Genomic DNA, 57,671 nt, shown 5'->3' on the forward strand with positions numbered 1-57,671 from the left:
GACAGACCATGACAAGGTACATGAGCAGGCCACCGAATAAATAAGCGGAGATGGCCCCTGCCGGACCCGCTTCACCGATTGCATATCCTGATCCCAGGAAAAGCCCTGTTCCGATAACTCCCCCGATCGAGAGCATAAATAAATGTCTGCTTTTCATTGAACGTCTTAATTCTTTAGGCTGACTCTCTTGCATTCAATTTCCCCCGTTCTGAATAATAGCGCTTTCTTTTATAAAATACTTTCTAAAGAACAACCAGGCGGCGGACGTCCTAGTAAATCCTCCGCCTGACGCCTGACGTTCACTGAATGACACCGTTCTTACTCGGCGGGAACCGTTGGAATCGGCGCTGTGTATTCTATTAAATCGCTTTTTGCTGGTTTAAAAATTTCATAAGCGACATCTCTTTGATATCTGTTTTGTTCTTTCGCTTCCGAGAACAAGCGGAACACATTTTTCCGGCATAGTCTTTCAATATCATCGATGACAGCTTGCGGCTCAGCCTCTACAAGTCCGAAAATAACCGCATCGTAAGCCCTGATCGCTCCAAGGTTTGAAACAAAATCGTTGACGATATCAATGCCTTTTTCCTTAACGATTTTATCCCCCTCTGCGGAAATTGGAATGTTCGCCGCTTCTACAACCAAGCTCGCATTCACCTTATCTGCATTGGACCCGTTAATGACGTCTTCCAAAGCACAAGGGATTAATATATCACAGTCGACATCGAGCCAATCCGAATTCGGTCTTACTTCATAGTTGGTTTCGAAAAACTCTTGGTCCATCTCACCGTATACATTCTTATGGTCGATGAGCTTTTGGACATCCAGACCGTCTTCGCACGTTACGAGCAAGTTGGCATCTGAAATACCGACAATTTTATAGCCCAGCTGGGACAACTTCAAAGCGCAGCTAGCACCGACACATCCAAAACCTTGTATGACAACTTTGGCACCGGCTTGTCCGTTCTTGAACTTCCAAGCTTCATCCGCTGAAAAGGCAACGCCATACCCAGTCACGACATCGTTTACAAGCAAGCCGTCGATCCTTTTCGTTAACAGATCATCGTAATCCTTGATCCCTTTCAGAACAGCCGGATCCTTTTTCATGGACTGTGTCAAAGGAATATCGACACCGTATTCATGGAAGATTTCTAAGACATGCTCGTACTTTGTGCCCAAATCAGCACCAAGGGAAACCCCATTATCAATATAAGGCATCATTGCGGCCAAGAATCTTTTTAGTACGTCATACGCATCAGGAGCTTTGTAGTCATAAGAAATTCCGGCCTTACAGCCTCCAGTAGTTTCAGACTCACTTGCCACATATTTATAAGCCATCGCTTCAGCAAGTCTTTCGACTTCTTCTTTTGTGACCGATGGATGCATTCTTGTACCGCCGCCTGTATAGCCTTTTACAAAATTATGGACAACCATCCAGCCTTTTGCATCTGTTTCTGTATCATTCCATTCAACAACCAAATGTGGTTTTGTCATTTTGACTCCTCCTAAGCTGTATTACTTTCTATGATGTTCTTCATCTATCCTTTTTGCTTAAATATATATAAATATAGCATGAATTAATGATATATAAGACTCCTTCCATGTAGAAGGAGTCTCGTCAAAGGCTTAATCCACTTTCATTTCCTCTATATAACGCTGATGGAAATATTTGATGGCATATTCTGTCGGAGAATAGATTCCGTGTTCAAATGCCTGTGTATCAAAGCCTTTTTGCAAAAACTCAACGAGATCGAAATCTTCCAGGCGAACCTGGTCAACGAATCTGATCAGCTCTTCCTGCTCCTCAGAAATTTCATCAGATTTAAAATAGTAGCTGTAAATGGCCAGCGATTTATCCGGGGCAAGCGGAATGATCTGGCTTGTCGTCATGTTGCCGTCTTCACCAGGGTAGATGCTTACCATCAAGTTTGGCCATACCCAATAGAAATTCGCATGCTCTTCGCGCTCTTCATCCGATTTGCTGGTCATTTTTGAATATTGACATGAAAAATTGTCGTGAAGATCGATAAAGTAATTTTTCATATCGAAAGTCTTTGCAAATTCAGGGTGCGCAATCTTACAGTGGTCGCACTCCAAGTAGTTGTCAACAACCGCTTTCCAATTCGCGTCAATAACCCTTGTTGTTACACGCACTTTTTTCAAAGAATCGAGGAAATCATACTTCCCCATGTTCTCCATGAGTTCGCCGTACGTTTCCTTCATTGGCTTAGCTTCTGGATCTAGGTTGATGAAGATCATTCCTTTAAAAATCTCCAAGCTTACCTTTGTCATGCAGCTGTGCTTGCCTAGTTCATTCGTTGGAAAGTTAGGTGCCTTATTCAACTTGCCGTCCAGTTGGAACGTCCAGCCGTGGTATTGGCACATGAAAACCCTTTTATTTCCGGACTCACTTTTTTCAACTTTTGATCCCCTATGCGGGCAGATGTTGTAAAAAGCATTAATTTCATTATTCCTGTCCCTGCTGATGATCAAAGGCTGGTCAGCAATATCGAAAGTGAAGAAATCCCCGATATTTTCAACTTGGCTTGTATGGCCGGCCAAAATCCAGCTCTTTTGAAAAATCTCTTTCTTTTCGTTTTCAAAAACTCGTGGGTCGACATAATTTTTATATGGAAGAGTGTATTCCAATGTATGTGTTGTTGTAGCCATTTTAATTAAACTCCCTTCTCATCCAAAACTTCTTGAAATATATTATTGCAATAATCGTACCAACTTTTTAAATAGGCAAAAGCTTGTAGGTATAAGGTTTCACAAAAATGAAAGCGAGTGCATTTGTGTTCACAGAGTGCATTTGCACTCGCTCAGCTTGAATCATCTGTTGTGGACTAGATTCCGAGGCACGTCAATCATGTCCTGGCTGAACTAGACCATAAGCACCCATTTTAGTATTAGTATCTACATCCCGGGTGAACTGCGTATTGGCGCACATCGCGCGATTTCGGTTCATTTATCCAACTTATGCATCATCTCTGCCCAAGTTTGATCATGCTTCGCAATTCTCGGATCAATATTCTGCCCGAGTTGGATCGTATACGGTCAGATTGATCCTACCTATGAAAAATTTAATTCTGTATTTCTCAGATCACATCCCGAACGAACAGGACTTTTGCCCGCTTTGAACTCAGTATTTCATGGTCGTACCCAAGGATCTGATCTCATTCTCTGCCTCTTGGCATATATCCCGGGACAATAGGACCCATTCCCAGTTAACGGTCTCTTTTTAAATTAATTTCACTCAGACAGCTTCATCTTCGACTTCGAACGGTTCTTCTTCCACCTTGATTGAGCTTGTCGGACATTCGTCACGAGCATCCTCCAAATCATCAACCAAATTCTCCGGTACCGGTACAGCGCCGGCATTCATATCCAACAGACTGAATGAGATGCCTTCCTCGTCGTAGTCAAAAATCTCAGGAGCCACTTCCCCGCAAGCTCCGCAGCCGATGCAAGTTTCCTGGTCAACCTTTACAAATAAAGCCATGTTGAAAACTCTCCTTTACACTAATGTTTTATCTTTTTCTTCCATCAAGGTTGTGCTGTGGACTGTCTGCAATTTCGCCGTTGGATCCATATACACCTTAGCGTTGCTCACAGCGATCGGTGCTTCGCCAAATCCAGTGGCAATCAGCTTCACTTTTCCGTCATACGTACAAATATCTCCAACTGCATAAATACCTTCGATGTTCGTCTCCATTTTGGAGTTGACAACGATAGAGTTTTTCTCAATATCCAATTCCCAATCCTTGATTGGTCCAAGAGATGAAATGAATCCGTAAGTTACGATTACGTCGTCCACATCAAGCTCCGTTTGTTCTTCGCCTTTTGCCTGCTGCACAACAACTTTTTCCACTCTGTCGTCTCCAATGAGTTTTACAGGTACGTACGGTGTTAAAATTTCCACCTTTGATTGCTGTAACAATTCGACGCTGTGCTCATGCGCGCGGAATTTATCGCGGCGGTGAACGACCGTCACTTTTTCAGCAATCGGTTCTAGCATCAACGCCCAGTCGACTGCAGAATCCCCGCCACCGAAAATAGCGACCCGCTTGCCTTCAAACTGTGCCAGGTTTTGAACGGAGTAGTGAAGATTCGTCTCCTCGAATTCTTCTTCCCCTTCAATTTTCAGCTTACGCGGCTGGAAAGCACCGTTGCCTGCGGTGATAATGATTGTTTTTGAAAAATGAACTGCCTTATTCGTTACAATTTTGAAATTGCCGTCCGCTTCTTTCACAACGTTTTCAACGGTTTCGCCCAAGCACGTTTCAACTTCGAATTGGTTCATCTGTTCAGTGAGGCTGTCAACGAGTTCCTGCGCCCTCACTTTTGGAAATCCGGCAATGTCATAAATATACTTTTCCGGATAAAGGGCCGACAGCTGCCCGCCCAATTGCGGTAAACTTTCAATGATTTTTACAGAAGCCTGGCGCATACCTGCATAAAAGGCGGTGAACATTCCAGCCGGGCCTCCACCGATAATTGTGATGTCTGTTACTTTATTTTGTTCTGCCATAATAGTAAGAGCCTCCCTTGTTTACTTTTCAAAAAAATTCATCTATATTTATTTAATGCGGGTTTCTTTCCCCCACACATGCCACTCCTTAAGGTCGCGGCAATCTTGATTTGCTCACTATAATCTTATTAATGCAAAAACCATGCCACTTTTATAAAACACACATGGCAACGGCTCGCGATCTTGCAACTAGGCTTGTATCCTTGGTCAGGAGAAGCTCAAAGTAAGATTCAATTGTTACTCAGGACGCATGGTTAAAGCGCAGAAAAGATGGCTTTCGAACATATTTATGCTCGAAGCGAGTTTTTTCAAACTCGGATATTTTTTTTTAAGGAGGTCATCGTATGAGCATGTCCAACCTTGATTTTGACCTGAACACACTAGTCAAAATATTGGACCATTCTTCGGATGAAATTTTTGTCCTCGACAAGAATATGAAAATTATTTATGTGAATGATGCCTGTAAAAAGCATTATGGACTGGATAAAGAGGATGTCTTGGGAAAGACAAGCTTGGATCTTGTTGAAAGTGGATATTGGACCCCGTCCATTTTCCCGGAAATTTTCGAGAAAAAAGCTCCCATCGCTGTCAAACAGAAAACAATTCTTGGCGCAGAGCTGCTCACCTCGGCGGTCCCTATCTTAAATGAAAAAAATGAAGTGGAAGTTGTTGTCACAACTGCCAGGGAAATGCAGAGCTATAAAATGATCAAAGCGAAAGAAGAAAGCAACGGTGCGGCTGATCAAGTTGAAGATCCGTTCGCTATCATTACGAATAATGAGAAGATGAAAAATGTCCTGAAGTTTGCCCAAAAAGTTGCGGCTACAAACTCCACGATTCTGATATTGGGTGAATCCGGTACCGGAAAAAGCGTACTCGCCCAATACATCCACGAAAACAGTAATAGAAGGAACGGACCGTTTTTAACCATCAACTGTGCGGCCATCCCCGGTGAATTGATGGAATCAGAACTCTTCGGATATACAGCAGGCGCATTTACCAACGCAAGCAAATCCGGAAAAAAAGGACTGATTGAAAGCGTAGAGGGCGGCACCCTTTTCTTGGACGAAATCGGGGACATGCCATTGCCGCTGCAGGCAAAGATGCTGCAGGTCATCCAAGATAAGAAATTCATCCCCGTCGGAGGAACTAAAGAGAAAACCGTGGACATCCGCATCATCGCGGCAACCAACAAAAACCTGGCCGAAATGGTCGAAAATAAAACGTTCCGAGAAGACCTGTATTACAGACTTAACGTTGTAGACGTCAAGATGCTGCCACTGCGGGAACGAACGGAAGACATCATCCCTCTGACGTATAATTTCCTATACAAATTCAACCGAATCTACGAAACGAACAAGCTGATCACAGAAGACTGCCTCGATTGGCTGGCCTACTACTCATGGCCCGGAAACGTACGGCAGCTGGAAAACCTCATTGAAAAGCTCGTCATTACGAGCGGAGACGTCATCGGAATCGAAGACCTCCCCGAGGGAATTTTCTCCCACGGAAAACAGCAAATCGAAAAAACCTCACCATCATCTCTAAACGAAGCCGTCGAACAGGCGAAAAGAGAAATGGTCCGTACATCCTACAAGATTAATCGGAGCTCCCGCAGAGTCGCGGCCGACCTGCAAATCAGCCAAACCCAGGCCGCCAAGCTGATCAGAGAGTACTGTCAGGACTTGCAGGAATAGAGTGGAATATGGTAGTAATTGGTGAAAGTTTGAAAACGGAAAGCCTGCTGGTTTGTAGGCTTTCCGTTTTTATAATCGTGTCTGTGAAATACTGGCTAACTTCTTGAAATACTGTCCAACTGCTCGAAATACTGACCAACTTCTTAAAATACTGTTCAACTTCTTAAATCACTGACAAACTTCTTAAATCACTGTCAAACTGCTCGAAATACTGTTCAGATTCTCGAATTACTGTCCGATTTCTTAAAATACTGCCAACTACACTCACCATAAGCGGAAAACCCCATTCACTTATGAATGACCACCCTCGTTCCAACCGGCACCATAGCAGCAAGCTCTAGCACATCGTGGTTATACATTCGAATGCATCCATGCGATACGTTTTTTCCAATAGATGAAGGTTTATTCGTACCATGGATTCCATAGTGAGGTTTTGACAACCCCATCCACATCGCACCGAACGGACCTCCGGGATGGGGCTGCTTATTAATAATCTTGTACGTTCCGGTCGGAGTCGGGGTCAACATTTTTCCGATGGCAACAGGGTATGTTTTAATCAACCTTTTCCCTAGGAAAAGCCGTAGTTTATGGGTTTTCGTTGATACATCAATCCAATATGGCATTCCGCCCTCCACCCTTTTACATCTATAGTATAAAATTCCAAAAAAATGGTGCTGAAAGGTTTAAAAATTGTATTTATAGGTTAATGATATGGGACAGACAGGAGGAACTAGCACATGGATAAGCTATCGGACGATGTACTTCTGCTTTCATTTGAAAAAGCAAAAAAGGTGGAGGACATTGACGAAAAATTTATTGAGCTTTTAAAAAGTGAAATCATAAAAAGGGACTTGCCGTTGGAAATCGATAAATAAATTTAGGACGCCTCCATTTAAAATGTATAAAAAAGTGAAAACTCATCACTATAATACAGAAGGAGGCGATAACAAATTGGACGTTAATGTAAACCATGGCCGGGCTCTACTACGGAAAGCAATATTAACCTTGCCGTTTGTATGGGTGATTTTATCTGTGTTTAACGATGTTTCGTTTGTTCATTCAACAATTCTGGGAATCGTACTTGGATTAATCTCTTATTTTCTAGGGGATTTAATGATATTGCCCAGAATGGGTAACACGTCCGCAACCGTTGGGGACTTTTTCCTCACTTTAATAGTCATATGGGGAGGGCTTAACCTATTTGGATATGACGAAGCATTTGGAGAATCCCTGCTAACAGCGATCGTAATCACCATCGCGGAGTATTTCTTCCACTTATGGATGGAGCGGACGCAACTTAGCGGGCCAAGGCATGTTAGACAATCATAATAGGTTCAAGGCAGTGGATTTCAACAATCCGCTGCCTTTATTTTTAATTTTTTTAACATCCGGCTCATATAATGAAGGAGTACAAGCCATAGGAGGAAGTCGGATGATCACTTTTTTGGAAAAAGCTGTAGTAGGAATGGCTTTATTAAGACTCCTTTCAGGCGGGATAGAAATGATTGCCGCCTTTCTTATGCTCCGGTTCAACACCGTTGAAAAAGCAATCGTCATCAACAGTTCTCTTGCCTTGATCGGTCCACTGATCCTGATCCTTACAACGGCAATAGGCGTTTACGGGATAGCTGATAGGGTCTCTTTTGTAAAATTCATCTGGATTTTCGTCGGCGTCGGCTGTATTTTATATGGCGTGAAGGGAAATTGAGTTGATGGAACGGGTGAAACGAAAGTGGGAAAAACTTAACTGGTTTTCCGGATTTTTCCGCGTTTTTTACAGTAACCGGGAGGTAAAATAAGGATGGATAAACGATTCTACTGGCGGGACAGAAAAAATACCCACAGATAACATGCAAATTCCATAATAAACGATTTATCCATGGATAGCGGAAATATACGAGCTGCTGAAAAAAAGATTTTACTCACAAATGACCCGGAAAGACCACCCGTGGATAGCCATTTTTATCCACGGATAACTGACGGTTACCCGCGGATAAGCTTGTTTTACCCACGCATAACTGACTGCCGCGGATACATTCTACCTACTGATAACACTTGCGTAAACTTCAGCCTACAACGAGCATCTGTCAACGCCTGCCGTCCGGAAAGGCTACCGTAGCCCAATCATCGCCGCAACAATCAATGCAATTATCGCAACTACCATCCATACAAGTATGAGCTTCCAGACAAAACGCACCCATCTCTCATATGGAATCCCCGCTACAGCCAGGTAGCCCATCAACGCTGACGAAGTAGGGATGATTGAATTGGTAATGGCATCTCCGTATTGGAACGCAAGCACTGCCACCTGACGGCTCATCCCTGTCAAATCCGACACCGGAACCATGATGGGCATCGTAGTTGCGGCCTGCGCCGGTCCGGCCGGAATGAAAAAATTCAACAAAGACTGCACAAAAAACATGCCGATCGCTGTATACGTCTTTGGCATGCCTTGAATCAAATTGGCCATTGAATAAATGATTGTATCAACTACATGCCCTTCCTCCAAAACGATGAGTATCGCTCGGGCAAACCCAACCATCAAAGCGCCGAATGTCATGGCCTTAGCACCTTCAACGAAAGCGTCAAAAATTTTATTAAAAGAGAGCTTGCCGACGACGCCTGCAATCACACCAATAACAATGAAAGAAGCAGTCAGCTCAGTCAGAAACCACTCCCACTTCATGACGCCGTACATATTGATGACCAGACCTATTCCCACAACCGAAAAAACAAGATAATGCCTGTCTCTGATGGGAGGTATATCCGCTGCTCCATCATCCTTTTTTTCTAAATCAAAAATCACACTGTTCGATGGGTCTTTTTTTACCTTAAAAGCATAACGCGACACATACCACATGCCAATGGCTAGAATGACAATATACACACAAAGGCGGAAAAAGAACCCCGTAAACAGCGGTACCTCCGCAATTTCCTGGGCCACCCCCACAGTGAACGGGTTCATCATACCGCCGATAAAACCGCTCGCCGCACCGAGTGTGATCATCGCCGTTCCTGTCACCGCGTCAAACCCGGCGGCTCTCGCGATGGCAATTCCGATCGGAACGAAAATGATCGTCTCCTCCGCCATTCCAAAACTGAAGCCCCCGACGGAAAACAAAACCATAAAACCTGGGACCAGCAGCCGCTCCCTTCCTGCCATCCTGGCCATCAGTCGGTCAATACCCGCCTCAATCACACCAGTTGCACGGATAATCCCAAAAACACCGCCAACAATAAATATGTAAAAAATAATCTTCGCAGCATCCTCCATCCCCAATGGAATCGCTTTGAACACATCAAAAATGTGAGTGGGATTCGAATCGATGATCCGGTACGTGCCTTCAACAACTGCTGTTTGCCCAGTTTCTTTGTTTATGACTCTTTGAAATTCCCCCGGCGTTATAAAATATGTAGCAACCCAAGCAATCAATAAAATCGAAAATAAAAAAGCATATGTATGTGGGAAAATTTGTTTTTTATCCCTGGACACCTCATCACCCCTAAACATTGGAGAATCTTCCCATATAAAATGAGTATTACTAATGGGGTGGGTGCTGTCAAGAAAGTGTGTGAATTGCAACCGGCTGCCAAAAAAGGACGAGTTTCTCAAAAACGGAGAGGATTAATAAAACAGTAGATTATTCCCGAAATTTAGTAATTGGTCTAATTGAAGAGTATACCGCAACTGTCTCCCGAATAATCGAAGAGTATATCGCAACTTGAAGAGTATCTTGAAAATGCGAAGAGTATTTTGCGTTTTTGGTGAGTATCTTATAAAAACGAAGAGTATTCTCCAACTTTGGTTAGTATCCCAAAAAAGAAGAGCATTCCGCACTTTGGAGGGTATCCCGAAACTCCGAAAAGTATCCGGCAATTACTGTGAGTTTTCTAAAAGTCGTCGAATTTCCAATAAAATACACAAAGACGCTTTAAAAAAGAGCCATCCCAAATCGGAACAACCCTCCATATCGTCCATTTCACACATAATCAACGACCTTCTCCAACTGATCCCGCAGTTCTCCCATCGGAACAAATCTTGCTTTCCTGATCATCTCTTTCCCGTCAGAAAATACCAGTACTACTGGCACAGTGAAAATGGAATATTCGCCTGCTATTTCGGGGATTTCATCCGCGTCCGCATGGATTGAAATAATGGATGGAAAATCCACTAACAGCTCCTCAACTTGCGGAAGCAATGCATGGCATACCGAGCAGTTCGGCCTGGAAATGTAAAGAAGTGTTAATTGATGCTCATCTATGGTTGCTTTAATTTCTTTCAAGGAATGAACGGCTTGCATGTCCTTTATTTCCTCCTTCAACTATTTCACTGATAACCTTCATTAATATTATCCTGTTCTAATAGCAAAGATTATATCTTACTTCCTGTCTGAAATAAAAATGGGTTCAAAAGAAGTCCAGAAAGTCTGTTAAACCAACTTTCCGGACTTCCAATGACTTTTAAAATTATAAATCCTGACGGTCCGAAAAACAGTTCTTCCAATGACGTTAATATTTTGAAAATAGATCCTGCACGATGGAGTACGATTGTTTTAATCGCTCCCTATATTTTGGAGCATTCCAGTTTTCCCAAGTATATCCTTTTAACTCTGTCAACTGGCGTTTTTCAATGGAAGGGAATGAATCTTGGATAGCTCCCTTATCATCAAAATACAAAGCCCCTATATTTATTTGATCGATGAATGCACTTGCTGCCTCTCCATCCTTAAAGAAGTCCCCCATGAATTCCTTTTGACTCGGGTCTTTAGATTGGATTAATAGCCACGGAATCCGTAACTCTATGATTCCTTCTTCGTTAACATAATCTGCTAGTGAATCATATTCGTCGGAAGCCGGATTACCATTTCCTTCTTTCAACTTTCCGGTTTCATATGAACTAAACGGTATTGTAATATCACGATCAGGTAGATAATACTCTTTATTCAACGCGTATTTGATCATCGAAAATTCACCGCTGTTTTTAGCAGGAGACCCCTTAGTTTCTATCAACTTCAACTTATGGCCATATAGATACGTATAAAAATCATAATACGGATCTATTTTGATTCGCGACTCCTTTTTATTCAGATCAATGATAAAGTCTACCCCATTTGAAAAGCGGATGTTATCCTTTCCTTTGATAAACATATTACCCTGCCCTGGAACCACATCCAGCAAAAATAAAGGATAACCCTTACTACTTTGATCATAATCCAGCCGGATATACAAATAACGTTCATCATGATTCACGTATAATGCGTTCATGTTGCCTTTATCCTTCTTATAAAGCGGCTCTTTTTTCCATTCATCCACTTTTCCATCAATCTGGATTTTATGGCGGTCGAAACTTAACAAACCAAATTGCTCCTCATTGGTCTGAGCGTTCGACCAAAACGGGCGCCTGTCCGGGTTGTCATAATCCATCGTATTCCAAGTCCGCTTGAACCATTCATCCTGCCATGTGAAAATAAGCCCGCCCAACAGCTTTTCTTCCATGATGTCCTCAAATAAATGCCGAATGATTTCCCCTTGTTGCTTCTCGGATAAAAATCCTTGATTCCACCCAAACGGATTTTCATGTGTTAATCCCCGTGAGCTTGGGACTCCAAATTCCGCCACTAAAATGGGCAATCGATGTGCCTCATGAAGTTCATTCAAGTATCCGGCATAGTTATTTTTCTTTCCCCGATGATCTACATATGTCTGATACTTTTGATCATAGTTTAGAAAGTCTGGATAATACGGATAAATATGGTAGGAAGCAAATTGATTCGTTAGTTCCGCCTCATTTTTCGCATAAATGACATTCGGATCCACGCTGACAAGATCTTCCTGGCCGGTCGAGTCGGAAGGATGCTCCAAAATATCCGTTGTCACCCAGTTCGTAAAGCTCATCGGCCGCATCCATTTATAATGATCCATTTCATATTGAGTAATAAAATCCATTTGCCCTGCAAGCCAATATTCGAAGGCTTCCGCATTCTTCGTTTCAAAATATTTTCCATTATAATCACCAAGGTCCGAGTGCTTCTCGTTTGTACCCTCTACCATAAATGGATACCATTCAATTCCCAATATCCAGCCTATGACATATTCCGAAACATCTGAGCGATACACTCCTGATGCATGACCAGGCTTTTGTTCTACTATTTTATTGCCGTGAACAACATCGACAATGGTTTTCATCTCATCTTGAAAATCTTTCAAGTTTTTTTCTTCAAAAGCATCTAATGACTCTTCCAGTTTCTCTTCATTGATCCAAACACCGTGAAAGACATATATTTTTTCTTCGTGATGATCATTATACCGTTTCAACGCATTATAAAACCCAGGAGGATGAAGAGTGTACACACGAATTGTATTGGCATTCATCTTTCCGATATGTTCGAACCACCGATAATATTCCTCTTCTGTTATTGCTGCTTCACCAGGAAATGTACCCGGCTTACCCATTCCGATGTTGACACCTTTTATCGTTATCGGTACCCACTCATTATTTTTCTTGATCTCAAAAACATCATCTTTGACCCTTGCGTTATATTCAAGTTTATTTGATCCCTTAGTTTGTTTCGTCTTTGGTGATTCCTCAAATTTTTCTAAAATTGATTTCATCATTGGAAGATAAGTTGACCAGTAAAAGGCTTCGTCGGAATATTTTTGGGCGACCTTATATATTTGCTGCAAGCCTTTCATTTGATAAAAGCGTGGCACACTCGCCACATCATTAAAATCACCCGCAAAATAGTAACTGGACGATAATCCATGTTCATTTTTTGAAACGGCTGCAAATTGAGCAGGAATCCCGTGCTGTTCAAGCAATTTCTTTCCGTTCTCTGTCAGGCCCCATTCATAATTCGCCAATACCGTTGTCCCTTGTTTCGGCGTTACTATATCAAACCAATATTTATAATCTGGACTGTCTTTGAATCCAAATTGTTTTGTCCCCTCTTTTGTAAAAGAAAGGCTTATGCCTTCTTTGTGCAAATGCTTTTCTTTCTCTAAAACAACAACCTCATAATCAATATCATTGACCAAAATAACCCCAGGACCGCTATAATTCCATGAATCTCCGAATTCCTCCAATATCCATTGCGGAATCTCTGTGTTTTTTTGCGGATCCAGTTCATCAAAATACCTGCCGGTCCATCCTGACCAATCGATCCCCAAGTAATCTAGTACACTTTCTCTAACAGATTCACTTGTAGGAGAAGCGAAAGTATTGAACTCAGCAATTAGCAAACTTTTCTTTTTCTGATTTAATCGGTCCGTAATGGCTTTCCATTCCTTTTCCTCAAGTCCACCGTATATTCTTTCCGACCGGGAACCTTCACGGCTTTTTTCAACCCATGGAAGATCTCCTTCGTACACCCCATAAGTATCTGCTATATAAATGGCATCATACTTATCATAATCAGCAGGGAGTGGACGAATTTCATAGCTTTCCTTCCCTTGGTCTGGCTGAAATCCAAAATAATTGCTCGAGGCGTCCAATTCATTTGTTTTCTCATCGGTGAATTTCAAATGATTTAACAGCCACGTAATTCCCAGATGCTCCCGGAATGTTTCATCTGGAACTGTTTTATCAATAATTGCAACTTGGAGATTCTTATCGGGTTGTAGAAACCACAGGATGATGGGAAAGGAAACAGCAATGATGATCAACATGCCAACTAAATAAAAGCGTTTCATTATGATAATCCTTTCTTGGAGAGACCCACCCTTTTCATTTGTCCCCAATCTTTTTTTCCAAGTATGAACCTTATAACCCCTTCACATCTCCAGATCAATGTCATGGGCTTATACCAGAGCACTTCCGTCAGTGACATGACCATCAATCGAGTTACATCTTTTAAGTTAGGATAGGTATTCATACTCCAAGCTTCCAAGAGAATGGAAGCGACAGAAAATACTGCCCCATATAAAATAAAAAGCAAGATCAATAATATAGCAAACTCGTAATAAATATCTCCCAGGAAAAAGGCAATCAGGACGTAGATATATCCCCCTAATTCAACGATTGGCCCCAAGCCTTCGATTATCCAAAAATACGGAAATGAAATCATCCCGATTCCTCTATATTTCGGATTAAATGTCATACTTTTATGTATCCAAAGGCTTTGCATTAAACCTTGCTGCCATCTTCTTCTTTGGTTTCTTAAAGTCGACAGACTTTGAGGAGCTTCTGTCCAACATACAGGCTCCGGCACAAACTCAATTCTTTTCTTCACTTTTCTTTCTTTGATCAGCCGATGCAGCCTTACAACCAATTCCATATCTTCGCCGACGGTATTGGTGTTGTATCCCCCTGCTTCCACTACCCACTTTTTTGAAAACACACTAAATGCTCCTGAAATGATCAGAACAAGATTAAATTTGCTCAGTGCAATTCTTCCCATCAGAAATGCTCTCAGGTACTCCACTACTTGCATGACAACCAGGGCACTTTTAGACAAACTCGTCTGGAAAACGGCGCCCAATTGAATATCAAGCCCGTTGGCAATTCGGATATTCCCACCGGCCGCAATCACATCTTCATTGGATTTCATGATTGGTTTCATGACATGTAAAAGTGAACTTTCATCAAGAATGGAATCTCCGTCGATGGAGCAAAAATATGGGAAACGAGCAGCATTAATACCAACATTCAGCGCATCTGCTTTCCCGCCGTTCTCCTTCTCGATCAGCAATAAATTTGGATGAATATCAGATCGATAGATTTGCCCGACAGGTTTGGTCTGAATCTGCTCCTGTATATTCAATTGAACCCGTTTCATCCGAAATCTTTCAATCACCAATTGTTGTGTTTGATCGGTGGATCCGTCATTTACAATAATTAGTTCGGTCTGTGGATAACGTAGGTTCAATAAAGAATGGATACTGTCTATAATTCCAGCTTCCTCATTGTAAACAGGGATGATGATTGAAACCGGCTTCCAATGCATGGCGTGGACATAGTCTTCGGCAAATTCACTTTTATCTATTAAATATTGTTTTCTCAAATGGATTAATGCCAATACCAGCATACTTCCATACGTAAGAATGACGACAGCCATATATATAAAGATCAGCCAGCCGAAAAACAGGGTCCAACCTTCAAAAAAAACTCTCATTAGCACTTCAATCCTCTCTCAAAATGGCCTTTGGATTGAACTTCATATATCAACAGGTGTTTTCCCCAATGCCCGGGCTACTTGCGAACGGACTTGCCAGGATTCATCTTCCAACAGCTTTTTCAAATATGGGAGTGAGTCTTTCAAAGACACATTTTGCAATAGTTTTGCAGCCATCAAGCGTTCTTGCCATATGTTTGAAGAAACAAAAGGAACATATTTATCGAGATGTAAAATGATGCCAATTTCATGAATTGCCTTTAAAGAACGGATTCGAATTTCAGGGTCATTGTTCTCCAATTTAGCTTCGAGAAAAGGAATCGAATCCATGTCCCTTTTTAACCCGATTGTATCAATCATCGAGTATCGACAAATGACAGGCATTTCATGGAAGCGCCTCTGCAATTCTTCATAAGTTTCCGAATCTAGGCCTGTCAAAAGCTTTTTATACTCAAACTCGGAAAGCGGTATAGCTATTATTTTTTCTATAAAATTTTCCGGATTAAACATGGAGTATAGTTTCAACAATTGAAAACTTTCCTCATGGGTTAGCCTTCGTTTTTCCAACGCATAACATTCATCTGCTAAACTGCTCAACCGAAAATCTGCAATTCGATACAAGGCGTTCATTTTTAAGCTCCACTTCCTGCTTCCCAGAAGCTTTTGGTAATACTGCTTAAGATACCTATTGGAAAACTGCTTGATTTTTTCCTTCATCCCCGTGTTGGATAGATTTTGCAGGTAGACAAGGAATAGCTCCTCAATCCCTTGGATTTCATATTTATTTTTGGGAATCAGTTCATCTGTGAACGGCTCTTCACCTCTAAAATAACGATACCACTTTTGCTGTTTCCCCTTTATATACAAGTCTATTTTCCTTTGCCGAGCTACTTCTATTAATCGTTCAAACATTAAATACATCCAAAAGCCGATAAGCAAAACGGAAAGAATAATAATTGCCCATATAAGGAAATCGATGACTTGACCTATATCTATCATGACCAGAACCTTTCAAATATCCTTCTAAACTGCGCTTCAAACAATTGCAAGTTAAAAGGTTTGATCAAATATTGATCCACGCCGCTTTCGTACGCATAGATCATATCTTCCTCCGAGTTTCTCTTTGTCATCATGAAAACAATAAACTTTTTGTTATTCGGCAATTTCCGGATGGTATCCAATACTTCCAGCCCATTTTTCCTTGGAAGGATATCGTTCATGACGATGATATGTGAATGACTGGATACATACCAATCAGATTGAAGAAAACTATAGCCATCTTGAAACGTTTTTATGTCCAATTGAAAACTATCTATCTGTAAATTTTCAAGAGAAGTCTGAAGTACATTACGAAATATATCATTTTCCTCTAATATACTTACTTTGATTTTCATTATCTTTCTTTTTTTATAAGCATTGATCGACTCGATTTGCCATGGACCTGTCTGCAGGGCAGACTCCAATGATTTCCTGCCGCTTTTAATCAGCGATTCGAGCCCGACATCACTGTTTCCAATTTCCGCGACACTGGCCGAAAAAGAAAGTTTACCCTGAGCAAATAAGGTAACTCGAACATCTGCAAATAACCGCTGAAGAAACGCCTGTGCCTCTTCTTCTCCGCTTTGAGTCAAAATGATACACCATTCAAATGGAGCTTCTAATTTAAATACTAAATCGCTTTGCCTAATTTTTGTTTGTAAAAATGCGGTGATCTCTTCTTCAGCCTGATCCCAAACCTGATTTTGATCCGAAATAGTAAGAAAAATAGCGGAAATCGGTACTCTTGCTCGGTCAATGCCTGCTTTTAACACATGAAAGAGGCGGCTCATATATTTTTCTTCAATGGTATTATCGCTAGACATAGTGAGATGATCCATCGCATTCACCCTTTCCTGGTATTGCGCTTGACTTTCATAAAGGTTTTGGTTGAAAAATTCATTTAAAAATAGTTCATTTGCTTTTACAAGACTTCCAATTGAAAGTGTTTCTACTAGGATATTCTCCTATAATAATACTGCATATCTAGCATATAGAATGCTTGTGACTTTTCCTTTTTGTGAAAAAAAACCTACAACTTTAGACATACTATAAAATCAATCTGAACAATTTCTGTACAAGCTGCATAACAAGCCTAGCAAAAAGCCCTTAGAACAAAAGCGGAAGCGGCCTTTGACCACAAGGGGTTAGGCGCATAGCTGAACGTAACATCATACGACAACAATGTTTCCACACTATGGGCATTATATAGTTTTTTTAACAAAAATTAATCAGGCGAAGGAACGGTTATCTTCCTTCACCTGATTTGTATACTTTGGAACACACTCTATGCGCCCAAAAGATCTCCGGCCTTCACAGTTCCATCTATCAGGACACTCCAACTGTCATTCATCCACCCTCAACACACTCCCGCCTCAATATTCACCTTAATTTTCGCCATCGCACCCGCCCGCCATTTTTTCACGGCAGACAAAGAAACCTTTTCCTCCTCGGCTATTTCCTTCACGGACATGCCGAAATAAAATGTATAGACGACCCACTGCTTCTGCTTTTTCGTCAAGCCATCACAATACGATAGCAAGGTTGCCAGCTGTAGCGGCGGCTCCTCCTGCTCGTCCTTTTTCGTCTCCCAAAAGGTATCGTCCGGGTAGGCGTTCCCTTCCTCCACCTTCGACTCCTTCGTCAACTCGGTCATCATGCGACCCTTCATATAAGAGTAGGCATACGTGCTGAACTTCCCTTTTTCGGGATTAAACCTTGCCTGTGCCTCCCATAGTGCAATAAGAGCAATTTGAAAAAATTCCTCTTCATTTTTATAAATGTTCAGCGAGTGAATAATATGATAGATCATCGGTCTGTACTGCTCGGCCAATTCATTGAAACCTTCCATTCAGGGATCCTTCCTGGAAGCGCGCATCCGATTTTATTCCCGGGTACCTTCAACTTAATCGGAAGCAGCATTTCAAGCGAATCGGGGTTTTGATAAAAATTCAATTTTCACCAAGCAAATTTTATAAAAAAGGCTGATTTTTTCACTTTTCCCTTAGTTAAAAAATGAAGTTTCCCATCTATTTATTTAAGTTCATCCAAACTGCACCCATCTCCAAAAGAATTCTATTTTTAATATGAGTCGAATTAACTAGATAAATGCAATAATATTCAATAAATTTGTATTATTCTGTTGACTTTTGGTAATTATATAGGATAATGGAATCAGTTAAATATGATTAATCAGGTGATGCAGATGGATAGTTAAAAAGATAATCCCGTTGGCATGTAGATTTCATTTGTGACCATCCAAGAAACTCTTCATAAGAAACTATCATTTTATGAAAAGAGGAAGATCTGAATGGATATCAAAGATTTTTACATCATCAAGAGGAATACAGCTGCGTTGCAACCTGTTTTTACAAAATATGGATTCTTATACACAAAAGTTTATGAAGGGCCGTTTGTTTTCCTGGTAAAGTTATCCCCGCTCCAAATCATCAAAGACAGCATGCATCATTACGGACATGATTGGAATGGTGCTGTCAAAGCTGCCAAAACCGTACTGGGAAGCATCGACATGTCGCCTGTAAAAATCAGCGGCAGCCTGGGACTCTACTGGTTCCCAAGCAAGTCACCGTACGCGGAAGATTGCATATGGTTCGCGCTTGACCATATTGAGGAGCGCCTCTGTACCGCCCCCAAAGAAACGAAAATCTTTTTTCCATCAGGCCATCATGTTACGGCCTCTATGAGCCTAAAGCAATTCAATAAAAAAATGCACCGGGCACAAGAATTGAAAACGACCCTCGAAAAAAGAACAGAAACAGAGGAAGATCCATTCTGGCAATACATATTTCAAAAAGGGATTCCCCCAATCGTGAACGACCCCACAACCCCTTATCAAATCAACGAGCAAAGTGAAGATGATAACATAGATGACCCCCGGTATTAAGGATGGAAAAAAAGCAGCTGACTGCTGCTTTTTAAGTTGAAATGAGTAGTTTTGGGATTTGAAGAGTATCCCTGGATTCCGAACGTATTTTTGATATTCGAAGAGTATCCCTAGATTCTGAAGAGTATTTTTGAAAATTGAGGGGTATCCTTGAATTCCGAAGAGTATTCCTAAGAACCGGAGAGTATTTTTGAAATTCAAAGAGCCATTAATCAACGCCAACTGGCAGTGATTAATGGCTTTTTCAAATAACATTCAAATTGTATTAGTCTCTTTTACGAGTGCACTAAATAATTTCCCAAAAAATTGAATCGAACAATTACCAGCCTTTCGGAAGCACATTAAAGATCCCAAGCAACGTGTAAACCCCCGCACTTGTATATAAAACGATGATTAATGTTTGTATGGCTGGGTGTGCCAGCTTACCGCACGTCCATTCCGGTTCCCGCTCGCCCACTTTCCGCGCCTTGTTAATCATCATGACCGGGACGATTGCCATCATGATTCCCGCAAACGCACCCGCTATCGACAATGCATCAACGAATCCGACAAAGCCGCTGTACGCAATCAAAAACGGCGGAACTGCAACGATTGCCAATGCAATGGCACGATATTTTTTATTAGTCTCAGATGGAAATTTAAAGCGGTCAATAATGTTTGTAAAATAACTCTGTCCCAGCGCCCAGAAGGATGTCATCATTGCCATCAGTGCAAAACCGTTGGCAGTAAAAAATGCCCATTTCCCCAGAGCGTCTGCCCATGCAATTGTAACGACCTCCGTTACGTTTTCGGGACCTGACAGCCCCAAAGCCGCCATCGGCACCAGAGCCAATAAAATTCCTGTTATCAACATTCCGATAATAATCGCCCTTGGCAAGTTTTTAATTGTTTCCTTAGAATATCCCCGAGCTAATTCAGGTACTATATATTGCGCCAAAAAGGCGAAAACCGTCAAGCTGAATACAGGAATCGCAAACTTCGTATTATAAATAGTCAGATATTCCGTCTTTAATCCGGGTCCAATAATCGATGCCAATATTAAGATGAGCACCAATACAAGCATACCGAAAGTGATGAACTTTTCAGCAACACCTGCTGCTTTTAAGCCAAGCCAGATCACTCCGACCGCTGGTATGAAAAAGAGGAAGCTTCCCAGAGCGTTTGGGATATGAAAAAGTTCCGATAAAATTTGCCCGCTCCCGGTTGTATAGGCGATCAAAGCACCCAACGAGTTGACAGCCACCGATAAAAACAGCAGCCAAGACCCCAGGTTCCCAACATATTTTTCAGCCAAACCACTTAACTGCATAGCCTTTTTCGTCCTTAGCGTCGTTTCCGCCACATAAAGCATGGAAATTGTGGTAAGTACACCTGCAACAACAACCCAGAACACTAAAACGGGCCACCCTGCATTTTTGGCACCATACGCCAAGCTCAAAATTCCCGCACCGATATTGGCCCCGACAATCAGGGCTACCCCCTCAAGCAGGGTCAATTTCGTTCGGGCCAGCGCCGAACCTCCATTGGACTCTGACATAAAAAAACCTCTCCTTTGTTTTATAACAAATCCTATGTCTTCAAAAAAATACATAGGAAAAATTATAACAAAGCAAAATAGCGGAGACCGTTTTCATTGTCTGAAACAGGTTTTTTACTGGCTGAGCCACTGTAATTAGGACCTGACTGATGAATGCCCAACATCTGTCTCTCCCCCCATTAATGGAGCAGCGACCAAAAAAAGCCATTTAATCAATGGACATTGATTAAAATGGCTTTCCCCAGCGGATCATAAGAATCCTGCTCATAACAAAAAAGTTAATTCTCAACCTTCTCCCCCGCATGCCTTAACGGATCATACGGTGATAAATCAAGCCCAACTTCTTCACCCAAGGCAAGCCTCGCAGCCACTGCCCCTGCATACGGCCCCATGGTCAATCCCAATGAGCCCAATCCATTTGCAACAAAAAGTCCTTCAACAGACTGAATCGCTCCAATGGACGGCAAGTTGTCGGGACAAACCGGCCTGAATCCGACCCGAACCTCTTTCAAAGTACTGTCTTTAAGACCAGGAGCAACAGCGAGTGCTTCATCCAACACTTCTTTTACCCCGCCCGCTGTCATGCGGTAATCAAACCCTGTCCCTGCTTCTCTTGTGGCGCCCGCAACTACACGTGAGCCTTCAAAAGGAACTAGATAATGGCCTTCCATAGGATGGATGATCGGCCAATTGGCAGTATCCTCGCCTGACAAAACCAAATGGGCGATTTGTCCGCGTTCCGGTTCAATGGCTATATCAATCCCGAGAGGTTCGAAAAGCCTCGACGCCCACGCACCGCCTGCAACCACAACAGAATCGGCAGCAATAACTTTGTCGCTTGTACGAATCCCCAGCACTCTCCCCTCTGCGACTTGGAGACTTGCCTCTTCAGAATAAAACTGGGCACCATGTTTTTCAGCTCCCCTTTTCAGAGAATCCCTTAAGGACGCCCCGTCCACACGCGCTGCCCCTGAGACGTAAACAGCTGCGATCCCTTCTTTTAATGGGGGAAAATAAGCTTGCGCTTCTTCAGCAGTTACACGGCGGACTTCTCCCACTTCAGGAGTTTCCGCCTTCCTGCTTTTAACCTTTTCTTCAATCTCAGACAATACTTCATCGTTATCGCTGATAGCGAGCGCTCCCACTAAACTATAGCCCGTGTCCGTTACCCCGTCTTGCTCCAACATGGCAATAAGTTTGGGATAATAGCAGGCCCCTGCTTTAGCAACAGCATAACGGTCCGGATGATCTTCCTTTTCACGAGAAATCCACGGGCAAACAATCCCTGCCCCTGCGGGCGTTGCTTGACCTTCATGTCCCTGGTCCATCACAACAACCTCAGCGCCCTTTTTCGCCAAATGATACGCCGCGCTTGCTCCCACGATTCCTGATCCCACGACAATCACTTTCATATGAACACCCTCCTCCTGCATGCAAAACCACTTAGGGTAAATATTACTGTAAAAGTAACATTTTTTAATAAAAATTTACTGTCAATTTAAAAGAGCAGCTAATTTTTTGCTAACGGAAAACCCACTTTCGTGGTGTGAAATAAAATGCGATGGCGTGTAACTCTAGGAATGCTAGTGCAATTATCTATGCAACCAACAGCTGAGTTCGTGCAATTGTCCATTAATTTCGTGCAATTCTCAGCTGAATTCGTGCAATTATCCATGATATTCGTGCAATTCTCGTGTAGACTCGTGCAATTACGGAATGACTAGGGCGAGTTCGTGCAAGTATTATCCTTAGAATTCCCCTGTAAAAACCCCCCCCAAGATCTACTATGTTTTTCCGATTATATGAATAAATTTCCACCATATCAAAACAATAGTAATTGGAGGTGTAGTCATGAAACGGGATGATAATGTCAGGAGTAATAAAAGAGTCGTGAGCAGCGTGAACCCGCAAGGCTTAACCGAGGATGTCGCAAATCAGGCTCCCAAGACACAGCTTGAAGAGCGGGCGAAAAAGTCGAATACGAAGATTTAAAATTTTGGGGTCAGACCCCCCCACAGCGTTAATTCGTTACTACTTTAACGCGCGGGGGGTCTGACCCCGCCCAGTCACAATGCAATCTCTTCCTCACTCACGTCCCGCAAAAATTTCTTGGTCCTCTCTTCCTTCGGGTTCTTGAATATGTCCGCAGCAGTGCCTTCCTCTATAATCACTCCATCGTCCATAAACACCACCCGGTCCGCCACATCTCTGGCAAATGACATTTCATGGGTCACAACGACCATCGTCATACCTTCCTTCGCCAATTCCTTCATGACCAGGAGCACTTCCCTTACAAGCTCAGGATCCAAAGCGGAGGTCGGCTCATCATAAAGCATGACCATCGGTTCCATTGAGAGCGCCCTTGCAATCGCAACCCTTTGCTGCTGACCTCCCGACAATTGAGCTGGATAATGATCCATTCTATCTGCCAAACCCACTTTTGTGAGCAGGGCGACAGCCTTTTCCCGTGCCTCCTCGCGGCCCATTTTTTTAATGATCATTGGACCTTCCATCACGTTCTCAAGAGCTGTTCTGTGAGGGAATAGGTTAAATTGTTGAAAAACAAACCCTGTGTTTTGCCGCAGCTCCCTTATCACTTTTTTCCTGTGTTTATTAAGTGGAAGTCCGGCTTCGACTTCCTTATCCCCCAACCTGATAATTCCTCTATCCGGTTCTTCCAAAAATGTGATACAGCGAAGAAGAGTCGATTTCCCGGAACCGCTCGGCCCCATGATGACAACCACTTCGCTTTTCTCCACAGTGAAACTAATATCTTCTAAAACGACGTTGTCATTGAAACTTTTCTTTATGTTTTGAAGTTTGATGACCTCCAACCACCTTCACCCCTTTCACCTAGCCAGATGCCTCGATGTTCTTTTTTCCATGCGGTCTAAAAGTATTGTAAAGAAGGTGATCACAATCCAGTATAGAACCGCAGCCAATAAATAAATGGTCAAAGGCTCAAACGTTTTGGCTATGATCAGCGTGGACATTTGCAGCAATTCGGTAACTGTAATTACGGAAACGAGGGATGTATCTTTTATTAAAATAATATAGGTGTTGGATAGCGTAGGTATGGCAATTCGGATACTCTGCGGGAGAATAACACGCCTCATCGCCTGTCCGTACGTCATCCCCATGGAAACGGCCGCTTCCATCTGTCCTTTATCCACCGCTAAAATCGAGGCCCTGAATGATTCCGACAAGTATGACCCCGCATTTAAACTGAGGGCCAAAATGCCGGAAGGAATCGGCTCCAATTCTATTCCGATTTGAGGGAGCCCATAGTATATAACGAAAATTTGCACCAGCAACGGCGTGCCTCGAAACATCGATACGTAAACGGTAGCTATCATTCTCAAAATCTTGATTTTTGATATTCTCGCTAATGCGGTAAAAAAGCCAAGTACCAAAGCGATGATAATCGAAACAACAGCCAGCCCTATTGTCATTAATGTGGCATTTAAAAGGACGGGAAGAGCCTCTGGTATTAATGAAAGATTCATGTTCTCACTTCCCCTCTTAAGTGACTATGATAAAACCCGCTCAAATTGATTGATCTCAATTCCCTTTCCCCTTAGCTCACTTACGAAGTCATCAAACCGGCTGCCGATAATCACATTTTCCACAGGAACGACCCCTGTTTCCGTCACCCGACCTTCCAAAATCCAGTTGGTCATCAGCATGGCAGGGATGGCCGTAGTTTTTGCCATGGAAGTGATTCCTCGATCATGGTCATAGAAATCGAGCATTTCCCAAGCATATACTGTGTCTTTTCCATTTTTTTTGCCGCTCACAGTCACCCTGACAACAGTGATATCCTCAATCGACTTTCCGCGTAATTGCGGCTCCAATATTTTTTCCGTATACTTTTTTGCCCGAACCTTTACACCATCCACTTCAACTTCTTTGTCATCTAAAAAACCCAGTTCAGCAAGAACAGCCATCTTGTCCCAATGCCCCGTATAGCGCACCGTTTTTTCATAGATTTTCTTCACTTTGTCTTTTAATGTATAAGCTGTACTGTGGGCATCCGTCACAACAGCTTCACATTCTCCCACCGGTTCAGGAAAAGTCATTTTTTCCATGCCGGACAACGGCGGCAAATGGACCAGTTCTCCGTTTTCGGCTGCCAGCGCCGGTCTCGTATATAGTCCCAACACGCTTTCCAGCCGGAATACAATCTGATATCCCAGCGGCGGCTGCGGGTCCTTCGGAATACCGCCGCAAATCATGATGGCTTCATCCGCTTCATCCAGCAGTTCAATGCCTTGGGCGGCTAAAAAGTTTATGATCCCCGGTGCAACACCGCATCCGGGAACAATTGTGATTCCTGCTTTTTTTGCCTGTTGATCCAGCTTCATTTTCTCCTCAAATTCGGTCCCCACTAAATCTACCAAATGGCATTTGGCAGCTATTGCAGCCTTGATTGCCGGCATACTCAAGAAATGCGGCAAACAGGCAATGGCTGCGTCCATCCCTTTTATTGCTTCCAAAATATCTTCCGCATTGGCAAGGTTCATCTGCCGCCCGGTCACTTTTTCATTGTCAGCCAGCTTCAGGCACTTATCGATATTCTCCTGTAATCCATCAACTGCGACCACTTGATTAATATGCTTATATGCGGCAATCTCCCTCACAACGGTTATTCCGATCATTCCTGTACCGAGCACTGCAACCTTCATAATTGGAGTCCCCCCTCGGAGTTGACTATTTTATGACTGGATCTGAGTCAAACCACCTTCTGTAAATTTCCTCATATGTCCCATCTTCTATCATGGCCGCCAGCTCCTCATTCAACTTTTCAACAAGGTCCGTACTTCCCTTCTTCACGGCCATGCCAATTTCATCTTCGCTTAAAATATCACTTGTAACTTTTACAGGAAGTTCCTCTTCCTTGATGTTGTGGCTCATTAATAATTGGTCATTGATAATGACATCCAATCTTCCATTGATTAAATCCTGAAGATACTCATTTATGCTTTTATATAATTTAACATTTGCCCCATCTACGCTTTCAGCCAGGTCCGCAAACGTTGTCCCTGCACCCGCGCCGACTTTCTTACCTTTAATATCTTCCAGCTTAGCAATGCCATCGGTGTCCTCGCGTGTAATCAAGACAGCCCCCGTGACGACATATGGATCTGTAAAATCAACACTCTGCTTTCTCTCTTCAGTTATGCTCATTTGTGCAATAATGACATCGAACTTATCTGACTTGAGCCCGCCGATCAGACTTTCCCAAGACGTGGCGACAAACTTTGTTTTAACACCCATCCGTTTTGCCAATTCATTGGATATGTCAACATCAAATCCGTCGTAGTCACTTTTGTCGCCCATAAAGTTAAACGGCCTGTACGTCCCTTCGAATCCAACCCGCAGAACTCCGGAATCTTCAATCTTAGCAAGCGATCCATCCCCTGAATCCGTCTCCGCCGGCTCTTTCGCGGTGTCCCCACTGTTTCCGCCTGTCTCTTTGCTCCCGCAGGCTGCCAGTAATAACAGGAAAAGAAAGGTCAATGCCAGAAAAGAAAAACGTTTCATCTTTTTTACCCCCTCATTTTTTTGAATTTCCCTTACATTTGGCGCAGGTGATGTATTGCCTGCTTCGGTCTTTTAGTGATACTTGCATGACCTGGATCTAACATGGTCAACATTTTTGTTAACGCTTACAAATGGGTCAACACTACATAATTTATTTTTTATCATCCTCCTAATTTCCTCTTAATTGTTGAACGAAATTGTAGTACAATTATACGTAGTTTAACCCTGAATATTGTAAATTGTCAATAAACTATACAAATTTATCTTTTTAAAATGCACGATGCTGCAAAATAAAGAAAAAATACAGCTATGACATACGCTAATAGAACGCTGTTCAGTTTCAGCCACTCAGAAATAGCTTTTAGCAAAAGGGGGCGAATGCAAATGAAAGAAAAAAAGTCTCTTAAACAATCCGTGTACACGACCTTAAAAGACGCCATTCTTGCCAGAAAGCTTCCCCCTGGCAAACAAATAATAGAAAGCGCAATATCCAAGAGTTTGAATATAAGCCGCACGCCAATCAGGAGTGCCATCGACATGCTGGCCGCTGACGGTTTAGTCGAGATCATCCCCAATAAAGGGGCATTTGTCATCAATCCATCAATCAACGAAGTGGTCCAAGCTTTCCATTTGAGAGGAAAGTTGGAAATCTTAGCGACCGAAATGGCGCTGGAATCCATAGAGGAAAGAGACTTTGTTAATATGAGAGAAATTGTAGCGGTAGAAACAGAAGCCTTATACAGTAAAAATTTAACGACATATGTAAAGGCAAATGAGGAGTTCCACGTGGCTATTACCCAAAAATGCGGCAACAAGTTTTTAAATGAATTTATTGAAAAAATGATCAAACAAACTTCGATATACCTTATCCTTTTCGACATCTTTTTTGAAGAAAACTCTCCACAGCCATATGGATACAAGGAACATCTTGAAATCATTGAGATACTTAGAAAAAAAGACCGCAAGGCGCTAAGGGAAAGCTTGACGAAGCACTTTGACCATGCGATTACCAGCTTGGATGTGCGAACGGATTATGAGGAATTGGGGGAGATTTTTAAAGTCGGGCCACATGCGGGCTTGTAAACTATCCCGCATGTGCCCGAAAACATCTGGGACAAACAGAAGCACAGTCCTTCCGATTTGGATCATATTTCTGCATTTTTGGACTATATCACTTCCACCCCTGATTTTATTTCAGCATTCGTGAAGAAAAGTGGTAGCACAACGCCGCCCCTTTCTTTCCAATCAAGCTGAGCCCGTCCTCAATAGTCTTTACTTGTTTTGTCCGTTCACGTCCAATCGCTTCTGCGCTTTCCCCAATAAAAAGTCCACCAATACAGCCAGGATGGCAGCCAATCCTGCACCGCCGTATATCTTATAGGAATCACGCAAGTTTATACCTGAGACGATCTCTCTTCCTAATCCTTCACCGCCGATAAATGGTGCAAGGGTGGCCACTCCAATGGCTATGACCAATGCAATCCGCAATCCCGCCAATACAAAGGGCAAAGACAATGGAAACTTCACCTTTAACAATAGCTGGAATCGTGTCATTCCCATTCCACGTCCTGCCTCCACCGCACTTTTGTCCACTTCCTTCAATCCTACATAGGTGTTCCGAATAATCGGAAGCAGTGAATACAAGAACAAACCAATCACAATAGTCTTAAATCCAAGGCCAAAAACAAGCATTAATACGGCTAAAAGGGCCAGACTGGGAATTACTTGAATGACATTGGCAAGTGCCAGGATGATGGATTCCATCCTTTTGCTTTTCGTACATAAGATTCCCAACGGAATGCCAACAATTAATGCCAGCAGGACTCCAAGGGCAACCATTAAAATATGCTGGAATGCCATTTCAAACAGACGCATCCAACTTTTAGATAAGTATGCTGTAAACCCCAGGTATGTGTACACTATCCCCACCTACTTCAGTAAACCCTGGCTTTTTAAATAGTCAATTGCCACGTCCTCAATTTCTTCTCCGTCAATATCCACTCGACCATTCAGCTCTCCAATGGTTGCCTCATCAATCGAACCGATCAACGGAGCAAGCGCCTCTTCAATTTCCGGATGTTCATCCAATATTTCCTGTCTCGCCGCAATCACAGCATCATATGGAGGGAAAAACTTTTTATCATCCTCCAACATTACGAGATCATAGGCGACAATACGCGGGTCAGTGGAATAAGCCAGAACGATATCAACTTCCTCATTTTTCACTGCATCGTAAACCAGGCCGATTTCCATTGGATTCGTCTTTCCGAACTCAAACCCATACACTTTAGTAAAAGCCGGATAGCCATCATTTTCACGTTCAAGCCAAGCTGTATCAAATCCGGCATTAAAATCATCCGCGATTTTTTCTAGATCAGATACTTTTTTGAGATTATACTTGTCCGCGATATCTTTTCGGACGGTAAACGCATACGTGTTTTGATATCCATGTCCATCAAGAAATTTGAAATTAAAGTCATCACCAGCGAAAAAATCTTTCGCCTGCTGTAATGTAGCTTCCCGATCCTTTGGGTTTTCAATTTCAGTAAATGATGAAATAGATGTACCTGTAAACTGAGTAGCTATGTCAACATCACCTTTTTTCATTGCCTCAAGAATAATAGGGCTCGTTGCCAAATCAGGCTTCAGTTCGACTTTCAGATCAGTGGAATCCTCAATTAATGCTTTATACATATGCGACAAAATTTTCGTTTCCGTGTACGTCAATGAACCTATAGTAATCTTGCCTCCGCCCCCTCCGCTGGCTCCCCCGGAACAAGCCGATAGCGGCACAATAAATAGTATTAGTAAAATTGCCAATATTCGTTTCATCATTTCCCCTCCAAATGTGGTAGATGTTGTTCAGACCTGTCTCTTTTTAATAAAGCTTTCTCCAAGCCCCCAAACAAAAAGTCGACTACCAAGGCCAGCGCCATCGACAAGATGGCAGCGGCTAAAATGAGAGGCTTGTTATTCACACCCATCCCGCCGATAATCAACTGTCCTAATCCGCCTGCTCCTATTAATGCCGCCAGCGTTGCCCAGTTGATAATATAGACGGTTGTTAACCTGATGCCCGACATGATGTACGGCAATGCCAACGGGAATTCAATTTGAACCAATCTTTGCAGAGAACTGTACCCCATTCCCTTCGCTGCCTCGATAATCCCTGGCTCGATAGATTCAAATGCAGCGTATGTGTTGCGCAGAATGGGAAGCAAAGAGTATAAAAACAGCGCTACTATAGCAGGCTTCATTCCGATCCCTATGAGTGGAATAAAGATAGCCAGCATCGCTAAACTGGGGATCGTTTGGAAAACGTTGGTTATTGTAAAAACGGTGGAGCGGATCCATTGATAAGTTGTTTTTGTTATAAAAATTCCCAGCGGAATAGCAACCAAACACCCTAGTAAAACAGACACACCCGAGATATATAAATGCCGCAGCAATGCTTCCGTAATGTCAGATGAGCGTTCGACAAATATATAAATATATTCCCACATGTCAGGCCCCCCTGCTTCCATCCAGGGAGTATACATCCCTCATATGTCCGACAATACTTCCCCTTGTCACCAAGCCAAGCAGCGTACGATCGGGTTTGGCAACCGGAATGTATGATAACTTGCTTTCATCCAGAATTTGTACAGCTTCACTTAGTAATGTATCCGGTCCAATAATATGCTGGAATGGCTGCATGATATCTTTTACCTGCTTTTTTTCATTCTCAAATTCTCTCGAAATATCATAGATAGAAACATAGCCTTTAATATGACTATCATCATCAACCACTACCAGAGAATCGACTTGCTTGCTTTCCATCATTTTCATAGCGACGGCCAGCCCGCGGGATGGAAAAATGGTGGCAGGCTTTCTCACCATCACATCCGCGACCGAAGGAATTTCCAATGCTTCCTTCAAACGCTTTTTACCAATGAAATTTTTCACAAAATCGTTTGCAGGACGCCTGAGAATTTCTTCGGGACTTCCACTTTGGACGATCGAACCATCTTTCATCAAAACAATTTTATCAGCGATCTTTAAAGCTTCATCCATATCATGTGTAACAAAAACAATGGTCTTCTTTATTTCCTTCTGCAGACGAATGAGCTCTTCCTGAAGCTGTTCACGTGTAATCGGATCAAGCGCACTAAACGGCTCATCCATTAAAATGATTGCCGGCTCGGCAGCCAGCGCTCGGATCACTCCGATGCGTTGCTGCTGGCCGCCGCTCAGTTCGTAAGGATAGCGGCTCTTATACATTTTAGGATCCAAACCAACCAGATTCAGCAGCTCATCCACACGTTCATTGATTCGTGATTTTTCCCATTTCAATAAATTGGGTACAACACCGACATTGCGCTCAATGGTCATATGGGGAAATAATCCGGTATTCTGGATAACATAGCCGATTTCCCTTCTGAGCTGAACCGGATTGATATGCGAATTGTCGGTCCCGTCGATAAGAACATTTCCCCGTGTCGGGTTAATCAAGCGATTAATCAGCTTCATGGTAGTCGTCTTTCCGCAGCCGCTCGGCCCGATTAAAACTGTAATCTCTCCTTTTTCACATACGAGATTAATATCCTTCAAAACAACCTGACCGCCATCATATTGCTTAAACACATTTTGAAATTCAATCATATGGAATCACCACCTTTTTTTAAATGTTGCTCTACTAAACACCAGTCCGCTTTTAAGATAAAAAATACCCCTTTCCTGGATTGAACCCTTCCATTTACCTATTTTTTGATACTTTTAAAATATTATTCTAAATATTAACATTCCCTCGAAAATTGTCAACCGCGTGAAATTGATACTTACAATAAAAGTTTATCTTCCGGTATATTCATATCTTCAGCTTTTATTGGGTGAGCCTTGCGAATGAATGCATCCACAGCTACAGCACCCTGGCCTTCCGGGAGCACTAAAAGCGGGTTGATATCCATTTCCAGCAGTCTGTTCCAATTAGCCGCCGCATATGCTGCAACGGATTCAGCCGCTTTTACGACCGCCTCGATATCCCCTTTCGGCCGGCCCCGATAACCTTTTAATAACTTTATCCCTTTAAGAGAGTGTAAAGCTTCTACAATTTCTTCACGTCTGCAAGGCAGTAAAACAGGCACACTATCATGGACTAAATTGACAAATTCGCCGCCCATGCTAATGACCAAAGCCAACCCGAATTGGTCATCCCTTTTGATGCCAATGTTTAATTCTGCCACCGCACCCGGTACCATCTCTTCTATTAAAAACTTCATATCATGCCCTAGCTGATGTGCCAGATTTTTATGCATTTGGACCAGTGCCTTCCTGATTTCCTTTTCATTGTTGAGATTCAATATGACCGCGCCAATATCAGTTTTATGCGCAATTTCGGTGCTTACTGCCTTAACGACAAACGGCCCTTCCAGATCCTTGCCGATGAGATCTTCGTCATTTAAAGAGACCAGCTTGCCCCTTGGTATTTTCATTCCATAGGAAAGAATCTCTTGTTTTCCATGCCATTCGTCCAATGTAATTGCTTGGACCTGCTGATTCCCGCATAACAGTAATTTGACCGGAGCATCTTTTTCCATAAAACTGTATAGACTTTTCCTTTCTCTGTACCTTGTGACAGCACTGATCGCGTTAAAGGCCTCCGTTATCCCCTGCAAAGGTGTAATCCCGGCAGCAATCAGTTTTTCGCGGATAACCGCGGGGATACCTTCAGGTAATACAGAAATAACAGCGGCCGGCAGCTTCATTTTTTTCCGGGCCTCTATAAAAGCATTGATTGATGCTTCCCATGGTTGAATATTCCCATTATCCATTTCCAGCAAATCTAAAATTAACAACGTCACATCAAACGGCCCCTGCATAAAAGTGATAAAACACTTGGCCAGTTCCGCTTCTTTCCCCCAGATTGATGTATTGTAATCAAGCGGATTGGAAACATGTTCAAATTCAGTCAACTGTGATTCCAACTCTTTTCTTTGTCCGGCATTTAAACCGGGAAAAGAAAAACCTTTCTCCGCCGCCAAATCGGCTGTAATCGTCGACTCGCCGCCAGAACATGTGAGGACACCCAAATTTCGTCCTCTTAGTGGACCGGTGACTGAAAATAACTTTAAGGTTTCTAAAAAAGCGGATAACGAGTCGACCCGGCAAATATTCAAGCGTTTGAATAACGCTTGATATAAATCATCTGCACCAGCCAACGAGCTTGTATGGCTCATTGTCAGTTGACTTCCGATCTCAGAAACACCTGTTTTAAATGCAACTACAGGAACCCCTTTTTTCAAAGCAATTTTTGATGCCCTGATAAACGCTTCAATATCAGCCAGACCTTCAATATGGAGGCCGATTGCTGTAACTCTTGGATCTTCACACATGACTTCCATATAATCAGCAACATCGAGAACGGATTGATTCCCAATACTCAAAACGTAGGCTAGGGGCAGGGAGCGGTCATTCATCGTGATGTTCAAACTTGTATTTCCACTTTGGCTGATGATTGCCACACCTTTATCGGACACGCTTGTACCGTGCCGATCCGGCCATAACGGGACCTGATCAAGATAATTAATTACTCCATAACAATTCGGACCAACCAAGGCCATATTTCCGGCTGCTTCCACCAAATCTTTTTCCAATTCTTTATTGCCAATCTCCGAAAATCCTGCAGCATAACAAACGCAGCCGGAAGTCCCGAGCATTGCCAATTCCCTGATCACCTGGACTGCTCTGTCTCCCCGCACAGCAATAAAAGCGGCATCAGGTGCTGCAGGAAGAGCGTTAATGCTTTTACAGCATGGAATTCCTTCAATTTCATCCAGCGTTTGATGGACTACATAAATTTCTCCTTTATATCCTATTTTTTTGCAATTGATAATCCCCTGCCGGACAATGTTCTGATTGCCTATGAAAACAACATGTCGCGGCATAAGCATACGCTTTAAGTTCTCCTGTTTGAGATTCATCCATTTCCACCCCCGTGTTCCCAAGTTAAATCAACGTGATGACCCAATTGCTGGTGACAGATCACAGCATCAGTACGGACAGCGCTCCTGGTTCAACGTAAAACGAGCACATTATTAAACCCGCTATCGTTGACATTTTCTTTAATCAACGAAAATGATTATTGTTTTGCAGCTTTAACGAAAAGCCCTGTACAGGGTTTGCAGGTGCCTCCCTATTTTTGGAAAAGCCCAATGCAGGGGTGCGGTTGTCTCCATATTTTGTGAAATGCCCAATGCAGGGTTGTAGTTGGTTGCCTATTTTGCGAATAGCCCGATACAGGCTTTATTTATTCCTTAATCAACGTAGAGCCCTAGTCCCCGCTTCTTTATTTGCCCGCCAATAATGACCCGCTGTATCTCAGAGGTGCCTTCCCATATCCGATCCACCCGGACATCGCGCCAGAGGCGTTCCACTGGATTTTCACGCATATATCCCCGCCCGCCAAGAATCTGCACGGCTTCATCACATACACGTCCGGCCATTTCCGAACAATATAGTTTTAAAGCTGCTGCACGTGCATGATTCACTTTCCTGTCTTTGCTTTCTGAAATATCCCAGCAAACACGATAAAGCATGCTTTTTGCAGCCATAATGTCTACGGCCATATCCGCTAGTTTGAATTCAATCGCCTGGAAGTCGCGAATGCTTTTACCAAATTGGGTGCGGTTGGCTGCAAAGTCGTTTGCCGTCTCTGTCGCCCGGATTGCAGCACCGATACAACGCGCTGCTATTCCTAAACGCGCCTCAACGAACCAGTCTTTCGTCAAATCATACCCTTCTCCTACTTGGCCGAGCACTTTGCTGTCATCGACAAATACATCTTCAAAAATAAATTCCGGATGCTCGTAGACGAAATTATGCGTATAAAGCGGTGTGCGCTTCACCTTAACGCCCGGCAGATCTTTATCAACAAAAAATACAGTTGCAAGTTCCGGCTTTCCATCGACATGTGCGTGTACGAGCAGGTAATCCGCTACATCGCCGACAGTAACAAACCATTTTTCTCCATTTATTCTGTAACCTCCGTCTACACGGTCAGCCCTGGTGAGGCACTGCTGAGGATCGGAACCTGCTTTTTCTTCCGTAATCGCATAGGCATCGCGCCGTTTTCCCTGATTCGTAGGAATTAAATATTCTTCTTTTTGCTGCTTCGTTCCAAACTGCATGGGGAAGGCAGGCTGAAATACCGTATCCCAAATCGCATTCGTCACCTTGCCCAACTGTTCATTCACAATCATTTGTTCAAAGATCGTCAATCCTTGCCCGCCATCTTCTTTGGAATGATTAATGGCATTGAAACCCCAATCCATCACCGCCTGATTGATTGTTTGTAAACTTTCCCGGTCCAGCCCGTTATTCTCTTCACACTGCAGTTCATAAGGCATGAGTACTTCTTCAGCAAATTGTTGAGCCCTTTTTTGCAATTCTTGATGAGGCATAGATAATGATTCTCGAAAACTATAAGTTACAGCTGTTTTTGTCATATGAACATCCCTTCCCCTATACTTGATTGGTGGCTCCCATTAAATGTTCGCCCCCGTCTATTTCCAGTGTTGTTCCTGTAATATAACTTCCTGCCGGTGACAATAAATAGGCTGCAGCCTCCGCCACTTCCTCCGGTTTTCCCATCCTGCTGATCGGCAGACGGTTGATGCTTTGTTCCAACTGATTGGAGTCATACTGCTGCAAACCGCTGGTTTCGATCGTTCCCGGTGCAATGGCATTTACATTAATTCCATGACTTCCCCATTCATAGGCCAACGTTTTTGTCATATTAACCACGCCTGCACGAGCAGCCGCCGCATGCACCATACCGGGCATTCCGGATTTCAGGCATAAGACAATATTTATAATCCGGCCGGCACGGCCATTTTCAATCAACATTCGGGCAAAAGCAGAACTCATTTGCCACGTGCCCTGCAAATTCAAATCCACCACCGCGCGAAAACCATTCGCAGAAATATCCAAGGCGGGTGCGGCAAATTGACCTCCAGCATTATTAATTAAAAAATCACACCCACCCCACCGCTCGGATACTTTTTCGAACACTTCCTCTACTTCCTGTTCCTTGCGTATATTAGCCGGAATAAAATCAGCCTGGATGTTTTCGCTTCGCAAATCAGTAACGGCTTTTTCTAATGTTTCGGCCGTTCTTGAAACGAGAATAACATGTGCGCCCAATTGACCGAGCAACTGAGAAATGGCAAGACCGATTCCTGTGCCGCCTCCGGTAATCAGTGCCGTTTTCCCCTTAAATAATTGAGGGGCAAAAATTGTCTCCTGACCCATATGAATCATGCACCCTTTCTGAGTCATACTGTATAGCATTCGTAAAATTCGCATAGTGTTTCGTAAGTTGGACAGTGTTTCGGATTTTCGGATAGTATTTCTGTAATCTGGACAGTATTTCTAGATTTTGGATAGTATTTTCATAACCTGGACAGTATTTCTGATTCTTGGATAGTATTTTCGTAATCTGGACAGTATTTCGGGTTTTTGGATAGTATTTCTGTAATCTGGACAGTATTTCTACTTTCGCGATTGTGCTTCCCACTTTGGAATAAATACTTTCGTAAGATCTCTGTTTTTTCCCTGGGATCACCATCCCCAGATAGTATCGCGCTTCTTCGCCGCACCCTGTAATCGCGCAATTTGAAAAAGCAAGCACTTCGAAACTTCAGACCATCACTTTCCTGACCAAACGGGGTCACGCTTTTCCGCAAAGGACTTCTGCCCTTCTAACACATCTTGGGATTGAAGCATTTTTCGATAATGAGGCAATTGTCCGCTCCGCATAATTTCATATCCTTCTTCTACAGGGACATGCTCCGTGTGCCGCAGTACTTCTTTTACAGCCGATATGGCCAAAGGGGCTGCCCTGACAATTTCATTGGCCACCTTTCTAGCTTCATCCATTAATTCCGTATCTTTGACAACATGATTAACCAAGCCAAAATGGTGTGCCCTTTCAGCGCTCAAACGCCTTCCTGTATACAACATTTCCAAAGCTATTGCCCGCGGCAGCACTTTGGGCAAACGCAGCACACCGCCCGCATCAGGGATAATTCCGATACTTACTTCAGGGAAGAAAAACTCGGCATGATCCGCAGCTATGATCAGATCACATGCAAGCGCCAATTCAAAACCACCGCCCACCGCTAATCCATTCACCGCGGCAATGACAGGTTTCCGCAAGTCAAAGATTTCCGTTAAACCGGCGAATCCTCCTGGACCATGGTCTGCATCGACCGCCTCGCCCGCTTTAAGATCCCAGCCGGCCGAAAAAAATCGATCGCCCGCTCCAGTAATAATTGCTGCCCTCAAGGAAGGATCGTCCCGAAGCATAAAAAAAGCTTCGGCCAATTCCATGCTTACATCTGTATTAATCGCATTCGCTTTTGGTCTGTTCAACACTATCTCCAACACAGGGCCATTCCTGCTGATTTCTGCATAATTCATTTTCACTGGTCCCCCCTTCCTTCTAGACTACGATTGCAAAATCCGTGCCAAAATGCCGGTGCTTTATTTATGCGTTTTCTCATTTATCGCAGTCGAAAAATTGAGTCTTTTATTACTCATAGTGGCCATAATTGACTCATAATTTTGAATAAAGTGTATTTAGTGGTGACAGAACGTGATATAATACCCATACATCGTTATTTTTCCAGCCTTTAAACCTAGATAGAAAATTTTATTTTGACATGAGGTGCGAAGAAAATGGATCAGACGAATAACGCAAATGAAATTGAAATAACGGCGGAAACGCTAAAAAGCCTATTGGATTACTCCTCGGATGAGATTTTTATTTTTAATAACAAGAGACAGATTATTTATGTGAACGGAGTCTGTGAAAGAAACTACGGATTAAAAAAAGAGGATTTGCTTGGAAGATACAGCAATGACCTTTTTGAAAAAGAATATTGGACACCTTCCATCTATCCGGAGGTTTATATAAAAAAAGAGCCCTTATCTATGATTCAAAAAACAAACACAGGTGCGGAATTGCTTACTTCTGCCATCCCTGTTTTAAATGACGATAATGAAGTTGAATTAGTGATCACTACTGCAAGGGAATTAAAAAACTATAAAACAATCAACGAGAACAATGCCATGCCAGAAAAAGAGCTTCACGGCATGATTGCCCACTCCAACAAAATTAAAAACACCATCACATTTGCTCAAAAAGTAGCAAAAACCAATTCCACTGTTTTGATCCAAGGCGAATCTGGAACCGGTAAGGGGATACTTGCCCGTTATATCCATCAGGTAAGCAATCGGAAAGACAAGCCATTTTTAACGATCAATTGTGCAGCAATTCCCGAAAAACTGTTAGAATCCGAACTGTTCGGGTACACAAAGGGAGCTTTTACAGGGGCTGCCCCATCGGGGAAAACCGGGTTGCTGGAAGCGGCAAATAATGGAACAGTGTTTCTCGATGAAATTGGCGATATTTCCTTGGTACTGCAAGCAAAACTTCTTCAAGTAATCCAAGATAAAGAGTTTATTCCGGTCGGCGGGCAGGAGAAAAAGAAAGTGAACATCCGGTTCATCGCTGCAACAAACCGGGACTTGGAAAAGCTGATCGAAAATGGGGAATTTCGCGAGGACCTCTACTATCGTTTAAACGTCATTGATATCACATTGCCGCCGCTCAGGGAGCGCAAAGAGGACATTACTCCGCTTATCTATCACTTTTTAAATAAATTCAATAAGGAGTACGAGACAAATAAGCTTATTTCACAAAAGTGCCTTACTGCACTGACGAATTATGCCTGGCCGGGCAATATCCGCCAATTGGAAAATTTAATAGAAAAGCTGGTCATTGTCAGTGACACAATCATTGATATCCACGACCTCCCTGAAACCTTTAACAAAAAAAAGAAGGCAAGCATACAGCTTGATTCCTCCTTAACCCTTGATGGAGCTGTGGAACAAGTAAAGCAGCAGTTGATAAGAGATTCATTTCAAAAACACAAAAGCTCTAGAAAAGTTGCGGAAGAATTGCAGGTCAGCCAATCAACCGCGACCAGGCTCATACGGAAATACTGCGGGGAGTTGGAGGTAGAACAGTAGTATGTGGAAAGAGGGAAGGTTCAGCCGGGGGCTGGACCTTTCTTTGTGGCGGGTAGTGAGAATCGGGGGGAATTTTGAACAGGATATCCGGAAAGTGGATTACTGGACAGTATTTGTGATTTCTGGACAGTATTTTGAGAAAGCGGACAGTATTTACGATCTTTGGATAGTATTTTAAGAAAGTGGACAGTATTTACGAATTTCGGATAGTATTTCGAGAATGTGGACAGTAATTACGGCTTTTGGACAGTATTCCGAGAAAGTGGACAGTATTTACGAATTTCGGATAGTATTTCGAGAATGTGGACAGTAATTACGGCTTTTGGACAGTATTCCGAGAAAGTAGACAGTATTTACGAATTTCGGATAGTATTTCGAGAATGTGGACAGTATTTACGGCTTTTGGACAGTATTCCGAGAAAGTAGACAGTATTTACGAATTTCGGATAGTATTTCGAGAATGTGGACAGTATTTACGGCTTTTGGACAGTATTCCGAGAAAGTGGACAGTATTTACGATTTTTGGATAGTATTTTAAGGAAGTGCACAGTTTTTTTAAAATATGAATAGTAATCATATTAAGCTATTTGATCGCAGCCTGAGCGTAATCTTTTTACTATAGTATGAAGGATTTCAAAGAAGATTGTCGAATAGCACTATAACAATTAAGAACGAGGTGGTATATTGATCAAGAAGTTCAGGAAGATTCCGTTAATAATCCTAATAATGGAAGCTCTTTTAAGACGGATTCACCCAAATCATCCGAGTAGGGGCAAAATTGAGGACGAGCTTAGATTCAGGAGATCCGGTTACCACGGAGAATTACAGTTGGATTATTTCATGGCACAGTTGCCTCGACACGGACACTACATTTTACAAGACCTTCGGCTTCCCCTTTCGAACAACACTTTTTTTCAAATCGATTCTCTCCTTTTATCGAGATTTTATTTTACAAATTATGAGGCGAAAAACCACTCTGGCACCTTGATTTTTGAGGAGCAGCAGATGCTTCGGACGTATGAAGGCAGTACTGAATCTTACCCCAATCCCATTATTCAGGCAGAAAACCAGCAATACCATTTGGAAAATTTAATAAGAAAGCACCTCAACATAACTCTTCCAAGTACCTCTTTTGTAGTCGTCACGAACCCTTCTTCCATTATTAAATTTGACTCCCAATATGAGCATATCGCTAGCAAGAAAGTAATACGCCCTGCGGCCATTCGACAAAAATCTGAATTATTTTGGAAAAATCATCAGGAGCCACTTTTGTCGAATGCTGATCTTCAAAAAATTTGCCGCCGTCTTTTAAAGCTTGATACTCCATTAAAAATTGACATTTTAAAGGAATTCCATATTAAGAAAAGTGACATTTACCTAGGAATTATTTGTGCGAATTGTAAGTGTGCACCTATGATAAGGGCAATCGGAACTTGGAAATGCAAGAACTGCGGATTTTCCGATAAAATGGCACATGCCCAAGCATTGATTGATTATTTCCTTTTAGTCGGGGATACCATTACAAACCGGCAGTTCCGCTACTTCCTGCAGTCGGATTCCATTTCAGTGGCTGCAAAGCTGCTGGCTTCCCTAGATCTGCCATTTAAGGGAACCTTCAAAGACCGGAAATATTATTTATCATTAGATGGATTGAGGAAGTGGGTGTAAGCGAGATGGATTGTTTTCCCGTTTTTGGTAAAAGGGTAAAAGACAGTAAGGAAATGGACAATCCGGAGAGTGGTTCTGAAAATTAATGAGTATTGACTCCTTGATCATTGAAATGTAGGTAATTTATCAACTCTTTTCATGAACAGCTTCTGAGGGTCACCACAGGGCGTTGGGAGACTTTGTGTTTCTGCCAAATAACTGGAAAACATTTCATAAATTTAGGACTGTGCTTTCGATAAGTGGACTGTATTTGAAACTCTCGACAGTATTGTGAAACTCCCGACAGTATTTCAAGATCTTAGACAGTATTGCAAAATTCCCGACAGTATCTCAAGATTCCGGATAGTATTTCAAGAAACTGGAAATTACTTCACCCTGCTGAACAGAGGGTTTAAAGTAATTTCCGTTCCCAACTAATATTTTCCCTAGCCAAAATCCCCAGGATGACCATTCTAGAATAAGCGAGCCGTCTCCATCCTAACGCAATACCAAAAAAAGACGACCGGCAAACAACCGATCGTCTCCACTTCTCAACAATATCTTAAAACACCCAATGTGCAATCAACGTTACAATTGGCAACGTAATCGCCGTTCTCAACAAGAAGATCAGAATCAAGTCCTTCAAATTGACCGGCAGCTTGGATCCCAAAAGCAATCCGCCCATTTCGGACAAATACACAAGTTGCGTAACGGACACACAGCCGATGACAAACCGTGTCATTTCACTTTCAATCCCGCTTCCGATAATGGCAGGCAGGAACATGTCTGCAAATCCGATGATCATTGTCTGCGATGCCGCAGCTGCTTCCGGAATTTGCAATGCGGAAAGGATCGGAATGAACGGCATGCCCAGATATTTAAAGACCGGCGTGTATTCCGCGATGACGACACCCATCGTTCCGATCGCCATGACCACCGGAATGACGGCCAACCACATTTCGATGACATTTCTGAAGCCCTCTTTTACGATGGACGATACGTTTTTATTTCTGTTCGCCTGTAAAACCGCTTCGCTGATTCCATGTTTAAGCGGATGAACGTTCGCAGGAATACCTTCCTCGACCTTTAATTCTGTATGCTCGTAGCCCGTATCCGGCTTTCTGGACAATGGAGGAATCCGAGGCATGATGATCGCTGCAGCCAATCCAGCGATTACTATTGTCGCATAATACTCAAGGAAATATTCTCCCAAATCCAAATACGAGTTTATTACAATTGTAAAAGTGATTGACACAACTGAAAATGTTGTTGCAATAACAGCGGCCTCGCGCTTCGTATAATAACCGCCTTCGTATTGCTTGGAAGTCAAGAGCACGCCGATCGTGCCATCCCCAACCCATGATGCCAAGCAGTCCAGTGAAGAGCGTCCAGGAATTTTAAAAATAGGACGCATCACTTTTGCCAGCAGCGCACCAAACAACTCCAGCAGACCGAAGTTCAGTAACAATGGAAGGAAAAATCCTGCCAATAAAAACGTCGTAACTAGAATTGGAATCAAATCATAAGCCAGTAGTCCGCCGGTATTTTCACTGCGAATCCATTCCGGACCTACCTTATAAACTGACATGAATGCAAAAACCGATCCCAAAATTCGTAGCGTAAGCCAACCGTTGGACGCATAAAAAACAGTACGAAGAAATGAATTTCCCATGATAAAATTCGGTTTGGAAATCCGGGCAACAATCGATACTAAAACTGATATCATCATTAACCACGTTGCTGCAACAGGTACATAATCAACCAAAAAGTCATTGATCGCCCCTGCTAAAAAAGCAACCGGAATTGTAATTCCATCCTCTGTTTTCACAGGCACCATAAACAAATAAATTCCGATCAAAGACGGAATGATAAACTTCAAATAATGAACAATCGAATAGGACCGCAACGAAACCGTCTTATTCTTAATAGGTATTTCCTTAGCTTGAAGACTCATTTTTATCTCACCTTGCTGTCATATTTTCCCGTGTACAAACTCTATGCTACTGTTGAACGCGTTTATATTTTCATAAAAATCCACGCCCGCTAAATCTATGCTGAAATAACAATAATAACTTTTAAAAATCCATCGCATTGCATTATTATGCATTAAAACCTATCGTTTGTCCACCCCAAATTATTATTTTAGTATAAACTAATGTGAGTAGATGGTTATTAGGGAATATTTTGAGGGAATGAGCTAATAATGCCATTTTTTTCAGGCAACAGATAACAGATTATATAGTGACAACCCATCCTTTACGATGTCATAAAAAATCCGGACTTTCGTGCAAAGTCCGGGATTGACAGACATCTACTTGTGCCGCCTGTAGTACTTTTGTTATAATTCTTTTATACTATTCCATCAATTTTAAAAATATCATTTAACAGGTTGACAACATGATGGTCGCGATTAATCGTTTAGCTTTAAAATATAACAAGTTGTTGAGGGTGAAGAGATGAACAGACTTTCAGACAATCTTCTAATAACTTCGTATCAAAAAGCCATCGAAATCAATGAGGTTGATCCATTTTTTATTTCTCTTTTACAAAAAGAAATTGAAAGACGCAAATTAGAAAGCTATGACCACAACAGTTTTAGTTGTTATATTAGAAGTATTGAAAGTGTTTCTTTAAATACTAAGAAAAAACCTTTTTAAGATTCCGGTCCGTATCAATTGAAAAAGGACATATGATAATTCTACATTAAATCTGTACGGTATTGCCCAAATTCAAAATTACCCCGGACTACATCAATTTAAAACCTGTGCCCTTCGACAAAATCCGAGGAGGGAAAGGCACCAAAAATGGTATGATTGGCAATAACAAATATTTTTTATAGGTAACAAGGAGGGGCTATATGCCTACGGTCAACTTCTACAGCGAAGATACATTGTTAAAAAGTGTAAATGTAGCCAAAGGAAAAACCATTTTACAAACGGCGACTCTAGGCCGAGTGGCTTTAAGACAAAAATGCGGCGGTAAAGCTTCCTGTCTAACATGTAAAGTTTCGATTGAGGACCAGGTAAATATTTCAGAGCCATCACAAAAAGAAAAATGGAAGCTGGGAGAGGAAAATTTGGCAAAAGGAGTTCGCCTAAGCTGTCAAACCCGGGTGTATGGGGATGTCAAAGCAACGATTCCAGAAGATCCTTACAAAGCAAGAATCCGGGCGTTGCTTGAGCAGGCGAGAAAGGATTGATTAGTGCCGCTCACTACCCGAAAAGCAACGTGGTTTCGGCTTTCTATCATTACCTAGATTCCTCTCCACTTTCCATCATCCCTTGTAACACAATTGCGCCTCTCCTCCCCACTATCCGAAAAACTTCCTGGATGGTGGCTACCCAGCAGTCCACCCCTTCATAATAATGCTGTTACAGCGGTAGTCTTCAGGATTTCCACATTCGCCTCACCGAGTATAGATGAATATAACGGCTAGCGTAGAGCATTCCCATCCTATCAAAGATATTTAGTATTTTTGCATACCTTTTATCTATCAAAGTCATCTTACATACGGCGTTTGAAATAGCTTCAGTGAATAACAGGCACCGTTTAAACAGAGAACCGTCCCGGAGAAAAAGGCGTAAGCATCTTTTTCACCTTTTGACAGCCTTTTACATACTCCTTCATCCGTATACCCGTAATGGGGCTTAGCAAAATACCGTTTCGGTAATGTCCGGTACATATATGCAGACCCTCGATAAACGGGTGGGAACCCATGACCGGCAAATGATCAGCCGCTTGAGGGCGCACACCTGCCCATGTTCGATCGACCGTTCCATCAAGCAGTACGGGCAACAGGCGGGAAGCCCGCTTCAATAGAGAGAGAATGCCCCGAGCCGTTACAGACGTATCAAAGGAACCGGGAATAGACGTTGCTCCGATCAGCATTTCTTTATTTCGCTTCGGGACAATATAACAGCCATCTACAGCAAAAACTGTTTTGACCGGTGCAGGTCCGGCCAATCGAATCGATAAGCATTCGCCTTTGACAGGAATGACTGGCAAGGAAAAGTCTGTATCGGCCAAGAGACTGCTGCTCCAAGCACCCGCTGCAACCATGACTTGAGTTGTATGAAACGGACCAATCGAAGTATCGATCCCTGATATCTGACCTTGCTGAATCACCAGACGTAAAACTTTTGTTTCCTCGTATACATGTACGCCAGCATTTACCGCTGCTTTCAAAAAAGCCTTGGCTAGCAGTGGCGCTTTTACTTGATGGTCTTTTTCCAGTAAAATAGCACCGGCCGTTCGGGACGTCATACAAGGCTCGACTTTCGGCACTTCCTCCGGCTCAAGCCACTGAATGGATGGGTCTTTTTTAGATAAAAAGCGAAATTGTCGGTGCAACTCATCCCGGTCCGATTCCGTGGCAGCTGTTTTTACTAGGCCGGCCGTTCGTAATTCAATGTCAATGCCTGATTCAGACAACAATTCGTCACGAAGGGCAGGAAATATCATCCTGCTTTCCAATGCCATTTCCAACAACGGGTTTTCCCGCTCAAACTCGTTTTGCGCACCCAGCATGCCGCCTGCCGCCATAGAGGCCTGTCCGGCTTTACCTGCATCAAATATCGCCACGCTTAAGCCTTCCTCAGCCAGGCGATAGGCAATGGAACAACCGATTACACCGCCGCCGATAATAATATGGTCATATGCTTTCATGATCTCCACTCCTTTTGGGTCATTAAAATGCTGATGTAACTGAACAACAGTGCTGATCTGTATACCATTCAAACGGTTGGGAAATAAAAAAACGCCGCTTTCATAGAAGAAAGCAGCGCTTCATGTAAACAGTGTATAGCATACAATTGATTTACGTTTTGCCACTTCCCTCCGCCAGTACGAACTGGATCAGGTTCCAGGAGTCCCAAAGTCAATCACTTTGATCTCAGCCCTTTTCAAGGGCACCTCCAGTGGGTAAATTGTTCATTTTTTTCAGATTAACATACTACTAGAAACTTGTCACTTAAATCTATATATCAAATCAGAAACGGTAACAGGCCAGAGTCAATGCCGGCACAAAGGCAAATAAGAGTAATTTTTTGGTCATTAAATCCCTTTAAAAGATCGCTTTAAGCACACCTAGCAACATCTTACACCCTATTGATTATTCGATACCATTCGGGATATGACACCAAACTCTTTTTATCCCACTTCTCTTTCTCCGACTTCGCAAGATTCGATATCCTCTTTTGGTTCATAATTGCTGCCCAACTTTTCATTCCTTAATGACTTAATGAATGATGCACACATGAATAGTACAACTACAGAAAATGGCAACCCTGCCACAGCAGATACGGTTTGCAATGGGGTTAAACCGCCGCTCAACAGAAGTGCAATCGCCACTCCAGCAATAACTGCACCCCACATAATCTTGCTTTTATTTGTAGGGTTTATAGTTTCCTCACTATACATTCCGAGCACGTACACAGTAGAGTCTGCAGATGTGACAAAGAAAATAATAAGGGATATAAAGGTCATAAATATAAGAACAGGGCTATACGGGAACAACTGCAAGAAATAAAATAATGCTGTATCCATATTTTCCAATATCCGATTTGCCAGCTCATTGTTACCCAAGTTTACAATATTATAAAGTGCGCTTCCCCCAATAGTTGAGTACCAAATCATAGTAGCTATAGTTGGAATGAGCATTGCTCCAAAAATAAACTCCCGAATTGTTCTCCCTTTGGAAATTCTCGCTATAAAGAGGCCAACGAATACACCGAAGCTAATTGCCCACCCCCAATAGAAAAAGTCCCAGCCGGCCTGCCATGTATAATCATTAAGAAATGGCTCTAAATGAAAGCTCATACTAATGAAATTCTGCAAATAATCACCTGTACCATTAACAAGAATGCTTAGGATATTGCGTGTTGGTCCGGCTATAAAAATAAACATCATAATTGTCAGCGCCAGCACAATATTAATATTGGATAGCCACTTAATCCCACGTTTGATTCCAGTACTTGCAGAAATGATAAAAAGCGTTGTAAGAAACAAAATGAGTATTATTTGATTCGTAAAATTGTTTTCAATTCCCCATACATAATCAAACCCTGCTCCCATTTGCTTGACCCCAAGTCCCAATGAGGTAGTGATTCCGCTGATTACTGCAAAGATAGCAAGGATATTAATAAACTTGCCTATTGGCCCGAACGCCCTTTTACCCAGCAACGGCTCCAAGGTTTCGTTTATCAATGGTAAAGTATTCTTCCTGTATTGAAAATAGGCCATGATTAAGCCGATAATGGCATAGGAGCCCCAACTGTGCAGCCCCCAATGAAAAAAGGTATATTGCATGGCGGTTTCGGCAGATTCCTTTGTTTCTCCTGCGCCAAACGGCGGATCGATATACATGAGAACAGGTTCTGCTACACCCCAGAAGAACAAACTGATGGCCAAGCCCGCGCTGTACAACATGGCGATCCACGTGAAACGGTTGAATTCCGGTTTATCCGTATCTTTTCCCAATCGGATATTTCCGTACTTTGACAGTGCCACATATAAACAGATAGCAACAAAAGCAAAAGCAACAAGCATATAATACCAGCCAAAATTCTCGCCAATAAAAGTAAATAAAATGTAATTGGAGAGTTCCCCCATTTTATCAGGAGCAATAACCCCAAAAAGTACAAAAATAGACGTTAAGATTAATGCTCCAATGACAACAATATTTTTAGCCATAAAACCCTCCCTTTCTATGATTCTTTTTCTTCCATTGTTGGTATGACCCATTCATGTCCACGCTCCGTTGTCACATATTCCGGCCAGCGGTAATGAATTGGCGGCTCGTAATCACAAAGCGGAGCTTGCCACTTGATTCCATTGATTCCGCCACCTGTTCTTTCCTTGAATTCCTCCTGGGCCTTCCTTAAAAGCTCTGGTTGTGTCAATAAATCGATAATTGTCATTCCAACCGTTTTTGACGCACTTTTGATCATTGGATCGATGCATTCCCGTATTCCTCCAAGAGCATTCATCACCCAAGTTGGATAAGCGTATCCTGGTTTGGGAGACTTCAAAGCTGGCCTTCCGATATACAATCGTACCGTAGGAGCATGCCAGCAGTATTCCGTATAATCATCGGATGTAAAGTGTTGCTGCCAGGCAGGCAATATGTCTCTTAGCTTTTTTTCAGCCTCTTCAGGATCTATCAGTTGTTCAACTTCATCTAAAAATGGTTTTTCCATCGGCTCGAAGCCAAGGTTTTCCTGAATTTTTTGTGCTACCTTGATTGCTTCTTCATCAAAAACTGGAGCGCCGGCAATTTTTAGATTGTTAAAAGTAGCCTCAGCCATCGTGTGATTGGCCAATCCCGTACGTGACTTCGCAATCCAGTTCCGCTTCCAGTTACAGTGAGCAACTTTTGCAGCGCTTTCAGCATTGCGGTCAAGAACCTCCATGACTTGTTCAGCCATCTCCGTATTCGGGACACGGATAAAATAGTAAATTTGCGCCATTTGTCCTGGAATATTATCTGCAGTTGCCTGACCAGTGTTTAAAATAGTTTCATTCATGGACCAACCCATTCCGTTAGAAAGCATATGTTCTCGATACATTTTGGAAAGCGTGTACATATTTATAACGGCATCGGTTGCGCCAGGAGCGCGAGCTTCAGCATGAGACGCCGGAATCGGCGAGTCCGATCCAGAAGAGAGCCATGTTTCCGGCTCATCGCATGTGAACGTATAGATGGCCGAGAAAGCAACGGCACAATGTGTATCCCACCGCGTCGTGTTGCATAGAGGCAGCATGTAGAACGGATGGAAGCTAATCGCTGCATCCAGATCATCATAATACCCTTTTGCCGCATGGATCGGCTTCGATCCTCTTAATTTTTCTGCCGGTTCACCAAAGAACTTCAACGTCCCCTTAATATTGAAATTTTCCATGGCTGCCTTCGCTGCCAAGAAGCCGCCGAATGAGCCAATCCCTAAAGCGGAGTGTGGATCGGTATGTCCTCCGGCGTATTTGCTCAATCCATCCCGCGGACGTTCCACCGTGTCCGCTGCTTGGCAATTTCCAGGGACGGCATCGTACTCTGCATAACCGCCAATTACCGGTCCATCGCCGTTTTTCCAAGTGGCACAGAAAGCAGTGGGCATACCGCCACTGCCTTCTTCCACTGTAAACCCCTGTTCTCTTAGCTGTTTTATATACCAAGCAGAGGATTTGTATTCTCTCCAGGCCGTTTCCCCATAATGCCAAATCGTTTGATTCCAATCGGAGAGTTTATTTGTATTCTCATCTACCCAATCGATTACATGCTGTTTATTTTCTGAAATCATCTGGAAACCGCCCTCTCTTTTCTATTCTGTTTGGCGTATACTCTTTCCCCTGAAATCCATGTTTCGCAAACATTGATCTCTTTTAATTCGTCTATCTTGACTTCATATGGATCTTTTTCCAAAACAACGAAATCCGCCAGCTTTCCTTCTGAAATGGAACCAATGATACCCTCTTTATGAATCGATTTGGCTGCTTCAATGGTATATCCCTTCAGAGCTTCCGTCAGTGAAATCCGATGCTCTGCCCCAATGACATTCCCTTTCAGGGTCTCGCGGGTAACCGCCGCATACACAGCAAGAATTGGATTTGGTGGTGCTACCGGCGCATCGGATGAAAGAACAATAGGAATATTTTTCTCCTTGAACCAACCATATGGTGAATAATTATTTCCATGTTCACCGACTGCACGGACAACCCCTTCTCCAAATTGGAACACATGCTGCGGCTGAGGAACAGGCCAAATATCCAATTCAGCGAGATCATCAATTTGATCCTTGCTTGGTAGACCGCAATGCTCAATACGGTGCCGTACATCATTTCTCGGCTTCTGCTTCTGCGCTTCCCTGGCACTGTCAATCACGACCTGGATGGCGCCGTCACCCTGCGCATGAGTAATCGTCTGAAACCCTTGTTTGTGTGCTTTGACAAACATCTCTTTGAATTCCTCAGGCTCATGATATAAATATCCCTGCGTCCGCTTGCTGTCTGAATAACCGGAGGATAGATAAGCCGTTCCCGAATTAAGGGATCCGTCTGCATAAAATTTGATTGACCCGATGGAAAGCTGCTCATCACCGAATCCGGAACGGAAGCCAAGATCGATCAGCTTATCCAGATACGTAGATAGGAACGACATAACGATACGCATCTTTAGTTGACCTTTTTCCCGGGAGCTTTCGAATGTATCCAACTCCTGTTTCGTCACTTGCGGATCATTAATCGTTGTAACGCCCGCTGCAAGACATTGATCCTGCCCTACTTCCACAAGTGTCAACAGATTATCAGGCGTGTCCGGCATATGAATGTTCGGTCCATTGTTTCCAATCACCACACCGGCCTTTTTAGCAAAAAAGTCGTTGGCGCTGTCATACAATTGTCCATTAGGCACTCCATTTTCATCTCTTCCAATGACACCGCCTTCCGGATCATCCGTATGTTCATCTATCTCTAACTGCTCTAGAAACAAATGATTTACGACATTGGAATGCCCGCTGACATGCATAATCTGTACTGGATATTCCGTTGTCACGCGATCCAGATCATCTGCGGTCGGATAGCGCTTCTCTGCAAGAGTCCGCTGGTCAAATCCAAACCCCCGGATCATTCCGCCATCTTTCATTGTGTCTTTGAACTTAGACAGTTCGGCCACAATATCATCAATGCTCTTTACTTTCGGATAGCTCAGGTCAATCCATGTATGGCACATCCCCAGCATCATCAGATGCGCGTGTGGATCAATAAAACCAGGCATCAGGCAGCGGCCCTCTAAATCGATTTTCTCCACTACTTTTCCTGAAACCATTTCTTCACAGGCTTCCAGAGATCCCGCACGGATAATTTGATCTCCGCGTACGGCTACCGCTTCCACTTTTTCTTTTTCGTCCATCGTTAAGATGGTACCGTTATAAAATATTTTAAATTCCTCGTTCATTTGTCAGTCCCCCTAGTTGTTCGGAATAATTTTTATTGACCTTGCTATTAGATATTGCAATTAGCGTGCCAATAGATATTGCAATTAGCGTGCCAATGAAAAAACCGCTCAACATAAGGGAAGTTGTTTTTATCATACCTTACTTTTTATTCAACATTGTATAGTAAAGTAGTGGAACCCTCGCAAATACAAGGTTCTTTCTCCCTATACATAATTGTATAGGCCTATACAATTATGTATAATGTTCATATGAATACGTTGGGGGGTGTGGGGTAATGGCATTGGAGATTGGCGAGCGGTGGGAAGAGATTGTTGACGGCCTCTACACAGATGTCATCATCACAGACAAGCATGGAACCATTGTTTATGCAAACGATTCAACCGAATACTGGTTTAAAATGAATAAAGACGAAATTATTGGAAACAGCGTCTTTGAATTAGAAAAAAAGAGAGTTTTTTACCCTTCCGTTGCAAGAATGGTCATCGAGAGCAGTCAAAAGCAAACCTTGATCCAACAAACGAGAAATGAAAAAAAGCTGCTTGTGACCGGGAATATCATTTACGATGATAAGAGGAACATCGAATATATCGTCTGTTACTCGCAAGATATTACAGAAATAGAGAAAATGAAATCTTATATTAAAAAAGTAGAAAACGAATTGGAGAACGTAAAAAAGGAACTTCAATACTATCAGAAACTGCAAATGGAGGATTCCCACGTTGTCGCAAAAAGCCCTAACATGCAACGGGTATTGTCGATGATGGATCGCGTAGCAGATACCGATGCAACCGTGCTGCTCACTGGGGAATCAGGTGTGGGAAAAAGCCTTCTGGCTGAGCAGCTTCATAAGAAGAGTAATAGAAAAGGAGAGTTCGTTTCGATCAATTGCAGCAGCATCCCGGAGTCTCTTATAGAGTCAGAGTTGTTTGGCTATAAGCCAGGGGCATTCACAGGCGCAAGCCAAAAAGGAAAAGTGGGGCTGGTTGAAAAAGCCCACAACGGAACACTCTTTCTTGATGAAATCGGCGAGTTGCCGGTTAATGTGCAAGCAAAATTATTAATGCTCATTCAAGAAAAGACTTTTTACCGGATTGGAGATGCTCAACCAAAAGAAGTGAACTTCCGTCTCGTGGCAGCAACAAACGTAAATTTAGAGGAACGGATCAAAGAAGGAGCATTTAGGGAGGACCTTTATTTCAGGCTATCCGTCATTCACATCTCGATCCCTCCGCTGAGAGAAAGACAGGAAGACTTACTGAACCTTTTAATGAATATGATCAAGAAGTTTAATAAACGATATGGCAGGCATAAGGATCTTACTCATGAAACAATCGATTGCCTTCTTCGCTATTCCTGGCCCGGCAATGTCCGTGAGCTTTCCAATATAATCGAACGACTGGTGTTAACGATTGAAGAAGATGTCATACTGCCTGAACATCTTCCTGAAAATATAAATACAGCCCATCTGGCCGCCCCATTCATCGAAGTTGGCCATAAATCTCTCAAGGAAATCCTGGAGGCTACAGAAATTCGTGTATTAAAAGATGCCCGTGAAAAATACAATAGTACAACAAAAATGGCCAAGCTTTTAAAGGTTAGCCAACCTACCATTGTAAGGAAGCTAAAGAAGTATGGGTTATAGCTATCGCTATAGTAGGGCTTGCTAAACACAAAGCAGCATAACCATTTTCTAGGTTTTGCTGCTTTATGTTTGCATTAACTATGGAACCATTCATCATCCATTTACTTTTGACCAGCTGCCCCCAACATCCCTGTTTGTGTGTGGCAAATGGTTGAGACCGAGAATAAGATTAAGACCCCCTGACCAACCTTTCTCCAAATGCACCACGGAAAAAACCATTCATTTTATTTAGAGCAGAAAAAATAGCCGATTTCATATCATCCTTAAAAACATTCGACAAAACTCGGGAAGTGACAGGCACCACCCCCTACAACCTCAATTCCATCCCATCCTCAGCGATATGAAAACCAGCTTCCCTTACCTGTTTCGCAAAGGGATGGTCGGGATCGATGGCAGGGTTTGTATGGTTGAAGTGCGTAAAGTATATTTCTGTTGTGTCGGCCAAGTCATGAAGACGCTCCATTGTTTCCGTCATGACCGGATGAGGGATCTCACGGTAATCGCGGCCCATGTCTTCAATTTCCTTAACGGAATGGAAGGTGGCGTCCAATAAGCAAATATCCGCTTCCAACACCGCTTCTCTGAGATCAACCTCCCACTCATCCCAACGGTCAATATCAGGAATATAAAGCAGCTTCCGGTTCGGCCCTTCCACCCAGAATCCCCACGTTTCTGAAAACTCATTGCGGTGCGGAACCTCCACCGGCCGGACGACCACTCCCTCGCCGATTCGAATACATGAGCCTTCATTTATTTCTTCCACCTTAATGTTCCCCAAGCCAGTCAACTGGCTCCATGGCGCAGACTCCTCAAGCAGCTGTTTCATTTTTTTGCCGGCATAAGTAGTGATGCCTTTTGCCCCGATCGCCTCTCTTCCCAAAAAAAGCAGACCCGGATAATGACCAAGATGCGCATGGGTCAGTGTGATCCCGTCCATCAACTGCCCTTCCATCCCATATTTCCGTTGCAAAGCAGCCATTTGCTCCCTTAGGTCAGGCGACGCATCAATCAAATGCCACTGTTTTTCCTCCGGCCAGACAATAGCGATCGAAGCTGCAAGCCTTTTAAAACTATTATCCTCCCATGCTCTTTTACAATGGTCGCAATAGCAGTTGGGATGTGGAATACCCGCATCCTGCGCTGTCCCTAGCACATATAAAAAAACATCCGACATCAGGCAATCCCCCTAACTTTTTTCTTTTTCTCTGATCCAGTCCTCGTAATCGTCAATCCCGTATATCCATAAAGGATATTAATCAATGGAACCAAAAACGCAAAAAATGCATAAGGGATAAATTCTCCTGCTCCTACACCCAATACACCAGCCGCAAATACCGCCGGGACACCCCAGGGAACAAGATTAATGCCGACAGTTCCTGCTGCTTCCACACAGCGGGACAGATTCTTTGTATGAATCCCCATTTTCTTATATGTCTCAACAAACGTTCTTGCCGGAAGGATGATGGCCAGGAACTGGGCGCCGCTCGCAAAGGCAACGACAAAAGTGGAAAAAATGGTCATGCTGATCAATGAGCCTGTACTTTTCACTTTTTCAACCATTCGATTTGTCAACACCTTGAAAGCACCTGTTTCCTCCAGGATACCCCCGAGACCGGTAGCGATGATGAGCAAGCCGACCGTTCCAAGCATGGAAAGCAACCCGCCCCCGTTTAACAGTGAATCAACCGCCTCGACACCCGACTCGATTGTATAGCCGCTTGTCAACGAGTTAGCGACAGCTCCGATGGACTCACCTTGAACGATAACCGCAAGCACAGCTCCAAGCATGGCAACTACCGTCAAAGCAGGAATCGCTGGTGTCTTCTTAGCCATCAAAACAATGGTCAGTACGGGCATGAGCAACAGTGCAGGATGGATGATGAAAGATTCTTGCAAACCGCTCAATATTGCGTCAACCGTCTTTGTTTCAACTCCACCTGCAGAAGCCTGTCCAATAAAAGCATAAAGAACAACAGCAATCAAGAACGCGGGAATCGTATCCCACAGCATATGTTTTACATGGGTAAATAAATCGGTTTCTGCCATTACAGGTGCTATATTTGTTGTATCTGATAACGGGGACAATTTATCGCCGAAATATGCTCCGGAGATGATTGCACCCGCAATTAATCCAGGCGAAAAACCGAGTCCTTCACCAATGGCCATGAATGCCAAGCCGACTGTAGCGATAGATGTAAAGGAGCTTCCAAGAGTGATGGATACAATTCCAGTCACAATCGCCACCATCGGTACAAAAAAGGAGGGGTGAATGGAAGCCAAACCGTAATAAATCATGGAGGGAATTACACCGCTCGCAATCCATGAACCTATGATCATACCGATCAATAATAAAATGAATACCGCCGGCAATGCCCTTGAAACGCCTTTCACAAGCATTTCCTGGACTTCCTCCCACTTCCATCCTGCCAAAACAGCGACAACCGCTGCTGCCATCACGCCGATGATCAACGGCAAATGCATACCCGCTTTCCATATAAAAATTGAACACGCAGCGGCGCCCATCAAGGCTAATACTGGAATGACAGCCATTCGTGCGGACAATGTTCTGTTCATGTCAAACCCCTTCTTTCTTTTCGGATAAAATAAAAAAAGCCTCCATCCCCAAAAGGGACGGAAGCTCCGCGGTACCACCCTCGTTAACAGCTATTGCTGCTCACTCATTTCATAACGGCCTCAGCCGGACATCGTCAGCTTCCTATTTGTAATTCACCGTACACGCTGGCCTGATTCCCACCACCCATCAGGTCTCTGCTGCTCCAATCATCTACAGTTACTGTAATAGTTCAACGCTTTTACGTATTGAAGTAATATTGTTATCTTAAGGGATGCTGGAAAAGTTGTCAATGTGATATTTGTTACTTTTAATGGAAAAATTTGCGGGTGGCTGTGTTCCTTTGTTGGACAAATTTCGGGAAGATGCATATGCGAGGTAATATTACCAAGCCCTCTCCACTTCCCCTTTGTATTAAGTCCGTAGTAAATTAAAACAATTTTGTAAGTACGAAACCATCCACACTTAAGTCTAAATAGACTTACTGGAGTCCCTTTAGACTTAATTTTTCGGATTGAAAATTTCTTTTTCCTTGGTCTGAAGCCTTTTTATTACTTGGTATAGTATTTGCATATGTCTTTAATGTAGTAACCCTATAAGGAGTTTTTTGAAAGCTCATAAACCACTAAAGGCTTTGTGGTAAAATCCAGTGAAAGGAGACGATTATCGGAAGGAGAAAAATTGATGGAAAATTTAGAGGAGTTGCAACAATTAAATAAAGAGCTGGAGAATATCTTTGAGTATTCATTCGAGGGCATTCTGTTGACGGATGCCGAGGCCAACATTTTGAAACTAAATAAGGTAAGCGCTTCATTCATGGGCCTTTCAAGGGAGGAAGCATTAACAAAAAATATTAAAAAATTAGAAGAAGAGGGATTTTTTTCACCCTCTGCAGTTGTCAAAGTAATTGAAAAAGGACACCCGATTGAAATAATTCAAAAAGGGATTAATGGCAGATATGTCTATGCGCGTGCAAAACCAATTTATGATGATCAAGGAAATATGATACGAGTGATTTCATTCACGAGGGATCTTACCGAAATCATGGCTTTGCGCCAGTTAGTTGAGGAGATGGAAGATGAGTTAAATCAGTATAAACGAAATGTACATCATGAGAGCAATATCGAAGGAATTATTTCAAGAAGCGAAGAAATGAAAAAGACACTTTATCAAGTACGTAAAATAGCCACAATCAATAGTGATGTACTTCTACTTGGGGAAACTGGCGTGGGAAAAAGTGAGATTGCCAAAGTAATACATCAATTAAGCGATAGAAAAGAACAGCCATTTTATATCATCAACTGCGCTACGTTGCCCGAATCATTGATTGAGGTCGAATTGTTTGGTTATACGGGAGGTATGTTTACAGGTGGAAATCCCGATGGAAAAAAAGGAATATTTGAAATCGCCAATGGTGGCACATTGTTCCTTGATGAGATTGGAGAACTCCCTATCCACCTGCAAGCAAGACTTCTACATGTTTTACAAGAAAAGCAATTCAGACCCGTAGGAACTTTAACGCAACTGGATATCGATGTCAGGGTAATTTCAGCGACTAACCAAGATTTAAAGAAAAGCGTTGAAGAAGGTACATTTAGAAGAGATTTGTACCATCGCTTAAATATTTTTCCGATCACTATTCCGCCCTTAAAAGATAGAAAAGAAGATATCATGGTGCTCACGCATCGTTTTTTGGAACAGCATAATAAGACATATAACAAGCAGGTTAGACTTTCTCCAAAAGTATTAGAGACCTTTTTATCTTATGAATGGGAAGGAAATGTACGGGAATTACGCAATCTGATTGAACGTCTTGTCGTTATAGTAGATGACCCTATTGTAAAAATGCAGGATCTCCCTGAGCATATGCAGACAATCGTCCACCCTAAAAAGGATATGACCTTGCCAGAAATATTAAACCAAGTGGAAAAAAACATTATAACAGAAATGTATGAAGAAGAAGGCTCTTCTTACAAAGTTGCCGAACGACTTGGCATTAGCCAATCGGCTGCTAGCAGGAAAATAAAGAAATATATTTAAGAGTTTCCTAATAGCAAACACAATGAGTTTCTTCGATTCACATTCAATTCTTAATTTAAGGAGAGAAGATAGAATGTCAATTTTTCAAGGTGTTCACATTTCTTTGGTTACCCCGATGACAAAGGAGCACAAGGTAGACTATAAGCGATTAGGTGAGATCTGTGACTGGCTTATTGCCAAGGGGGTTAGCGGTATAATTGCGGCCGGTCCGGTCGGAGAGTATGCAACTCTATCAAAAGAAGAACGTAAAAAAGTAGTGGAAACTGCTGTAACAGCAAGCCAAGGCCGCGTTCCGGTTACAGCCGGAACAGGAGCTGCTTCTACAGCAGACACCATTTATTGGGCGGAGCATGCCTTAGATAACGGGGCGGATGGAATTCTAGCTTTACCACCTGTCGGCTACAAACCGCTGGAGAACGAGGTGTTGACTCATTACGAGAGATTATCAAAAGTTGGGATACCGATGATTGTCTTTAACAATCCGAGAGACTTTGGAATTGATTTGACCCCTGAATTACTTGATAAGATGTCGCAGTTCGAAAACATTCTGGCGATTAAGGAATTTAGCGGGGATATCCGTCGTATTCATGAAATTTTAGAAAAAACCTCATTGGATGTTCTGGTTGGAGTTGATGACCTTTCAATGGAAGGTGCGTTGTGTGGAGCAACCGGATGGACATCCGGAGTTGCAAATGCCCTTCCAGAGTTGAGTGTTAAATTATTCAATTTGGCTAGAGAAAGTAAACGGGAAGAAGCAAGACAACTGTACCGCGATTTGGTTCCATTGTTCCGATACGATGCCGGACCACAATTAATTCAGGCAATAAAATATATGATGGAACTCGCAGATCAACCTGCAGGTCCAACACGATCTCCACGGCTTCCTTTAAAATCGGAGGATTACGATATGATAAGGGATTTGTTTCAAAAGGCTACCCTAACAGCTGTTAACCCTTAAATGAAATATTACAGAAAGAAAAACTGGTATCATCCATAACCGAATGCTTTTTCTAATAATGAGGAGGAGATTATTTTGGAAAAAAAACTTAAAATTAGAAAACTATATTCTTTCACAGATGAGGTAGTAGTTGAGCAAGACCAACCATTAGAAACACCAATAAAAAGGTCTGTAGCAGCTGCGGTTTTTAAAAACCCATATGCAAATATGTATCAAGAAGACTTAAGTCTGTTATACGGCTTCGGGGAAAAGTTGGGTGAAATCCTTTCACAAAAAGCTGTAGAAGGATTGCGATTGCAAAGCGGCGAAGAGGCAGAATGTTATGGCAAGGCCGTTATGGTTGGTCCAAAAGGGGAGATAGAACATGGGCATGCAACCATACATCCGAAGATTGGATCCCCAATTAGAAGTGCAATTGGCGGCCCAGATACATC

Annotated in this window: 50 protein-coding genes, 1 riboswitch and 1 other annotated feature (2 of these 52 cut by a window edge); of the genes, 16 read left to right on the forward strand and 34 right to left on the reverse strand. The window is 42.7% G+C overall.

Annotated elements, in window-relative coordinates; genetic code table 11:
• From D4T97_RS10340 to D4T97_RS10360, 5 genes are all read right to left on the reverse strand, one after another.
• Positions 1 to 193 carry the beginning of an amino acid permease gene (locus D4T97_RS10340; protein ID WP_126050384.1) on the reverse strand. It extends 1,226 nt beyond the left edge of the window, so the window shows 193 of its 1,419 coding nt (coding positions 1-193); its start codon is at positions 191 to 193; its stop codon lies off the left edge, out of view.
• A gap of 125 nt (positions 194 to 318) precedes the next feature.
• Complete coding sequence (locus tag D4T97_RS10345) at positions 319 to 1,494, reverse strand: Glu/Leu/Phe/Val family dehydrogenase (RefSeq protein ID WP_126050386.1); 1,176 nt, start codon at positions 1,492 to 1,494, stop codon at positions 319 to 321.
• A gap of 132 nt (positions 1,495 to 1,626) precedes the next feature.
• Positions 1,627 to 2,670 carry an aromatic ring-hydroxylating oxygenase subunit alpha gene (locus D4T97_RS10350; protein WP_126050388.1) on the reverse strand — a complete coding sequence of 348 codons (1,044 nt, stop codon included), beginning with the start codon at positions 2,668 to 2,670 and terminating at the stop codon, positions 1,627 to 1,629.
• Positions 2,671 to 3,256: 586 nt separating this feature from the next.
• Positions 3,257 to 3,502 carry a ferredoxin gene (locus D4T97_RS10355; protein ID WP_126050390.1) on the reverse strand — a complete coding sequence of 82 codons (246 nt, stop codon included), beginning with the start codon at positions 3,500 to 3,502 and terminating at the stop codon, positions 3,257 to 3,259.
• A 15-nt stretch (positions 3,503 to 3,517) separates the two neighbouring features.
• A complete protein-coding gene (locus D4T97_RS10360) occupies positions 3,518 to 4,531 on the reverse strand; it encodes an NAD(P)/FAD-dependent oxidoreductase (RefSeq protein ID WP_126050392.1) in 1,014 nt (337 codons plus the stop codon).
• 344 nt (positions 4,532 to 4,875) lie between these two features.
• Between D4T97_RS10360 and D4T97_RS10365 the strand changes: the two genes are divergently transcribed.
• On the forward strand, positions 4,876 to 6,228 hold the full coding sequence (locus D4T97_RS10365; RefSeq protein WP_126050394.1) for a sigma-54 interaction domain-containing protein: 1,353 nt from the start codon (positions 4,876 to 4,878) through the stop codon (positions 6,226 to 6,228).
• A gap of 287 nt (positions 6,229 to 6,515) precedes the next feature.
• On the opposite strand, the gene D4T97_RS10370 is transcribed toward D4T97_RS10365, so the two are convergent.
• The gene (locus tag D4T97_RS10370; protein WP_126050396.1) at positions 6,516 to 6,851 is read right to left on the reverse strand and encodes a L,D-transpeptidase; all 336 of its coding nucleotides are present in this window, start codon (positions 6,849 to 6,851) and stop codon (positions 6,516 to 6,518) included.
• Between the two features lie 114 nt (positions 6,852 to 6,965).
• Here D4T97_RS10370 and sda (D4T97_RS10375) point away from each other — a divergent pair, with 114 nt between their 5' ends.
• From sda (D4T97_RS10375) to D4T97_RS10385, 3 genes are all read left to right on the forward strand, one after another.
• Positions 6,966 to 7,103: a sporulation histidine kinase inhibitor Sda gene (sda, locus tag D4T97_RS10375; RefSeq protein ID WP_126050398.1), complete on the forward strand. Its 138-nt coding sequence runs from the start codon at positions 6,966 to 6,968 to the stop codon at positions 7,101 to 7,103.
• 76 nt (positions 7,104 to 7,179) lie between these two features.
• Positions 7,180 to 7,557 (forward strand): DUF2512 family protein, encoded by a 378-nt coding sequence (locus D4T97_RS10380; RefSeq protein WP_126050400.1) that lies wholly within the window; start codon positions 7,180 to 7,182, stop codon positions 7,555 to 7,557.
• Between the two features lie 103 nt (positions 7,558 to 7,660).
• Complete coding sequence (locus D4T97_RS10385) at positions 7,661 to 7,936, forward strand: YqhV family protein (RefSeq protein ID WP_126050402.1); 276 nt, start codon at positions 7,661 to 7,663, stop codon at positions 7,934 to 7,936.
• A 402-nt stretch (positions 7,937 to 8,338) separates the two neighbouring features.
• Here the strand turns inward: D4T97_RS10385 and D4T97_RS10390 are convergent, their stop codons facing one another.
• The 7 genes from D4T97_RS10390 to D4T97_RS10420 form a co-directional block, all read right to left on the reverse strand.
• Positions 8,339 to 9,739 carry a YfcC family protein gene (locus D4T97_RS10390; RefSeq protein WP_126050403.1) on the reverse strand — a complete coding sequence of 467 codons (1,401 nt, stop codon included), beginning with the start codon at positions 9,737 to 9,739 and terminating at the stop codon, positions 8,339 to 8,341.
• A gap of 469 nt (positions 9,740 to 10,208) precedes the next feature.
• Positions 10,209 to 10,529, reverse strand: a complete 321-nt coding sequence (locus D4T97_RS10395) for a thioredoxin family protein (protein ID WP_126050405.1) — start codon at positions 10,527 to 10,529, stop codon at positions 10,209 to 10,211.
• Positions 10,530 to 10,737: 208 nt separating this feature from the next.
• Positions 10,738 to 13,917, reverse strand: coding sequence for a hypothetical protein (locus D4T97_RS10400; protein ID WP_126050407.1), 3,180 nt, complete (start codon positions 13,915 to 13,917; stop codon positions 10,738 to 10,740).
• The gene (locus D4T97_RS10405; RefSeq protein WP_126050409.1) at positions 13,917 to 15,338 is read right to left on the reverse strand and encodes a glycosyltransferase family 2 protein; all 1,422 of its coding nucleotides are present in this window, start codon (positions 15,336 to 15,338) and stop codon (positions 13,917 to 13,919) included. Before D4T97_RS10405 ends, D4T97_RS10400 begins: the two co-directional genes overlap by 1 nt.
• Before the next feature lie 42 nt (positions 15,339 to 15,380).
• Complete coding sequence (locus tag D4T97_RS10410; RefSeq protein WP_126050411.1) at positions 15,381 to 16,337, reverse strand: HEAT repeat domain-containing protein; 957 nt, start codon at positions 16,335 to 16,337, stop codon at positions 15,381 to 15,383.
• A complete protein-coding gene (locus D4T97_RS10415) occupies positions 16,334 to 17,215 on the reverse strand; it encodes a response regulator (protein WP_126050413.1) in 882 nt (293 codons plus the stop codon). Before D4T97_RS10415 ends, D4T97_RS10410 begins: the two co-directional genes overlap by 4 nt.
• Before the next feature lie 518 nt (positions 17,216 to 17,733).
• On the reverse strand, positions 17,734 to 18,225 hold the full coding sequence (locus tag D4T97_RS10420) for a sigma-70 family RNA polymerase sigma factor (protein ID WP_126050415.1): 492 nt from the start codon (positions 18,223 to 18,225) through the stop codon (positions 17,734 to 17,736).
• A gap of 459 nt (positions 18,226 to 18,684) precedes the next feature.
• Between D4T97_RS10420 and D4T97_RS10425 the strand changes: the two genes are divergently transcribed.
• Complete coding sequence (locus tag D4T97_RS10425) at positions 18,685 to 19,278, forward strand: competence protein ComK (RefSeq protein WP_126050417.1); 594 nt, start codon at positions 18,685 to 18,687, stop codon at positions 19,276 to 19,278.
• 319 nt (positions 19,279 to 19,597) lie between these two features.
• Here the strand turns inward: D4T97_RS10425 and D4T97_RS10430 are convergent, their stop codons facing one another.
• Positions 19,598 to 20,815: an aromatic amino acid transport family protein gene (locus tag D4T97_RS10430; protein ID WP_126050419.1), complete on the reverse strand. Its 1,218-nt coding sequence runs from the start codon at positions 20,813 to 20,815 to the stop codon at positions 19,598 to 19,600.
• Between the two features lie 278 nt (positions 20,816 to 21,093).
• Positions 21,094 to 22,227 (reverse strand): NAD(P)/FAD-dependent oxidoreductase, encoded by a 1,134-nt coding sequence (locus D4T97_RS10435; RefSeq protein WP_126050421.1) that lies wholly within the window; start codon positions 22,225 to 22,227, stop codon positions 21,094 to 21,096.
• A 439-nt stretch (positions 22,228 to 22,666) separates the two neighbouring features.
• Between D4T97_RS10435 and sspL the strand changes: the two genes are divergently transcribed.
• Positions 22,667 to 22,807: a small, acid-soluble spore protein L gene (gene sspL, locus D4T97_RS10445; RefSeq protein ID WP_126050423.1), complete on the forward strand. Its 141-nt coding sequence runs from the start codon at positions 22,667 to 22,669 to the stop codon at positions 22,805 to 22,807.
• A 74-nt stretch (positions 22,808 to 22,881) separates the two neighbouring features.
• Here sspL and D4T97_RS10450 read toward each other — a convergent pair whose 3' ends face one another.
• The 4 genes from D4T97_RS10450 to D4T97_RS10465 are packed head-to-tail and all read right to left on the reverse strand — an operon-like array spanning position 22,882 to position 26,359.
• Positions 22,882 to 23,649 (reverse strand): amino acid ABC transporter ATP-binding protein, encoded by a 768-nt coding sequence (locus D4T97_RS10450; RefSeq protein WP_126050425.1) that lies wholly within the window; start codon positions 23,647 to 23,649, stop codon positions 22,882 to 22,884.
• Between the two features lie 15 nt (positions 23,650 to 23,664).
• Entirely contained in the window at positions 23,665 to 24,321 is a 657-nt protein-coding gene (locus D4T97_RS10455; protein WP_126050426.1) for an amino acid ABC transporter permease, read from the reverse strand.
• 24 nt (positions 24,322 to 24,345) lie between these two features.
• Positions 24,346 to 25,500, reverse strand: coding sequence for a saccharopine dehydrogenase family protein (locus D4T97_RS10460; RefSeq protein ID WP_126050428.1), 1,155 nt, complete (start codon positions 25,498 to 25,500; stop codon positions 24,346 to 24,348).
• A 25-nt stretch (positions 25,501 to 25,525) separates the two neighbouring features.
• Entirely contained in the window at positions 25,526 to 26,359 is an 834-nt protein-coding gene (locus tag D4T97_RS10465; protein ID WP_126050430.1) for an ABC transporter substrate-binding protein, read from the reverse strand.
• Positions 26,360 to 26,743: 384 nt separating this feature from the next.
• Between D4T97_RS10465 and D4T97_RS10470 the strand changes: the two genes are divergently transcribed.
• Entirely contained in the window at positions 26,744 to 27,442 is a 699-nt protein-coding gene (locus D4T97_RS10470) for a GntR family transcriptional regulator (RefSeq protein ID WP_126050432.1), read from the forward strand.
• Between the two features lie 189 nt (positions 27,443 to 27,631).
• On the opposite strand, the gene D4T97_RS10475 is transcribed toward D4T97_RS10470, so the two are convergent.
• From D4T97_RS10475 to D4T97_RS10510, 8 genes are all read right to left on the reverse strand, one after another.
• The gene (locus tag D4T97_RS10475) at positions 27,632 to 28,234 is read right to left on the reverse strand and encodes an ABC transporter permease (RefSeq protein WP_126050982.1); all 603 of its coding nucleotides are present in this window, start codon (positions 28,232 to 28,234) and stop codon (positions 27,632 to 27,634) included.
• Between the two features lie 54 nt (positions 28,235 to 28,288).
• A complete protein-coding gene (locus tag D4T97_RS10480) occupies positions 28,289 to 29,191 on the reverse strand; it encodes a glycine betaine ABC transporter substrate-binding protein (protein ID WP_126050434.1) in 903 nt (300 codons plus the stop codon).
• Positions 29,191 to 29,862: an ABC transporter permease gene (locus D4T97_RS10485; protein WP_126050436.1), complete on the reverse strand. Its 672-nt coding sequence runs from the start codon at positions 29,860 to 29,862 to the stop codon at positions 29,191 to 29,193. Before D4T97_RS10485 ends, D4T97_RS10480 begins: the two co-directional genes overlap by 1 nt.
• Position 29,863: 1 nt before the next feature.
• A complete protein-coding gene (locus D4T97_RS10490) occupies positions 29,864 to 31,000 on the reverse strand; it encodes an ABC transporter ATP-binding protein (RefSeq protein ID WP_126050438.1) in 1,137 nt (378 codons plus the stop codon).
• A 176-nt stretch (positions 31,001 to 31,176) separates the two neighbouring features.
• Positions 31,177 to 33,318 carry an acetate--CoA ligase family protein gene (locus D4T97_RS10495; protein ID WP_126050440.1) on the reverse strand — a complete coding sequence of 714 codons (2,142 nt, stop codon included), beginning with the start codon at positions 33,316 to 33,318 and terminating at the stop codon, positions 31,177 to 31,179.
• 333 nt (positions 33,319 to 33,651) lie between these two features.
• Positions 33,652 to 34,842: an acyl-CoA dehydrogenase family protein gene (locus tag D4T97_RS10500; protein ID WP_126050442.1), complete on the reverse strand. Its 1,191-nt coding sequence runs from the start codon at positions 34,840 to 34,842 to the stop codon at positions 33,652 to 33,654.
• Positions 34,843 to 34,858: 16 nt separating this feature from the next.
• The gene (locus D4T97_RS10505) at positions 34,859 to 35,647 is read right to left on the reverse strand and encodes an SDR family oxidoreductase (RefSeq protein WP_126050444.1); all 789 of its coding nucleotides are present in this window, start codon (positions 35,645 to 35,647) and stop codon (positions 34,859 to 34,861) included.
• Between the two features lie 396 nt (positions 35,648 to 36,043).
• Positions 36,044 to 36,817, reverse strand: a complete 774-nt coding sequence (locus D4T97_RS10510; protein WP_126050983.1) for an enoyl-CoA hydratase-related protein — start codon at positions 36,815 to 36,817, stop codon at positions 36,044 to 36,046.
• Positions 36,818 to 37,075: 258 nt separating this feature from the next.
• Here D4T97_RS10510 and D4T97_RS10515 point away from each other — a divergent pair, with 258 nt between their 5' ends.
• The 3 genes from D4T97_RS10515 to D4T97_RS10520 all read left to right on the forward strand — a co-directional run bounded on the left by D4T97_RS10515 (position 37,076) and on the right by D4T97_RS10520 (position 40,099).
• Positions 37,076 to 38,431, forward strand: a complete 1,356-nt coding sequence (locus D4T97_RS10515) for a sigma-54 interaction domain-containing protein (RefSeq protein WP_126050446.1) — start codon at positions 37,076 to 37,078, stop codon at positions 38,429 to 38,431.
• Position 38,432: 1 nt separating this feature from the next.
• A complete protein-coding gene (locus tag D4T97_RS20505; RefSeq protein ID WP_164525533.1) occupies positions 38,433 to 38,609 on the forward strand; it encodes a hypothetical protein in 177 nt (58 codons plus the stop codon).
• A 548-nt stretch (positions 38,610 to 39,157) separates the two neighbouring features.
• The gene (locus D4T97_RS10520; protein WP_126050448.1) at positions 39,158 to 40,099 is read left to right on the forward strand and encodes a nuclease-related domain-containing protein; all 942 of its coding nucleotides are present in this window, start codon (positions 39,158 to 39,160) and stop codon (positions 40,097 to 40,099) included.
• A 541-nt stretch (positions 40,100 to 40,640) separates the two neighbouring features.
• Here the strand turns inward: D4T97_RS10520 and D4T97_RS10525 are convergent.
• Positions 40,641 to 42,032 carry a YjiH family protein gene (locus D4T97_RS10525; RefSeq protein WP_126050450.1) on the reverse strand — a complete coding sequence of 464 codons (1,392 nt, stop codon included), beginning with the start codon at positions 42,030 to 42,032 and terminating at the stop codon, positions 40,641 to 40,643.
• 502 nt (positions 42,033 to 42,534) lie between these two features.
• Between D4T97_RS10525 and sda (D4T97_RS10530) the strand changes: the two genes are divergently transcribed.
• Both sda (D4T97_RS10530) and D4T97_RS10535 read left to right on the forward strand, forming a co-directional pair.
• Positions 42,535 to 42,735 carry a sporulation histidine kinase inhibitor Sda gene (sda, locus tag D4T97_RS10530; RefSeq protein WP_126050452.1) on the forward strand — a complete coding sequence of 67 codons (201 nt, stop codon included), beginning with the start codon at positions 42,535 to 42,537 and terminating at the stop codon, positions 42,733 to 42,735.
• A gap of 200 nt (positions 42,736 to 42,935) precedes the next feature.
• Positions 42,936 to 43,277 (forward strand): 2Fe-2S iron-sulfur cluster-binding protein, encoded by a 342-nt coding sequence (locus tag D4T97_RS10535; protein WP_126050453.1) that lies wholly within the window; start codon positions 42,936 to 42,938, stop codon positions 43,275 to 43,277.
• A gap of 350 nt (positions 43,278 to 43,627) precedes the next feature.
• On the opposite strand, the gene thiO is transcribed toward D4T97_RS10535, so the two are convergent.
• The 4 genes from thiO to D4T97_RS10555 form a co-directional block, all read right to left on the reverse strand.
• Positions 43,628 to 44,743 (reverse strand): glycine oxidase ThiO, encoded by a 1,116-nt coding sequence (gene thiO / locus D4T97_RS10540; RefSeq protein WP_126050455.1) that lies wholly within the window; start codon positions 44,741 to 44,743, stop codon positions 43,628 to 43,630.
• A gap of 149 nt (positions 44,744 to 44,892) precedes the next feature.
• Positions 44,893 to 45,003, reverse strand: a riboswitch (TPP riboswitch).
• A 223-nt stretch (positions 45,004 to 45,226) separates the two neighbouring features.
• On the reverse strand, positions 45,227 to 46,768 hold the full coding sequence (locus D4T97_RS10545) for a BCCT family transporter (RefSeq protein WP_126050457.1): 1,542 nt from the start codon (positions 46,766 to 46,768) through the stop codon (positions 45,227 to 45,229).
• Positions 46,769 to 46,782: 14 nt separating this feature from the next.
• A complete protein-coding gene (locus D4T97_RS10550; protein ID WP_126050459.1) occupies positions 46,783 to 48,372 on the reverse strand; it encodes a zinc-binding metallopeptidase family protein in 1,590 nt (529 codons plus the stop codon).
• The gene (locus D4T97_RS10555) at positions 48,369 to 50,024 is read right to left on the reverse strand and encodes an amidohydrolase (protein WP_126050461.1); all 1,656 of its coding nucleotides are present in this window, start codon (positions 50,022 to 50,024) and stop codon (positions 48,369 to 48,371) included. Before D4T97_RS10555 ends, D4T97_RS10550 begins: the two co-directional genes overlap by 4 nt.
• A 275-nt stretch (positions 50,025 to 50,299) precedes the next feature.
• On the opposite strand from D4T97_RS10555, the gene D4T97_RS10560 reads away from it, so the two are divergent.
• Positions 50,300 to 51,667: a sigma-54 interaction domain-containing protein gene (locus D4T97_RS10560; RefSeq protein WP_126050463.1), complete on the forward strand. Its 1,368-nt coding sequence runs from the start codon at positions 50,300 to 50,302 to the stop codon at positions 51,665 to 51,667.
• 307 nt (positions 51,668 to 51,974) lie between these two features.
• Here the strand turns inward: D4T97_RS10560 and D4T97_RS10565 are convergent, their stop codons facing one another.
• Positions 51,975 to 52,841 carry an MBL fold metallo-hydrolase gene (locus tag D4T97_RS10565; protein WP_126050465.1) on the reverse strand — a complete coding sequence of 289 codons (867 nt, stop codon included), beginning with the start codon at positions 52,839 to 52,841 and terminating at the stop codon, positions 51,975 to 51,977.
• The gene (nhaC, locus tag D4T97_RS10570; protein WP_126050467.1) at positions 52,841 to 54,241 is read right to left on the reverse strand and encodes a Na+/H+ antiporter NhaC; all 1,401 of its coding nucleotides are present in this window, start codon (positions 54,239 to 54,241) and stop codon (positions 52,841 to 52,843) included. The genes D4T97_RS10565 and nhaC overlap by 1 nt, the downstream gene beginning before the upstream one ends.
• Before the next feature lie 50 nt (positions 54,242 to 54,291).
• Positions 54,292 to 54,484: a binding site (T-box leader), on the reverse strand.
• A 439-nt stretch (positions 54,485 to 54,923) separates the two neighbouring features.
• On the opposite strand from nhaC, the gene D4T97_RS10575 reads away from it, so the two are divergent.
• The 3 genes from D4T97_RS10575 to D4T97_RS10585 form a co-directional block, all read left to right on the forward strand.
• Positions 54,924 to 56,279 carry a sigma-54 interaction domain-containing protein gene (locus D4T97_RS10575; protein ID WP_206435557.1) on the forward strand — a complete coding sequence of 452 codons (1,356 nt, stop codon included), beginning with the start codon at positions 54,924 to 54,926 and terminating at the stop codon, positions 56,277 to 56,279.
• A gap of 73 nt (positions 56,280 to 56,352) precedes the next feature.
• The gene (locus D4T97_RS10580; RefSeq protein WP_126050471.1) at positions 56,353 to 57,237 is read left to right on the forward strand and encodes a dihydrodipicolinate synthase family protein; all 885 of its coding nucleotides are present in this window, start codon (positions 56,353 to 56,355) and stop codon (positions 57,235 to 57,237) included.
• Positions 57,238 to 57,312: 75 nt separating this feature from the next.
• Positions 57,313 to 57,671, forward strand: partial view of an amino acid synthesis family protein gene (locus D4T97_RS10585; RefSeq protein ID WP_164525535.1) — the 5' portion only. The gene runs 241 nt beyond the window's last position; 359 of the gene's 600 nt are visible here — the first part of the coding sequence; its start codon is at positions 57,313 to 57,315; its stop codon lies beyond the right edge, outside the window.

This window comes from Siminovitchia acidinfaciens (assembly GCF_003605385.1).
Taxonomy (GTDB): Bacteria; Bacillota; Bacilli; order Bacillales; family Bacillaceae_C; genus Siminovitchia; species Siminovitchia acidinfaciens.

Coding starts and splice junctions, on each gene's coding strand:
- D4T97_RS10345 (WP_126050386.1), bottom strand. CDS start 1,494: ATGACAAAACCACATTTGGTTGTTGAATGGAATGATACAGAAACAGAT.
- D4T97_RS10350 (WP_126050388.1), bottom strand. CDS start 2,670: ATGGCTACAACAACACATACATTGGAATACACTCTTCCATATAAAAAT.
- D4T97_RS10355 (WP_126050390.1), bottom strand. CDS start 3,502: ATGGCTTTATTTGTAAAGGTTGACCAGGAAACTTGCATCGGCTGCGGA.
- D4T97_RS10360 (WP_126050392.1), bottom strand. CDS start 4,531: ATGGCAGAACAAAATAAAGTAACAGACATCACAATTATCGGTGGAGGC.
- D4T97_RS10365 (WP_126050394.1), top strand. CDS start 4,876: ATGAGCATGTCCAACCTTGATTTTGACCTGAACACACTAGTCAAAATA.
- D4T97_RS10370 (WP_126050396.1), bottom strand. CDS start 6,851: ATGCCATATTGGATTGATGTATCAACGAAAACCCATAAACTACGGCTT.
- sda (WP_126050398.1), top strand. CDS start 6,966: ATGGATAAGCTATCGGACGATGTACTTCTGCTTTCATTTGAAAAAGCA.
- D4T97_RS10385 (WP_126050402.1), top strand. CDS start 7,661: ATGATCACTTTTTTGGAAAAAGCTGTAGTAGGAATGGCTTTATTAAGA.
- D4T97_RS10390 (WP_126050403.1), bottom strand. CDS start 9,739: ATGTTTAGGGGTGATGAGGTGTCCAGGGATAAAAAACAAATTTTCCCA.
- D4T97_RS10395 (WP_126050405.1), bottom strand. CDS start 10,529: ATGCAAGCCGTTCATTCCTTGAAAGAAATTAAAGCAACCATAGATGAG.
- D4T97_RS10400 (WP_126050407.1), bottom strand. CDS start 13,917: ATGAAACGCTTTTATTTAGTTGGCATGTTGATCATCATTGCTGTTTCC.
- D4T97_RS10405 (WP_126050409.1), bottom strand. CDS start 15,338: ATGAGAGTTTTTTTTGAAGGTTGGACCCTGTTTTTCGGCTGGCTGATC.
- D4T97_RS10410 (WP_126050411.1), bottom strand. CDS start 16,337: ATGATAGATATAGGTCAAGTCATCGATTTCCTTATATGGGCAATTATT.
- D4T97_RS10415 (WP_126050413.1), bottom strand. CDS start 17,215: ATGGATCATCTCACTATGTCTAGCGATAATACCATTGAAGAAAAATAT.
- D4T97_RS10420 (WP_126050415.1), bottom strand. CDS start 18,225: ATGGAAGGTTTCAATGAATTGGCCGAGCAGTACAGACCGATGATCTAT.
- D4T97_RS10425 (WP_126050417.1), top strand. CDS start 18,685: ATGGATATCAAAGATTTTTACATCATCAAGAGGAATACAGCTGCGTTG.
- D4T97_RS10430 (WP_126050419.1), bottom strand. CDS start 20,815: ATGTCAGAGTCCAATGGAGGTTCGGCGCTGGCCCGAACGAAATTGACC.
- D4T97_RS10435 (WP_126050421.1), bottom strand. CDS start 22,227: ATGAAAGTGATTGTCGTGGGATCAGGAATCGTGGGAGCAAGCGCGGCG.
- sspL (WP_126050423.1), top strand. CDS start 22,667: ATGAAACGGGATGATAATGTCAGGAGTAATAAAAGAGTCGTGAGCAGC.
- D4T97_RS10455 (WP_126050426.1), bottom strand. CDS start 24,321: ATGAATCTTTCATTAATACCAGAGGCTCTTCCCGTCCTTTTAAATGCC.
- D4T97_RS10460 (WP_126050428.1), bottom strand. CDS start 25,500: ATGAAGGTTGCAGTGCTCGGTACAGGAATGATCGGAATAACCGTTGTG.
- D4T97_RS10465 (WP_126050430.1), bottom strand. CDS start 26,359: ATGAAACGTTTTTCTTTTCTGGCATTGACCTTTCTTTTCCTGTTATTA.
- D4T97_RS10470 (WP_126050432.1), top strand. CDS start 26,744: ATGAAAGAAAAAAAGTCTCTTAAACAATCCGTGTACACGACCTTAAAA.
- D4T97_RS10475 (WP_126050982.1), bottom strand. CDS start 28,234: ATGCGTCTGTTTGAAATGGCATTCCAGCATATTTTAATGGTTGCCCTT.
- D4T97_RS10480 (WP_126050434.1), bottom strand. CDS start 29,191: ATGAAACGAATATTGGCAATTTTACTAATACTATTTATTGTGCCGCTA.
- D4T97_RS10485 (WP_126050436.1), bottom strand. CDS start 29,862: ATGTGGGAATATATTTATATATTTGTCGAACGCTCATCTGACATTACG.
- D4T97_RS10490 (WP_126050438.1), bottom strand. CDS start 31,000: ATGATTGAATTTCAAAATGTGTTTAAGCAATATGATGGCGGTCAGGTT.
- D4T97_RS10495 (WP_126050440.1), bottom strand. CDS start 33,318: ATGAATCTCAAACAGGAGAACTTAAAGCGTATGCTTATGCCGCGACAT.
- D4T97_RS10500 (WP_126050442.1), bottom strand. CDS start 34,842: ATGACAAAAACAGCTGTAACTTATAGTTTTCGAGAATCATTATCTATG.
- D4T97_RS10505 (WP_126050444.1), bottom strand. CDS start 35,647: ATGGGTCAGGAGACAATTTTTGCCCCTCAATTATTTAAGGGGAAAACG.
- D4T97_RS10510 (WP_126050983.1), bottom strand. CDS start 36,817: ATGAATTATGCAGAAATCAGCAGGAATGGCCCTGTGTTGGAGATAGTG.
- D4T97_RS10515 (WP_126050446.1), top strand. CDS start 37,076: ATGGATCAGACGAATAACGCAAATGAAATTGAAATAACGGCGGAAACG.
- D4T97_RS20505 (WP_164525533.1), top strand. CDS start 38,433: ATGTGGAAAGAGGGAAGGTTCAGCCGGGGGCTGGACCTTTCTTTGTGG.
- D4T97_RS10520 (WP_126050448.1), top strand. CDS start 39,158: ATGGAAGCTCTTTTAAGACGGATTCACCCAAATCATCCGAGTAGGGGC.
- D4T97_RS10525 (WP_126050450.1), bottom strand. CDS start 42,032: ATGAGTCTTCAAGCTAAGGAAATACCTATTAAGAATAAGACGGTTTCG.
- sda (WP_126050452.1), top strand. CDS start 42,535: ATGAACAGACTTTCAGACAATCTTCTAATAACTTCGTATCAAAAAGCC.
- D4T97_RS10535 (WP_126050453.1), top strand. CDS start 42,936: ATGCCTACGGTCAACTTCTACAGCGAAGATACATTGTTAAAAAGTGTA.
- thiO (WP_126050455.1), bottom strand. CDS start 44,743: ATGAAAGCATATGACCATATTATTATCGGCGGCGGTGTAATCGGTTGT.
- D4T97_RS10545 (WP_126050457.1), bottom strand. CDS start 46,768: ATGGCTAAAAATATTGTTGTCATTGGAGCATTAATCTTAACGTCTATT.
- D4T97_RS10550 (WP_126050459.1), bottom strand. CDS start 48,372: ATGATTTCAGAAAATAAACAGCATGTAATCGATTGGGTAGATGAGAAT.
- D4T97_RS10555 (WP_126050461.1), bottom strand. CDS start 50,024: ATGAACGAGGAATTTAAAATATTTTATAACGGTACCATCTTAACGATG.
- D4T97_RS10560 (WP_126050463.1), top strand. CDS start 50,300: ATGGCATTGGAGATTGGCGAGCGGTGGGAAGAGATTGTTGACGGCCTC.
- D4T97_RS10565 (WP_126050465.1), bottom strand. CDS start 52,841: ATGTCGGATGTTTTTTTATATGTGCTAGGGACAGCGCAGGATGCGGGT.
- nhaC (WP_126050467.1), bottom strand. CDS start 54,241: ATGAACAGAACATTGTCCGCACGAATGGCTGTCATTCCAGTATTAGCC.
- D4T97_RS10575 (WP_206435557.1), top strand. CDS start 54,924: ATGGAAAATTTAGAGGAGTTGCAACAATTAAATAAAGAGCTGGAGAAT.
- D4T97_RS10580 (WP_126050471.1), top strand. CDS start 56,353: ATGTCAATTTTTCAAGGTGTTCACATTTCTTTGGTTACCCCGATGACA.